At 44.9% G+C, this 44221-nt stretch carries 45 protein-coding genes (1 of these 45 running past the window's edge); all 45 read left to right on the top strand.

The window, feature by feature from the left end; all coding sequences use genetic code 11:
- Window positions 1–450 carry the 3' portion of a flagellar hook capping FlgD N-terminal domain-containing protein gene (locus tag SIN01_RS01205; RefSeq protein ID WP_010025514.1) on the top strand. Its footprint begins 21 nt before the window's first position, so 450 of the gene's 471 nt are visible here — the last part of the coding sequence; its start codon lies beyond the left edge, outside the window; it ends in the stop codon at window positions 448–450.
- Window positions 443–835 (top strand): TIGR02530 family flagellar biosynthesis protein, encoded by a 393-nt coding sequence (locus SIN01_RS01210; RefSeq protein ID WP_010025513.1) that lies wholly within the window; start codon window positions 443–445, stop codon window positions 833–835. Before SIN01_RS01205 ends, SIN01_RS01210 begins: the two co-directional genes overlap by 8 nt.
- 72 nt (window positions 836–907) lie before the next feature.
- Entirely contained in the window at window positions 908–1708 is an 801-nt protein-coding gene (locus SIN01_RS01215; protein WP_010025511.1) for a flagellar hook-basal body complex protein, read from the top strand.
- 60 nt (window positions 1709–1768) lie between these two features.
- On the top strand, window positions 1769–2005 hold the full coding sequence (locus tag SIN01_RS01220) for a flagellar FlbD family protein (protein ID WP_029548210.1): 237 nt from the start codon (window positions 1769–1771) through the stop codon (window positions 2003–2005).
- Window positions 1984–2415, top strand: a complete 432-nt coding sequence (locus SIN01_RS01225) for a flagellar basal body-associated FliL family protein (protein ID WP_047035375.1) — start codon at window positions 1984–1986, stop codon at window positions 2413–2415. Before SIN01_RS01220 ends, SIN01_RS01225 begins: the two co-directional genes overlap by 22 nt.
- 31 nt (window positions 2416–2446) lie before the next feature.
- Window positions 2447–3445 (top strand): flagellar motor switch protein FliM, encoded by a 999-nt coding sequence (gene fliM / locus SIN01_RS01230; RefSeq protein ID WP_010024210.1) that lies wholly within the window; start codon window positions 2447–2449, stop codon window positions 3443–3445.
- The gene (gene fliY, locus SIN01_RS01235) at window positions 3438–4610 is read left to right on the top strand and encodes a flagellar motor switch phosphatase FliY (RefSeq protein ID WP_141305913.1); all 1173 of its coding nucleotides are present in this window, start codon (window positions 3438–3440) and stop codon (window positions 4608–4610) included. The genes fliM and fliY overlap by 8 nt, the downstream gene beginning before the upstream one ends.
- Window positions 4611–4683: 73 nt before the next feature.
- Entirely contained in the window at window positions 4684–5046 is a 363-nt protein-coding gene (locus SIN01_RS01240; protein ID WP_010025551.1) for a response regulator, read from the top strand.
- A gap of 6 nt (window positions 5047–5052) precedes the next feature.
- A complete protein-coding gene (locus SIN01_RS01245) occupies window positions 5053–5751 on the top strand; it encodes a flagellar biosynthetic protein FliO (protein ID WP_010025552.1) in 699 nt (232 codons plus the stop codon).
- Window positions 5748–6422 carry a flagellar type III secretion system pore protein FliP gene (gene fliP / locus SIN01_RS01250; RefSeq protein ID WP_010025557.1) on the top strand — a complete coding sequence of 225 codons (675 nt, stop codon included), beginning with the start codon at window positions 5748–5750 and terminating at the stop codon, window positions 6420–6422. The genes SIN01_RS01245 and fliP overlap by 4 nt, the downstream gene beginning before the upstream one ends.
- 16 nt (window positions 6423–6438) lie before the next feature.
- Window positions 6439–6708, top strand: coding sequence for a flagellar biosynthesis protein FliQ (fliQ, locus tag SIN01_RS01255; protein ID WP_010025559.1), 270 nt, complete (start codon window positions 6439–6441; stop codon window positions 6706–6708).
- Window positions 6709–6726: 18 nt separating this feature from the next.
- Window positions 6727–7506 (top strand): flagellar biosynthetic protein FliR, encoded by a 780-nt coding sequence (fliR, locus tag SIN01_RS01260; RefSeq protein ID WP_010025560.1) that lies wholly within the window; start codon window positions 6727–6729, stop codon window positions 7504–7506.
- Between the two features lie 4 nt (window positions 7507–7510).
- Window positions 7511–8599, top strand: a complete 1089-nt coding sequence (gene flhB, locus SIN01_RS01265) for a flagellar biosynthesis protein FlhB (protein ID WP_010025561.1) — start codon at window positions 7511–7513, stop codon at window positions 8597–8599.
- A 19-nt stretch (window positions 8600–8618) separates the two neighbouring features.
- Window positions 8619–10652 (top strand): flagellar biosynthesis protein FlhA, encoded by a 2034-nt coding sequence (gene flhA, locus SIN01_RS01270; protein ID WP_141305914.1) that lies wholly within the window; start codon window positions 8619–8621, stop codon window positions 10650–10652.
- A gap of 2 nt (window positions 10653–10654) precedes the next feature.
- Window positions 10655–11755, top strand: a complete 1101-nt coding sequence (locus SIN01_RS01275) for a flagellar biosynthesis protein FlhF (protein WP_162198721.1) — start codon at window positions 10655–10657, stop codon at window positions 11753–11755.
- The gene (locus SIN01_RS01280; RefSeq protein ID WP_010025564.1) at window positions 11745–12632 is read left to right on the top strand and encodes a P-loop NTPase; all 888 of its coding nucleotides are present in this window, start codon (window positions 11745–11747) and stop codon (window positions 12630–12632) included. Before SIN01_RS01275 ends, SIN01_RS01280 begins: the two co-directional genes overlap by 11 nt.
- Entirely contained in the window at window positions 12629–13702 is a 1074-nt protein-coding gene (locus SIN01_RS01285) for a protein-glutamate methylesterase/protein-glutamine glutaminase (RefSeq protein ID WP_010025565.1), read from the top strand. The genes SIN01_RS01280 and SIN01_RS01285 overlap by 4 nt, the downstream gene beginning before the upstream one ends.
- Window positions 13703–13704: 2 nt before the next feature.
- Window positions 13705–15780, top strand: a complete 2076-nt coding sequence (locus SIN01_RS01290) for a chemotaxis protein CheA (protein ID WP_010025566.1) — start codon at window positions 13705–13707, stop codon at window positions 15778–15780.
- Window positions 15781–15792: 12 nt separating this feature from the next.
- Window positions 15793–16269, top strand: a complete 477-nt coding sequence (locus SIN01_RS01295) for a chemotaxis protein CheW (protein ID WP_141305915.1) — start codon at window positions 15793–15795, stop codon at window positions 16267–16269.
- Window positions 16266–16880, top strand: a complete 615-nt coding sequence (locus SIN01_RS01300; RefSeq protein WP_010025570.1) for a chemotaxis protein CheC — start codon at window positions 16266–16268, stop codon at window positions 16878–16880. Before SIN01_RS01295 ends, SIN01_RS01300 begins: the two co-directional genes overlap by 4 nt.
- A complete protein-coding gene (locus SIN01_RS01305; protein WP_010025572.1) occupies window positions 16877–17359 on the top strand; it encodes a chemotaxis protein CheD in 483 nt (160 codons plus the stop codon). Before SIN01_RS01300 ends, SIN01_RS01305 begins: the two co-directional genes overlap by 4 nt.
- A gap of 24 nt (window positions 17360–17383) precedes the next feature.
- Window positions 17384–18148 (top strand): FliA/WhiG family RNA polymerase sigma factor, encoded by a 765-nt coding sequence (locus SIN01_RS01310; protein WP_039745934.1) that lies wholly within the window; start codon window positions 17384–17386, stop codon window positions 18146–18148.
- A 26-nt stretch (window positions 18149–18174) separates the two neighbouring features.
- Entirely contained in the window at window positions 18175–18741 is a 567-nt protein-coding gene (locus SIN01_RS01315; RefSeq protein ID WP_010025576.1) for a hypothetical protein, read from the top strand.
- Window positions 18742–18899: 158 nt separating this feature from the next.
- Window positions 18900–19655 carry a 30S ribosomal protein S2 gene (rpsB, locus tag SIN01_RS01320; RefSeq protein WP_010025578.1) on the top strand — a complete coding sequence of 252 codons (756 nt, stop codon included), beginning with the start codon at window positions 18900–18902 and terminating at the stop codon, window positions 19653–19655.
- A gap of 95 nt (window positions 19656–19750) precedes the next feature.
- The gene (tsf, locus tag SIN01_RS01325) at window positions 19751–20632 is read left to right on the top strand and encodes a translation elongation factor Ts (protein ID WP_010025579.1); all 882 of its coding nucleotides are present in this window, start codon (window positions 19751–19753) and stop codon (window positions 20630–20632) included.
- 262 nt (window positions 20633–20894) lie between these two features.
- Window positions 20895–21620 (top strand): UMP kinase, encoded by a 726-nt coding sequence (pyrH, locus tag SIN01_RS01330; protein WP_010026100.1) that lies wholly within the window; start codon window positions 20895–20897, stop codon window positions 21618–21620.
- 3 nt (window positions 21621–21623) lie between these two features.
- Window positions 21624–22184, top strand: a complete 561-nt coding sequence (gene frr, locus SIN01_RS01335) for a ribosome recycling factor (protein WP_010026101.1) — start codon at window positions 21624–21626, stop codon at window positions 22182–22184.
- A gap of 89 nt (window positions 22185–22273) precedes the next feature.
- Complete coding sequence (gene uppS, locus SIN01_RS01340) at window positions 22274–23047, top strand: undecaprenyl pyrophosphate synthase (protein WP_010026102.1); 774 nt, start codon at window positions 22274–22276, stop codon at window positions 23045–23047.
- Window positions 23044–23835, top strand: a complete 792-nt coding sequence (locus SIN01_RS01345) for a phosphatidate cytidylyltransferase (RefSeq protein ID WP_010026103.1) — start codon at window positions 23044–23046, stop codon at window positions 23833–23835. The genes uppS and SIN01_RS01345 overlap by 4 nt, the downstream gene beginning before the upstream one ends.
- 13 nt (window positions 23836–23848) lie before the next feature.
- Window positions 23849–24997, top strand: a complete 1149-nt coding sequence (gene dxr / locus SIN01_RS01350; protein ID WP_010026104.1) for a 1-deoxy-D-xylulose-5-phosphate reductoisomerase — start codon at window positions 23849–23851, stop codon at window positions 24995–24997.
- Window positions 24998–25015: 18 nt separating this feature from the next.
- Window positions 25016–26278, top strand: coding sequence for an RIP metalloprotease RseP (gene rseP / locus SIN01_RS01355; protein WP_010026105.1), 1263 nt, complete (start codon window positions 25016–25018; stop codon window positions 26276–26278).
- A gap of 50 nt (window positions 26279–26328) precedes the next feature.
- Complete coding sequence (locus SIN01_RS01360; protein ID WP_010026107.1) at window positions 26329–27972, top strand: proline--tRNA ligase; 1644 nt, start codon at window positions 26329–26331, stop codon at window positions 27970–27972.
- Window positions 27973–28101: 129 nt separating this feature from the next.
- A complete protein-coding gene (locus SIN01_RS01365; protein WP_010026109.1) occupies window positions 28102–32412 on the top strand; it encodes a PolC-type DNA polymerase III in 4311 nt (1436 codons plus the stop codon).
- Window positions 32413–32531: 119 nt separating this feature from the next.
- Window positions 32532–33002, top strand: coding sequence for a ribosome maturation factor RimP (gene rimP / locus SIN01_RS01370; protein WP_010026110.1), 471 nt, complete (start codon window positions 32532–32534; stop codon window positions 33000–33002).
- A gap of 255 nt (window positions 33003–33257) precedes the next feature.
- Entirely contained in the window at window positions 33258–34412 is a 1155-nt protein-coding gene (gene nusA / locus SIN01_RS01375) for a transcription termination factor NusA (protein ID WP_010026111.1), read from the top strand.
- A gap of 13 nt (window positions 34413–34425) precedes the next feature.
- Entirely contained in the window at window positions 34426–34713 is a 288-nt protein-coding gene (gene rnpM / locus SIN01_RS01380; RefSeq protein WP_010026112.1) for an RNase P modulator RnpM, read from the top strand.
- On the top strand, window positions 34700–35020 hold the full coding sequence (locus tag SIN01_RS01385; protein WP_010026113.1) for a YlxQ family RNA-binding protein: 321 nt from the start codon (window positions 34700–34702) through the stop codon (window positions 35018–35020). Before rnpM ends, SIN01_RS01385 begins: the two co-directional genes overlap by 14 nt.
- A 4-nt stretch (window positions 35021–35024) precedes the next feature.
- A complete protein-coding gene (infB, locus tag SIN01_RS01390) occupies window positions 35025–37268 on the top strand; it encodes a translation initiation factor IF-2 (protein WP_047034845.1) in 2244 nt (747 codons plus the stop codon).
- On the top strand, window positions 37265–37546 hold the full coding sequence (locus SIN01_RS01395; protein WP_010023323.1) for a DUF503 domain-containing protein: 282 nt from the start codon (window positions 37265–37267) through the stop codon (window positions 37544–37546). Before infB ends, SIN01_RS01395 begins: the two co-directional genes overlap by 4 nt.
- 16 nt (window positions 37547–37562) lie before the next feature.
- Window positions 37563–37910, top strand: coding sequence for a 30S ribosome-binding factor RbfA (rbfA, locus tag SIN01_RS01400; RefSeq protein ID WP_010023322.1), 348 nt, complete (start codon window positions 37563–37565; stop codon window positions 37908–37910).
- Between the two features lie 55 nt (window positions 37911–37965).
- Complete coding sequence (truB, locus tag SIN01_RS01405; protein WP_010023321.1) at window positions 37966–38889, top strand: tRNA pseudouridine(55) synthase TruB; 924 nt, start codon at window positions 37966–37968, stop codon at window positions 38887–38889.
- A 41-nt stretch (window positions 38890–38930) separates the two neighbouring features.
- On the top strand, window positions 38931–39887 hold the full coding sequence (locus tag SIN01_RS01410) for a bifunctional riboflavin kinase/FAD synthetase (protein WP_010023319.1): 957 nt from the start codon (window positions 38931–38933) through the stop codon (window positions 39885–39887).
- A 149-nt stretch (window positions 39888–40036) separates the two neighbouring features.
- Window positions 40037–40306, top strand: a complete 270-nt coding sequence (rpsO, locus tag SIN01_RS01415) for a 30S ribosomal protein S15 (protein WP_010023317.1) — start codon at window positions 40037–40039, stop codon at window positions 40304–40306.
- Between the two features lie 217 nt (window positions 40307–40523).
- Entirely contained in the window at window positions 40524–42644 is a 2121-nt protein-coding gene (pnp, locus tag SIN01_RS01420; RefSeq protein WP_010025867.1) for a polyribonucleotide nucleotidyltransferase, read from the top strand.
- A gap of 249 nt (window positions 42645–42893) precedes the next feature.
- Window positions 42894–44129 (top strand): M16 family metallopeptidase, encoded by a 1236-nt coding sequence (locus tag SIN01_RS01425; RefSeq protein ID WP_010025868.1) that lies wholly within the window; start codon window positions 42894–42896, stop codon window positions 44127–44129.
- The last annotated feature ends 92 nt before the right edge of the window (window positions 44130–44221 follow it).

Here is a 44221-nt window from a genome sequence, read left to right on the forward strand (position 1 = left end):
ACAAAAGCGAATACGAACACTTCGTCTTCCACATCTTCGAATGTCAATCAGCCACTGGATAAAAACTCTTTTTTAAAACTGCTGATTGCACAGCTAACGAATCAAGATCCAACTTCACCAATGGATAGTGCGCAGTTTGTATCGCAAATGGCAACATTTACGACACTCGAGCAGACGCAGAATATGAGCAGTGCGATTGATAAACTGGTTGCTTCGCAATCGAATCAGTCCTTGTCGGAACAAGCAGCAATGATTGGTAAGAAGATTAATTGGGATGAAACGGTCACCGGCAGCGATGGAAATACGGGAACAAAGTCATACTCTGGCGTGATCCAAGCCGTCAGTCTAAAGGATGGTTCGCTTAGCTTTCAAACCGATGATGGTTCACAAGTTGATCCCTCATCGGTTACGGGAATCAGTCAAGGTGGAGAGGCGGAGCAGAGTGTCTGATTTTCAGCCGATCACTTATTCGCCACTCATTCCGGTAACAGAATACGGCAACCACAATGCTGCATTGAAAAAGAAAGCGAATCATTCGTCTTTTGCAAATGCACTTGAGCGTGAGTATGCCGCGACGCAAATCACTCTTTCAAAGCACGCACGTGATCGAATCAATCAGCGTCACATTAATATTAGCGACCAAGAATGGCATCTAATCGATGCAAAGGTGCAGGAAGCAAAAAAGATGGGGATTGACGATTCATTGGTTTTAACCAAAAAGGCTGCCTTATTGGTCAGTGCGAAGAACAACACAGTGATTACGGCAGTGGGACTAGATGAAGCAAAGTCGCGGATTTTCTCAAACATTGACGGTACGATTATAATCAATCAATGATAAGGCTGGACCCTTAAAGGGAAGCCGGACTGTGGATGGACAGAAGCAGTCAGATCAAAGGGAGGATTTATTATGTTATTACGTTCATTAGGGTCAGGCGTTTCCGGTTTGAAAAACTTTCAGACAAGCTTAGACGTGATTGGCAACAACATCTCGAATGTCAGCACGACAGGGTATAAGAAAGCAAGAGTCAATTTTGAAGACTTGTTTTCCAACAATGTCCAATCAGCAAAAACCGATCAGAATGCGATCCAGGTCGGCCTTGGCGCACAGGCGGGTTCGATTGACAATATCATCACAAACGGAGTTGCCAATCCAACCGGTAATCCTTATGATGTTGCCATTAATGGTGAAGGATATTTTCAAGTGACAAATGGTGGAAATACTTATTATACCAGAGCAGGAGATTTTAAATTAAGTTCAGACGGAGAAAGTCTTGTCAATGCACAAGGTTATACGCTCTCTCTAGATTTCACTGCTCGTGGCACGGTTGATGGTCATCCTGCAACGTTCAATGACGTCAGTGCCTTTACGATTAATAATCAAGGCGTCATTTTAGGGACGCCTAAATCTAATTCAGAGACTAGTGTTAATTTAGGAAGAATTCAAGCTTATACGTTTAATAATCCTGCGGGACTTGAAAAAGTAGGGAATTCACTTTATCAGACAAGTCAAGCATCTGGAGCTGCAAACGGCAATCGAGACACAAATGGTCAAGGCGACTTCGTTCAGAACGCGCTTGAAGGTTCCAATGTTGATCTGACCGATGAAATGACGGCATTGATTGAAGCGCAGCGTGCCTACCAGGCGAATGCGCGTACGATCACGACAGCCGATCAGATCTTGCAGGAACTCGTGCAATTGAAGCGATAATTAAGTAAAGGAGTTAAATGAGCTGGGGCAGCATTGCTCCCAGCCCATTTTATTGCACTTATGATTACATTAACTCATTTTAATAACCGGTCCTTTTTGCTTAATCCATTTCTTATCGAACAGGTCGAATCGCTTCCCGATACGACAATTACACTAACGAATGGGAAAAAGCTGATCGTTAAAGAATCTCCAGAAGAAGTTGGCCGGATCATGGCCGCATTTCTTAAGAAAATTTCTTTGATCTCAGGATTGGCTGCGGAAGAAGGTGTGCACCGATGTTCAAAAGCAGAGCAATGAATTTGCTTTTTACACTCATGGTGCTAGTCATCATCGGAACGATCATTGTTTTCTTTTTTATTTTTCGTCAGCAAAGTGATGGGAAAAACAAAGGAACGGATATCGATGAAATTGTGAATCATTTGACGGTTGATACCGGTGAAATCACAACCAACATCAAAGGTGATCATTTCATTAAATTGGACTTTAATATTCAGGTCTCAAGCAAGGAAGCGAAAGAGGAACTTGAGAAACGTAGCTTCCAAGTGAAGAACGCGGTGATCTATACAGTGTCCGGCATGACGCCGGAAGATCTTCAAGATCAGCAAGGCATTGCACAACTGGAAAGCTTAATTAAAAAGAGAGTTGATGGATTTCTTCAGAGCGGAACGGTGACGCATGTCTATACGACCGAGAAGATTGTGCAATAGCTCTAGTAGAAGGCAAAGGTGGTGAGAAAAAGTGGCCGAAGTTCTTTCACAATCTGAAATTGACGCACTGCTTTCCGCACTTTCAACCGGTGAGATGAATGCGGATGAGCTGAAAAGCGAGGAAAAGAAGTCAAAGGTGCGAGTCTATGATTTTAAACGTGCCCTGCGCTTTTCAAAGGACCAGATTCGCAGTCTCACAAGGATTCATGAAAACTATGCGCGACTGCTTACGTCTTACTTTTCAGCACAGCTCAGAACGTATGTGCAAATATCCGTTGCTTCTGTCGATCAGCTTCCTTATGAAGAATTCATTCGCTCAATTCCGTCGGCAACGGTGCTCAATGTTATCGAAGCCCCTCCGCTTGAGGGTCATTTGATTGTTGAAGTGAACCCGAATATTGCGTACGCGATGCTGGATCGATTGCTTGGCGGCGCAGGAGAGAGTATGAATAAAATCGAGCACTTGACAGAAATCGAGACGGACTTAATGAAGGGCCTGTTTGAAGGAGGATTGCCGCCATTAAAAGAAGCATGGTCGTCAGTCGATCAAGCGATTGATCCCCATTTAATGGAACTGGAGACCAATCCGCAATTTCTTCAACTGGTCTCGCCGAATGAAACGGTTATTGTGATTTCATTGTCGGCAGTGATTGGAAAATCGAGCGGGATGATCAATCTTTGTTTGCCGCATGTTGTCCTTGAACCAATCATTCCAAAGCTGTCCATGCATTATTGGATGAATGAGAAGAAAAGCGAGACAACCGCTGAGGAATTTCATGCATTGAAAAAGAATGTAGCGCATTCAGCGGTTCCTTTAACGGCGGTCTTAGGTCATTCAAAGATCACGGTTAGAGAATTAATGAATTTGAGTGTTGGCGATGTGATTAAGCTGGACGAGCACTTAGATGAGCCGATGATCATTCAAGTCAGTGGGTTTCCTAAATTTATCGGGCAGCCGGGGAAACGTAAGCATCAGCTTGCAGTACAGATCATTAAAAAGATAACAGAGGAGGTTGAAACCGATGAGTGACGGGAAGCTTTCACAAGAAGAAATCGATGCATTGCTCGGTAATCATGAAGACGCTGCAGCTTCTTCGGAGCAAGAGACCCAGAAAACGGATCAAGGTAATCACGGTCCTGAAGGCAATTTTTCAGATTTAGATAAAGACGTGCTTGGAGAAATCGGCAATATTTCCTTTGGCAGTGCGGCTACAGCATTATCCACAATCCTAAACAGAAAGGTTGAAATTACGACGCCGCAAGTCAGACTTGTCAATCGCGGCAATCTTTCTCAGGAATTCCCTGTTCCACATGTTTCTGTTCTCGTCAATTATACAGAGGGGTTTCAAGGATCATGCTTGTTGATTATTAAAGTCCACGATGCCAGCGTCATCGCAAATTTGATGATGGGCGGAGACGGCACCCAACCAAGTGATCAAATCAGTGATATGGAAATGAGCGCTGTTCAAGAAGCGATGAATCAAATGATGGGTTCTTCATCGACTGCGATGTCGACTGTATTTAACCGCCGGATCGACATTTCACCGCCAAAGCTCAATCTTATGGATGTCAAATCGAAGAAGGGGATTGAACATCTGCCTTTGGATGAAGAAATGTTTGAAATCGCCTTCCAGCTGAAGATTGGAGACCTTGTTGATTCACAGATCATGCAGCTGGTGCCCATTAATTTTGGCAAACAGCTGGTTCAGCTGCTGGTTCAAGAATCCAGTGGAAAAGCTGCTAACGATTCGCAAGCAGATCAAACGGAAGCAGCAGCTGCACGAGACGGTTCTAATGAGCGAGAAACCGCGGCGGCTGTTGCAGAACCTGAGTTGACTTTCTCTGAGAAGGAACAAGAACACAATGCTCAGACCGATGTTTCACCGGTGGCTTTTTCTGATTTTGACGAGGAAGAACAACCACACACCGAGCCGACGCCACGAAATATGAATCTGCTCATGGATATTCCACTTGATGTGACCGTAGAACTTGGTCACACCAAGAAGACAATTAAAGATGTCCTTGAGCTGGGACCTGGATCAATTATAGAACTCGATAAACTTGCTGGTGAGGCGATCGATATTCTTGTCAATCAAAAATATATCGCGAAAGGCGAAGTTGTTGTCGTCGATGAGAACTTCGGCATCCGAATTACAGAAATCCTTAATCAGAGCGATCGAATCAGTCAACTGTGAACCCGCGTATGATGGGATTGGGCTCTGGGTCACGTTGATCGTTAATTAAAAAGAGAACATTGGAGGTATTCATATGTCAGGACGAATTCTTGTTGTTGATGATGCTGCGTTTATGCGCATGATGTTAAAAGATATTTTGACGAAAAACGGTTATGAGGTTTGCGGTGAAGGAGCAAATGGTAAGGAAGCCGTGGCTAAGTATGAAGAATATAAGCCGGATCTCGTAACTTTGGATATTACCATGCCTGAAATGGACGGAATCAATGCATTAAAAAAGATAAAAGCTTCTGATCCGAATGCAAAGGTGATTATGTGCTCGGCAATGGGGCAACAAACGATGGTGATTGACGCCATTCAAGCCGGAGCAAAAGATTTTATTGTGAAACCATTCCAACCTGACCGAGTGATCGAGGCAATCAAGAAAGCGATTGGATGAATAGTCGTGAAAAGTTCTTTTTCAATAAAACGAGTGGTGGCCGTTTTTCTTATCGTGCTTCTTTCATTCGGCTGTTCATCCGTTGTTTACGCTGATTCAGAGAATGGTACGGTTGCGGATTGGATTAAAGAAAATCAACAGTCTCAAGAAAAGCAAAAGACACCATCAAAAAATGAAAAAAACGGCGCATCGACACAAAAGGCACAAACCGATTCCTCGGGCAGTGTAACCATGTTTGTGACATTCATTAAATTGATTGTTGCTCTGCTGGTGGTTCTTGCCTTAATCTATTTGCTTTATCATTTAGTAGTTAAGCGGTCGAAACGTTTTGCTCAAGTCAGTGCACTGAAAAATATGGGCGGTGTTTCTTTAGGGGCGAATCGTTCCGTCCAGCTCGTTCAGATTGGCAATGAGGTTCTGGTTGTCGGTGTAGGCGAATCGGTTCAGCTATTAAAAGAAATCAAAGATCCTGAGGCAATAAAATCGTTGCTGACCCGGGAAAGTGATCAAACGACTCCTGTTGAGGAACAAGTCCTAAAAGCATTGAAATGGACTTCTGATCATGCATTTCACCGTCCAAGTTCTCGTCCGGAAAAGGATAAGCAGGCTGCTGCTCCTGAGGTATTGAGGCAGCAGCTGAACGCGGCAAATCAAGAGCGATCTAGTCGATTGCGGGACATGCTTCGGAAGGTTGTGAGAAAATGAATGCTATTCCAGGAATTTCTGCCGACTTTTTCACAAGTCAGCCTCAGGATGTCGCAACGACGCTTCAGCTAGTGTTCGTTTTGACCGTACTGTCTCTCGCACCGGCGATTCTCGTGCTGATGACCAGCTTTACGCGAATCATCATTGTGCTTTCATTTGTTCGAACCTCTTTATCTACTCAGCAGATGCCGCCGAATCAAGTACTCGTTGGGCTTGCACTATTTCTGACTTTCTTTGTCATGGCACCGGTATATGGCCAAATCAATACCGATGCAATCCAGCCGTACATGAAGAACGAAATGACGCAGAAACAAGCATTGACTAAGGCGCAAATACCGATTAAAACGTTTATGGCCAATGAGACACGCGAGAAAGATTTACAACTGTTTCTCAATTATGGAAAATACAAACAGCCAGCCAAAGTCAGCGATATTCCATTAACGGCTTTAGTACCGGCGTTTACAATTAGTGAACTGAAAACGGCTTTTCAAATGGGATTCATGATCTTCATTCCATTTCTTGTCATTGACATGGTGGTTGCAAGCATTCTGATGGCGATGGGGATGATGATGCTTCCCCCGGTCATGATTTCATTACCCTTTAAGCTATTGTTGTTTATCATGGTCGACGGCTGGTATTTAATTGTGGAGTCCTTATTAAAGAGTTTTTAAACGGGGGTGAGTCCGAATGAGTTCCGAAATGATCTTATCCATAGCAGATCAAAGTGTTATGGCGATTTTAATGATCGGGGGACCGATTTTGCTTCTTTCACTGGTCGTTGGTTTAATCATCAGTATCATACAGGCAGCAACACAGATTCAGGAGCAGACGTTGGCCTTTATTCCAAAAATAGTTGCGGTCTTGTTCGGATTAATCTTGTTCGGACCATGGATGCTCGCGAAGATGCTGACTTTTACAGAGAATATCTTTGCAAACTTGCCCAATTTCATTCGATAGAAAGGGATTTGAAGAATCTTGTCGTTATTCAATGCCGTTCCATTGTTCTTGCTGATCCTTGCGCGACTGACCAGTTTTATCGTGACGATGCCGATTTTTTCGTACCGAACCATTCCGGCTCCGGTAAAAATTGGACTGGCAACAGTTCTTGCCGTGCTTGTTGAAGTGACCTTGTTTCAGAATCAAGGTCAAGCGATTCCGCTTGACGGGCGCTATATTTTACTTCTGCTCAAAGAGGTCCTGGTTGGATTAATGCTGGGATTTGTCGCCGGAATCATTACTTATGCTGTTCAGCTTGCTGGCGCGTTTATTGACATGCAGATGGGCTTTGCCATCGCGAATGTGATCAGTCCGGAAAGCGGCGTTCCAACTCCTTTGACGGGGCAGTTTCTCTATGTCTTGCAGCTGCTTTTCTTTCTTGGCGTCAATGCGCATCACATGTTGATCAACGGAGTGCTGTACAGCTTTCAAGTGATTCAAATTGATCACGTGACCGTTGCCTTTGGTTCGGGAACAACGGCTGAATTTGTCGCGCGGACAAGCGCACAAATGTTTCTCATAGCCGCGCAGTTAGCGATTCCAATCGTCGGTTGCCTTTTTCTTGTTGATGTTGCTGTCGGTCTGGTGGCACGAACGGTTCCGCAAATCAATGTCTTCGTTGTCGGATTGCCGCTGAAAATACTTGTCGGTTTTGCGGTCATGCTGGTTGTGTTTCCTTCGTTAATCGGATTGTTTCAGATCATTTTTGATGCGATGACGACTATTTTCAGTAATTTTATTCGTCTTCTTGGGAGCTGATGATATGGCCCGAGTCCATTATTCGCTAGACTTGCAGTATTTTGCCGGTGAGAAAACCGAGAAAGCGACACCGCATAAGCGAGAAGAAGGCAGAAAAAAAGGACAAGTTTTTAAAAGTACGGATCTAAGTACAGCAGTGAGTCTGCTCGCCTTTTTCCTTTATTTTCGCCTTGCCGGCGGTCAGGTCGTTCAGCGCTTGGCAGAAATGATGAGCAGCTACTATAGTACCAATCTGTCCATGCCTGTTACTGAACTGAATCTTCATGAACTGTTTGTCCGGTTGTCGTTTCAGGTGCTCAAGTTACTGCTTCCTGTTCTGATCATTGCAATCGTGGTTGCGGCAGGGGCGCAAATGATGCAAATCGGGTTTCTATTCTTGCCGAATATGCTGCTGTTTAAGGGAGAGCGCCTCGATCCACTGAAGGGATTGAAAAGAATTTATTCTCTCCGCGGCATCATGGAATTGCTGAAATCAATGCTGAAAATACTGATTATTGGAATCGTCGCTTTTTCCGTACTATGGCTGTATCGCCAGTCGATTGCCCAATCGGCGAGTCAGCCGCTTAGTGAAAGTATTCGAACGATGGCATCGATTATGCTGACGATGGGGATAACGGTCTCCATCGCATTGATTGCTTTGTCCGTGCTTGATTACCTTTATCAGAAATACGATTATGAAAAGAACATGAGGATGTCAAAACAAGACATTAAAGATGAGTTTAAAACAATCGAAGGGAATCCTCAAATTAAGTCAAAGATCAAGGAAAGACAGCGGCAGATGGCGCTCAATCGGATGATGCAGGAAGTACCGAATGCAGATGTAATCATAACGAATCCTACCCACTTTGCCGTGGCACTGAAATACGACAAAAAAGAAATGGATGCACCGAAAGTCATCGCCAAAGGTGCGGACTTGATTGCGAAACGGATCAAAGAGATTGCGCGCGAAAATCAGGTGACGATCGTTGAACGTAAACCACTTGCACGCGCCTTGTATCATGATCTTGAGATTGGCGAGAGCATTCCAGAACAATTTTTTCAAGCAGTGGCTGAGATTCTTGCCTATGTTTATCGATTAAAAAGAAAAGTCTGACGGAGAGGAGGAATCATTCATGAAAACGAGAGACTATATCGTGATGATTGGCGTTGTACTCATTGTGATGATGCTGATTATTCCCTTGCCGGCTTCATTGCTGAGTTTTCTGATCATCATGAATATCTCGATCGCCTTGGTTATTTTGCTTGTCACCCTGAATGTTACCGAATCTCTCGAATTCTCAGTTTTTCCATCATTGCTTCTGATTATGACTTTGTTTCGCATTGCACTCAATGTGTCGACAACACGGTTAATCCTGACTGAAGGCGATGCCGGCCGAGTGATTGAGGCGTTCGGTCAATTTGTTGTTGAAGGAAACATTATTGTTGGCCTCGTTGTCTTTTTAATTCTTATTGTTGTACAGTTTATTGTCATTACTAAGGGTGCGGAACGTGTTGCCGAAGTTGCGGCACGTTTTACTTTGGATGCAATGCCCGGCAAGCAGATGAGTATCGATGCCGATATGAACGCAGGATTAATTGATGATCAGGAAGCCAAGAGACGACGCGAAAAAATTACGCGTGAAGCAGATTTTTACGGGGCCATGGATGGTGCCAGCAAGTTTGTAAAGGGCGATGCGATCGCCAGTATGATCATTGTCGCGATTAACTTGATTGTCGGGATGATCATTGGTGTCGCGCAGCAGGGAATGGATTTGGCAGACGCGGCACAAAATTTTAGTTTATTGTCCGTTGGTGACGGCATTGTCAGTCAAATCCCGGCATTGCTTATTTCAACGGCGACCGGAATCATTGTTACGCGTTCCTCCTCAGAAAATAATATGGGAAAAGAAGTATCTCAACAGCTTCTCTCCTATCCGATGATGCTGATCATTGCCGGTGCGGTTATTTTCATTCTCGGATTGACTCCGATCGGGATGCTGGCAACATTTCCGATTGCACTGCTCTTGATGGTATCCGGATTCGTGCTTCGCAGTCGGCGCAAGACGAATGAACAGGACTTGGTGGAAAAAGAAGATCAGAAGGCAGAGGACTCCTTTAAAAGTCCTGAAAATGTACTCAGTCTGCTCCATATGGACCCGGTTGAATTCGAATTCGGTTATGCACTGGTTCCCCTTGCAGATAACACGCAAGGGGGTGACTTGCTCGATCGTATCGTGATGATCCGCCGCCAGCTTGCTTTGGAACTCGGCTTTGTTCTGCCTGTTGTCCGTATACGGGATAATATTCAGCTGGATCCGAACAGCTATCGCATAAAAATCAATGGAAGCGAGGTTGCCCAAGGTTCGCTGCTCCCTGATCATTATCTTGCGATGAGTCCGGGTGTTGAGGATCCCACCATTAAAGGCATTGAGACGGTTGAACCGGCATTTGGGCTAAAGGCACAGTGGATTGATGAAGCAACGAAGGATCAAGCAGAGCTTGCAGGATATACCGTGGTTGATCCGCCATCGGTTATCTCGACTCATCTGACGGAAGTACTGCGCCGTCATGCCTGCGAGTTGGTAGGCAGACAAGAGACAAAGCAATTAGTTGATCATTTGAAAGAACACTATCCGGCACTTGTCGAAGCCGTTATTCCGGATCCGCTGTCCCTAGGTGACGTGCAGAAGGTACTCGTAAATTTGTTAAAAGAAAATTTATCGATTCGCAATCTGCCTTTGATCTTTGAGACTTTAGCAGACTATGGTCAGATGACAAAAGAACCCGGCCTGTTGACTGAATACGTTCGGCAGGCATTGTCTCGTCAGATCACAGAACAATTTGCTAAGCCTGGAGAAACGCTTAAAGTTCTGACCTTGAGTCCGGACCTCGAACGAAAACTTTCCGAATCGGTTCAGAAAACCGAACATGGAAATTTTCTCGCTTTAGATGGGACGACGACCGGTCAGGTTCTCAAAAACTTGCATGCGTTAATTGATAAATGGTCGGATCTTGAGAGTGATCCGGTCATTCTATGCTCGCCTGCGGTGCGTATGTATGTCCATCAACTAACCGAACGTTATTTTCCAACCATTCGTGTGCTCTCGTACAATGAATTAGAGACAAATGTAGAAGTACAAAGCATTGGGGTGCTGAATGCGGCATGAAAATGAAAAAAATTATTGCACCAACGATGGCGCAAGCCATTGAAAAAGTAAAACAAGAACTTGGCGATGATGCGGTCATTTTCCATACAAAGAAAGTGACTGACGGCAAGTTATTCAATCTATTTAAAAAAGAACATGTTGAAGTTTTTGTAGCGAGTGATTCGGATACGGAAGCTTCATTTAATAAAAGGAGCTATAAAACCGAAGTAAAGACTAAGGAGTCTAAATCCCTCAATCAAGGCGCAGTCTTAAAGCCAATGCCTTATAAAAGACTGGATGAGAAGGTCGATCGTCTTTTTTCAGTACCGCAATGGCTTAAATCGATCCAGGATCTATTGCTCAATCAAGGTGTGCAGTGGCCGCATGCAGAGCAGCTGCTCCAGGGCTTGGTTAAAAAATGGTATCAGAGTGACGAACGGATGAGCGGTGATGAGGCTAAACAAGTGCTGTACGATGAATTGCTGCAGCGGCTCAATGCGGAACAGATACACACAGCTCACTTAAACGGCAAGTATATGATGCTGGTTGGACCGACCGGTGTTGGCAAGACAACAACCTTGGCAAAACTCGCCAGCCGCGCTGTCCTTGAAGAGGGGAAAAAAGTAGCCTTTATAACGGCGGATACGTATCGAATCGCTGCGGTTGATCAGCTGAAAATGTATGCGGATATTCTTGAAGCGCCCATGGAAACCGCTTATACGGAGCAAGATTTTAATGAATTGCTGCAGCGGTTTTCCAAGTACGATCATGTGTTCATCGATACCGCAGGCAGGAACTTTCAAAACAGTGGTTACATTGCGGAGCTGCTGCAATTTCTTAAAGCAGAACAACAGATAAACATGTATTTAGTTTTAGCTGCAACAGCCAAATTCGAAGATTTGAATCGAGTCATTAATCAGTTTGAGTCGCTTCATGTATCACAACTTATCGTTACAAAGGTCGATGAAACCGCAACTTACGGCACATTGATCAGTATTTTGCTGCAACATCCACGGTTAAACATTGCTTATATGACAAATGGTCAAGAAGTTCCGGATGATCTTCAGAAAGCGCATGTTGGGAATTTGATTAATCATTTATTGGGTGGTTCAGATGGTCAATGATCAAGCAGAAAATTTGAGAATGCGCATTTTTCATGAAAAACGTGAAACCAAAACAGCACAAGTGATTGGCATCGCCAGTGGTAAAGGCGGCGTCGGTAAATCCGTTTTTTGTGTCAATTTTTCATGGGCACTTGGCGAGCTCGGAAAAAAGGTGTTAATTATTGATCTCGATGTAGGTATGGGGAATATCGAGCAACTGATGGGACAAGCAGCGCATTTCAACATTGTCGATGCGCTGCAGCATCAATCATCGTTTCAGAAGGTTTGCGTGCAGGTGAGTTCGCAAGTATCTTTTATCGCCGGCGGTACAGGTCTTGGTTCACTTTTTCGATTAAACCCTGAGTATCTGAATCAATTTATTGTGCAGCTTCAAATTGCAAGAGCTCAATATGATTTTATTCTCTTTGATTTTGGTGCCGGTGCGTCGGAGGATCTGTTGCATTTTCTGCTTGCCGTTGATCGCATGATTCTCGTCACAACACCAGAACCACCGGCAATCGCTGATAGTTATTCATTGATGAAATTGGTTTATTCCATAAAACAAGATTTGCAGATTATGGCTGTTGTAAATCAAACCTTGGATCGGCGTGAAGGAATGAAGACGTGGCGGCGCCTGTCCTCAACGTCTGCTCGCTTTTTAGGTGCGTCGCCGTCATGGCTTGCTTCGCTGCAAAAAGATGATGAACTATCCCAGTCTGTACGCCGTCAAAAACCGTGCATGCGCAGTTTTCCTAATGCAAGCTACAGCGTACAAATGCGATTACTTGCCCGTTCCTTTCTTTTACAATCCGGTCAGAAGGTATTCACTGCGCATGAGCGTACGTTCGGAGAAAAAGTCAGAAAGTATTTAGCACTCATTGGGAGGCATCAGGGATGAAGCAAATCAAAGTGCTGGTTGTGGATGATTCTGCATTTATGCGTCAAACGATCAAAGCAATGATTGAAGAGGATCCGATGCTGCAAGTCGTTGCTACGGCTCGGAATGGTGCGGATGCGTTGGAAAAAGTAATCCGCTTCAAGCCAGATGTAATCACTCTTGATATTATCTTACCTGGAGATCGGGACGGGTTAGCTGTATTGCATGAGATTATGAGCACAAGACCAACGCCAACCATTATGTTAAGCGGAGCGTCAAATGAAACAATAAACTACGTCATTGAAGCAATCAGTAGCGGTGCTTTTGATTTTATATGCAAGCCTTCGGGAAAACCGTCCGATATTGCACGTATTGAAACAGAGTTGCGGATAAAGATCAGGCAGGCTGCGGAATCAGCGACAGTGAGGAAGGAAACAAACAATGCGGCACAAATATACCAGTGGGAAGATCTGAGCGGTTCCGGAGATATTCAAAATCACTCACAGCTTATTATCATTGGTTCTTCAACAGGGGGTCCGAAGGCCTTGCAAGCGGTTATTCCGCAATTGAGCGAGCATTTGCCGGCGCCAATTTTGATCATCCAACACATGCCGCCCAAATTCACAAAATCGCTTGCCGATCGGCTAAATCGAAATGCGAAACTACCGGTAAAGGAAGCGGTGAACGGAGAAATTCTTAAAAGTGGCCATGTATACATAGCTCCAGGCGGCCTGCACTTATGCGTCAGTTGCAATGAACAGGATCATCTTTGCGTCGACTTGTCCTCAAGTCCCCCTGTTAACGGTGTGCGTCCGTCGATTGACGTCACCTTGCGTTCACTTGCCAAACTGCAAGGGTATTCGTTTATCGTTGCGCTATTGACCGGTATGGGCAAAGATGGTGCGAAAGGTGTTCTTGAGTTATACGAAGCAGGAAAACATGTACATACGATTGCTGAGTCGGAAGAAACCTGCACCGTGTTCGGCATGCCGAAAGCAGCAATCGAAACAGGTCGCGTGAATGAGATTCAGCCTATTTACCATATTGCCGATGCGATCTGTAGACAATTCGGATTACGGGGAGACGATTAAGCATGGATATGAGTCAATACTTAGGTATATTTCTTGATGAAGCAAGGGAACATCTGCAGAATCTAAATGATCAGCTCATGACGCTTGAAGAGCGTTCGGATGATTCAGAACTTCTGAACAGCATCTTTCGATCCGCTCACACGCTAAAAGGAAGTTCCGGACAAATGGGCTTTAACAACATGATGGAACTCACCCATACTATGGAGAATGTGTTCGATGCATTGCGCAACAAAAAGATCACGGCGTCTCGGGACATGGTTGATGTTCTTTTTGAAGGATTGGACCATTTGGCAGCGATGATCGATTCAATTGAGCAAGGCGGATCGGATGCACGGGATGTATCGGAGACGAAAGAACAGCTTGAAGCGCTTACGGGCAAAAAGGATGCATCAAAATCGGAAACGGTCAAGTCTTCGAATGGTGGGACAATGAAGCAGCAAAACGATGCTCAAACCCATTTTTTGAAACTGGAAGACTACGAAAAAGCATATATGAAACAAGCACTCGATCAAAATTTAAAGGTCTATGAACTACAAGTTACCTTGAATAAGGATTGTGTGTTGAAAGCCGCGCGCGCCTATATGATTGCTAATGCTTTGGAGGAAGAAGGGTCAATCCTTGCTACGCGGCCTGCAACCGAAGCGATTGAAAAAGAAGAATTTGATCAAAAACTGGTTTACCTCGCAGCAGTTGAGTGCGAAGGGCAGAAGCTCAAGCAAAAGATCGAAGCAATCTCGGAAATCGCTGCTGTTGACGTTTCATCTATTTCGGAAATAGAAGAACAACGTGCGCCACAACAATCGCAAAAAGAACAAACCGAATCGACTGAAAAGAAACGCAATCAAACGTCGCGCGCATCCGCTACATCCGCGAAAAAGCCGGTTGCCGTCGCGAAAACGTTGCGGGTAAATCTTGATCGTATTGATCAATTAATGAATCTATTTGAGGAGCTAATGATTGATCGTGGGCGCCTTGAACGGATCGCTTCGGACAATCATCATTCTGATTTAAGCGATACAGTGGAGAAAATCAAGCGTGTGACGAATCAAATGCAAGAGACGTTGCTCAACTTAAGAATGGAGCCAATTGAACAGGTCTTCAATCGTTTTCCAAGATTAGTGCGGAGTCTTTCGAAGGAACTAAATAAGAAGGTTAATTTCGTTGTGAAGGGCGGAGATACCGAGCTGGATCGAACGGTGATCGAAGAACTTGGCGATCCACTGATGCACATGATCCGCAATTCGATGGACCATGGCATCGAATCACCCGCCCTGCGAGAGGCAAAGGGGAAGAACCCAGAAGGGACGTTAACACTTGCTGCCTATTACAATGGAAACCAAGTCATTGTTGAAATCAAGGATGACGGCGCTGGAATTAACAGAGAAAAAGTGCTTGCCAAAGCAATTGAGAAAAACGTGGTGACAGAGGAAGAAGCACGTACAATGACCGAAAATCAGATTGATCATTTGCTCTTTGCCTCAGGATTCAGTACTGCCGATAAAATCTCCGACATTTCCGGACGAGGTGTAGGACTGGATGTTGTTGAGAGCAAAATTCAATCACTCAATGGAACCGTTGAAGTGGTCTCAACTCCCGATCAAGGAACCACATTTACGGTGAAATTACCGATGACCTTATCAATTATTAATGCACTGCTTGTTCAAACCGGCGAGGAAACTTATGCCGTACCAATCACGTCCATCACAGAAACGGCATTAAAACGACAGGTTAAAACCTTCACCATCCACGATCAAACGGTTATGGACTATCGCGAAGGCGTCATTCCGCTTGTCTCACTTGCTGATTACTTTGCCGTTCCTGACCGTAAAACAGATAAACGGGAGGGTTCAGAAAACAGTGGTGCGGTTGTGATCCTCAGCCATGGTGAGAAGAAGGTCGCTTTGACGGCGGACCAACTGCTTGGCTATCAAGATGTTGTTGTAAAACCGCTCGGAAAATATCTTGAGAAGGTGCCGGGTTTCTCAGGAACAACCATTCTTGGTGATGGACGAGCTGCATTAATTATTGATTGTCAGAGGCTGATTGAAACCAATAAAACCATTAAGGAAAAAGCTTAAGGAGGAAAACCGATGATGAGTCAGGAGAAGCAACTAAAAGTAATTTTGTTTGAAATGAACGGCGAAACCTACGGCGTTCCGGTTGAACAGGTGTTGTCTATTGAAAAGGTCGACGGTATCACGCGCCTTCCAAATGCAGCTCCTTTCGTAAAAGGTGTGATGAATTTGCGCAGTATTATTACGCCAATCATTGATGTACGTGAACGTTTTCAAATGGGGCATTCTAAGATCACACCCGACAGCCGAATTATTGTTGTTGAGCAAGATGAGATGAGTGTAGGATTGTTGGTCGATTCATCAAAAGAGGTACTGGACATTGATGCGGACCAGCTGGAACAGGCACCGGAAATGATCGGCGGGTCATCGGCGAAATACCTGAGCGCTGTGGCGAAAATCGGTGAAGACCAATTATTGCTGTTATTGAATTTGAAGCAGGTGCTGAATCAAAATGATGTTGCCGCATTGCGCGCAAACGGAGTTGAAGCATGAACCATCTGAATCAGCTTGACGGTCGACACCTTGATTTGCTAAAAGAATCAGCAAACATTGGTGCATCGCATGCTGCGACTTCACTATCCATTATGTTAAAGAAGCCGATTGATCTGTGCATTCCGTCCGTACGCTTGCAGTCTATTGCTGAGCTGATCGACGGCAAAGCAGAACAACAGGTTGCTGCTTCGTTGATCCAAGTAAAAGGCGGGATCAGAGGCTGCTTTTTCGTCATGTTTGCCATTGATCAGGCAAATATGTTGATTGAGGAGCTTGTTCCTCAGGGCAATATTTGTGATGATGGGATTGGCAGTTCGGCATTTTATGAGGTCAGCAATATTCTTTGCGGGTCCTATTTGTCGGCGCTGTCCTCGTTTTTGAATGTTGCGTTTATTCAATCTCCTCCGGTTATTTCGGTGGATATGGCTGGGGCCATATTGAGTGAAGGACTTGTTGAATTATCACTTTATGATGAGTTTGCGCTTCTCATTGATGCTGTTGTTTTTGATCGGCAAAAAGGACATCAGCTGAATGGAGAATTTCTATTTCTGCCGCTGCCCGATTCTCTTGACGTTATTTTCGAGCGGGTGGAAGGGAAGTTTTCTCAGTGATTCATGTCGGTATCTCGGAAATCAAGTTTGCCATCCATCCAGAGTCTTTAAAGACACTTGGTTTAGGTTCTTGTGTCGGAGTCGTGATCTATCATCAGCAAACGCAAACTGCGGGGATGGCTCATGTTATGCTGCCTGACTCATCATTCTCACGATCAACGATCTATCCACCGGGAAAATACGCAGATACGGCGATACCGATGCTTGTGACAAAACTTACAGAGTATTATCATTGCCCGGTCTCCGAGCTGAAGGCAAAAATGGCTGGAGGAGCAGAAATGTTCCGAACGACTCGCGTTCAATCCATGGAGAGTATAGGAACGAGAAATATCGAAGCAGTCAAAGCGCAGCTAAGGGCTTTTCATATACCGATTATTAGCGAAGAAATTGGTAAAGATTACGGCAGAACGGTCGAATTTTTTTGCGATTCTTGCAGGCTGGCGATTCACGCCCTGTTTCGAGGTAGCCATTTAATCTAAGATCGTTCAAAGGAGGGGAGAGAACTGGAAAAATCAGAAGCTTTGGAATCAATTTGTTGGGAGCGCTGGATTCAGTCTCGTGACCGAAAGGCAGCAAATTGTCTTCTGGAAATCTACATGCCCCTTGTAACGTATCATGTGCAGCGGATTAGTGCCGGATTGCCGCGCAATGTGGACAGGGAAGAGTTGCAAAGTTTTGCACTGCTCGGTCTCTACGATGCCCTAGAGAAATTTGACCACAATCGGGACCTTAAATTTGATACCTATGCATCGTTTCGCATCCGCGGGGCCATCTTGGACGGGCTGCGCAAAGCGGACTGGATGCCGCGATCAATGCGTGAGAAGAGCAAAAGAATTGAGAAAGCAGTCGAGAAGATTGAGCAAAATCAGATGCGTTCTGCCACCCTTGAAGAGGTTGCAAAGCTGTGTAAAATGACGGTTAATGAAGTGTCGCAGGTTGTATCGGAGAGTTTGTTTTCAAACTTGCTGTCTCTTGATGACGGCGGTTCAGATAATGGAGAGTCTGGTGCGAATGCAATTGAAGATACACGTTCCGATTCTCCGGAAGAACATGTCCTTGAAGAAGAACGACATGCGCAGCTTGCAAAGGAAATCGACAAACTGAGTGAAAAAGAGCGTCTCGTGGTTTCTCTTTTCTATTATGAAGAACTGACTTTAACTGAGATCGGTCACGTGTTGAATCTCTCTACATCCCGAATCTCACAAATCCACAGTAAAGCACTGCTTAAATTACGCAACTATTTAACTGGAAAAGAGCATTATGCTTAATCATCAAATAAAGCGAGGTGAATTCATTGTCAGCATTTTGGATTACTTTGAATTTCGTGCTGCTTCTTTTAGCTTTTTATCTTATCCTTTATCTGTACCAAAGAATTAAAGTACTGCAAAAGACGCGCTCAGAACAAAATGTGCAGGAGTCCGAACAACTGCTTGCCGAGCATATTCAAGCGGTGCGCCATGAGAATGAGCAATTTCTTGAAGCGGTTCGGGAGCTTTTCACGAATGTGAGCACGGAAACGCGTGAAGCAGGTCAGGACCAGAGTGACAAACCGATTGTGACTGCCCCCAAAACAAGCAACGGTGCAAAGAAAAGTGGGACAACAAAAGAAAAAACGTTTGAAGCAGTCCTGAATAATGTCGGTAAGGATCAGGGTTTGGGCTCCAAAAAACAAACCGGAAGTGAGCCAGAGCATGAATGGATGCCGCCGATTGATTCGATCCAGGACCACATCGAAGAGTCCCCCTATGTTCAGGCAATGAAACTTAAAGAAGAAGGGAAATCAATTACGGAAATCGCAAAAAAAATGAAACGCGGAAAAGGCGAAATTGAACTTCTGCTCCGAATGCATGGAAAAAATTAATCGAATCTTGCCATGCACTGCAGAGTATGGTATAGTTACGTTTGGTGTCAATCACACACGTCTGTTGATTTATGCGCGGGTGCTGAGCGCCATGCTCAGTCGCACACGAAAATGACACGGGCGGAGGAATAAAACCACAATTAGGAGGCAACACATTCATGGCAGTTATTTCAATGAAACAATTACTGGAATCCGGTGTTCATTTCGGTCACCAAACGCGTCGCTGGAATCCAAAAATGAAGCCGTATATTTTTACGGAAAGAAACGGTATCTACATTATCGATCTTCAGAAAACCGTACGAAAAGTCGAAGCAGCCTACAACTTCGTCAGAGATATTGCGGCTGACGGCGGAAAAATTCTTTTCGTTGGTACAAAGAAACAAGCACAAGATTCTGTGAAAGCGGAAGCGGAACGTTCTGGTCAGTACTATGTAAATCAACGCTGGCTCGGCGGTACACTGACCAACTTCGAGACGATAAAAAAACGGATCAAACGTTTGAAAGATATCGAAAAAATGCAAGAAGACGGCACATTTGATGTGCTCCCAAAAAAAGAAGTTGTCGGGCTTAAAAAAGAATTAGCACGTCTTGAAAAGTTCTTAGGCGGAATCAAAGATATGGAAAGTCTTCCACAAGCACTTTTTGTTATTGATCCGCGCAAAGAACGGATTGCGATTGCCGAAGCACACAAGTTGAATATTCCGATCATCGCAATTGTTGATACAAACTGCGATCCGGATGAAATCGACGTAATCATTCCAGGCAACGATGATGCAATTCGTGCTGTGAAATTACTCACCGGAAAAATGGCGGATGCTGTTTTAGAAGCTAATCAAGGCGAAGAAACAGAAGAAGCCTCAGCTCAACCGGAACAAACAGGAAAAGTTGAAGAAGAACCGGTTAAAGCGGAATAATGAGCAAGTAATGACTTAATGGGGTGATAAGGGGCTAGCCCTTTATCACTCTTTTCACGAAAACAAACCGCTTCACCATCAAAGGAGGATTCCCATTGGCTGCAATTAGTGCAAAGCAAGTAAAAGAATTACGTGAACTGACGGGTGCAGGAATTATGGATTGCAAACGCGCACTCGCAGAAGCAGAAGGTGATATCAAGAAAGCGATCGATGTACTTCGTGAAAAAGGAATGGCAAAGGCTGCTAAGAAATCCGGGCGTGTCGCTTCCGAAGGTTTGGCTGAAATCAAAATCGACGGGAACAAGGCCGTTGTTCTTGAGGTCAACTCGGAAACCGATTTTGTTGCGAAAAATGCTGAATTCAAAGCCTTGATTGATACATTAGCACAGCACATTCTTGATAAAGAGCCTGCCTCTGTTGAAGAAGCACTGACTCAGAAGACAGCTTCAGGGGCTACTGTTAACGATTTGATTACGTCCGCTATTTCTAAAATTGGCGAAAAGATCAGCTTACGCCGTTTTGCGGTTGAGACGAAGACTGATGATCAAGTTTTCGGTTCCTACCTGCACATGGGCGGCCGTATCGCCGCTCTGACGAAATTGACAGGCTCTGATGAGACGGCAGCGAAGGATATTGCCATGCATGTCGCTGCAATTCGTCCACAATATCTGACGGAAGATCAAATCCCTGCTGACGTTGTTGCTCATGAAAAAGAAGTGCTGACACAAGAAGCACTTGGCGAAGGCAAGCCGGCCAATATCGTTGAAAAAATGGTTGGTGGACGATTGAAAAAATTCTTCAAAGAAATCTGTCTTGTGGATCAGTCGTTTGTTAAAGACGGTGATGTGACCGTTAAAGAATATTTGAAAAGCAAGAATGCGGATGTTCTTTCATTCGTGCGTTTTGAAGTCGGCGAAGGAATTGAAAAGAAAGAAGATAACTTTGTTGATGAAGTAAAAGCACAAATGAAACACTAATTGCGCCTGTAAGGTGACTGTTGAACGGCGATCGATTTAACAACCGTCATAAAAACCGCTGATACGGTTTTCAACACCCGATGAAACAGAGCAGGTAATCACAATGGGGCACGGGTAACGTGTCCCATTTTTTACACTGGTAAGAAAGTAAGAAAATAAAAGATTTAAGGAAACGAGTGTAAGTGCAACTAAGCCTTTGCCTTCGCCAGAGGCTTGGCAAAGCCAAGTTTTCTAAAAATCATCCAACGAGAGGTGCAGGAACATGCCGAAAAAGGCGATTTATAAGCGGGTCATTTTAAAATTAAGTGGAGAAGCCCTTGCAGGTACAGGCGGTTTCGGCATTGAACCAAGCGTGATCCGATCGATTACGAAGCAAGTAAAGGAAGTTGTCGATCTCGGTGTAGAAGTTGCCATTGTTTGCGGTGCTGGAAACATCTGGAGAGGAAAAGCAGGCAGCGAAATGGGAATGGATCGTGCCCAGGCCGATTATATGGGCATGCTTGCGACGGTGCTTAACGCACTTGCTTTGCAGGATTGCCTTGAAGGAATTGGTGTTGAAACACGTGTACAAACCTCTATTGAGATGAGGCAGGTTGCTGAACCTTATATTCGCAGACGTGCCATCCGACATCTGCAAAAGGGCCGTGTCGTTATTTTTGCCGCGGGAACAGGAAATCCTTATTTTTCAACGGATACAACAGCGGCGTTGAGAGCGGCTGAAATTGAAGCAGACGTGATCTTGATGGCAAAAAATAATGTTGACGGTGTTTATTCAGCGGATCCAAAAGTCGACAAAAGTGCGAAGAAATATAAGGAAATTTCTTACTTGCGTGTTTTGAATGAGGGACTTCAAGTTATGGATTCAACGGCTTCATCTCTAAGCATGGATAATGATATTCCGCTTGTTGTTTTTTCATTATCAGAAGAAGGAAATATTAAACGTGCTGTGCTTGGCGAAGATATCGGCACAGTTGTAAAGGGGCGATAAATCATGGCTCAAACAGAGCTTTTTAAAGATGCACAAGAACGAATGGGTAAGGCGGTTAAAGCGTTTCAACGCGAACTGGTAACGGTGCGCGCAGGAAGAGCAAACCCTTCGTTACTAAATAAAGTGACGGTTGAGTATTACGGAGCAGAAACACCGCTGAATCAGGTTGCTTCAATCACGGTTCCTGAAGCTCGGCTTCTGCTCATCCAACCTTATGATCGGACTGCACTGCCTAACATTGAAAAGGGTATTCTGAAGTCTGATCTCGGCGTCACACCGACGAACGACGGTCAGGTTATCCGCATTGCAATTCCACCTTTAACCGAAGAAAGACGTGCCGATTTGGTGAAGATGGTTCGTAAAATGGCTGAAGAGGCAAAAATTGCCGTCCGCAATGTACGCCGCGATGCAAATGATCAAGTGAAGAAAATGGCCAAGAACAACGAATTGACAAAAGATGATGTTCATGAAGCTGAGGACGATATTCAAAAGTTGACCAATGAAACAATAAAAGCAGTTGATCAACTGGCAGCGGACAAAGAAAAGGAAATGATGGACATCTAAAGGGGCACAACCAAACAGGCAGCGCACCGGACAGCACGATCTGTTGATTGTATCCAAAGGTACGCAGCATCAGTACTGGGGGAAAATCAATGTTTGAAAAGTTTTCCTTAAATAAAGGAAGAACGGCTATGCCGAAGCATGAAGACACAAAATCGATAAGCATACCGAACCATGTGGCCATCATCATGGACGGCAACGGTCGATGGGCAAAAAAACGTGGGCTTCCGCGCATTGCCGGCCATCGTGAAGCAATGAAAACCATAAAACGGGTGACGAAGGAAGCGGATCGCTTAGGTGTTAAAGTGCTCACCTTATATGCTTTTTCTACTGAGAACTGGAAGCGTCCAAAAGCAGAAGTCGACTTTTTAATGAAGCTGCCGCAGCAATTCTTGAATTCCTATTTAAAGGAACTGATTGAACAAAATGTCCAAGTGAAAGCAATGGGCGATTTATCCCGCCTCCCTGCTTATACATTGAGAGCGGTAAATGACGCAATAGAAAAGACGAAGTCGAATACCGGTTTAGTCTTAAATTTTGCCTTGAATTACGGCAGCCATGATGAAATCGTTCAAGCTGTAAAGAAAATTATTCGCGAAGCACACAGCCCAGAGGACATTAATGAAAAAATGATTGCCGATCATATGATCAGTCCCGCTCTTCCTGATCCTGACCTCTTGATTCGAACCGGTGGAGAGATTCGCTTAAGTAATTTTATGTTGTGGCAACTCGCTTATACGGAACTTTATTTTTCTGAAGAGTATTGGCCGGACTTTAGTGAGCAGAGTCTTCAAGATGCTGTTCGAGCATATTCAAGCAGGCAGCGCAGATTCGGTGGGCTCGTGGAAGGAAGCGAAAATTCTTGAAACAGCGTATTACAACCGGTTTACTGGCAGGCGCTTTTTATCTTGTTCTTCTTTGGATCGGTTCCTTGCCCTTCGCGTTGCTATCTGCAGCCATTGCTGTAATGAGTTATTTTGAATTAGTTAAATTGAGCAAAATGAACGTTGCTTTCCCAGAAGTTATCCTTGGCGGACTGGCGGTGGCCGCTCTTGTTCTAAATTCCGTTCGTTCTTCACTTATAGCAGATGGATTATGGATGAGAATGACTGCGCTCTTCGTTTTACTGATACTGACACTGATGATCTTGCGACGTTCCGCTTTTACATTTGCAGACGCTGCGTACCTCTTCTTGTCGGTGTTTTACATAGGGATTCCATTCTATTTACTTGTTCGGCTCCGTTTAGATAGCTTGCTTCTTATATTGCTCGTACAAGTTCTGATTTGGGCAACCGACAGCGGTGCTTATTTCGTTGGTCGAAAATTCGGCAAGCATAAACTCGCGCCTGTAATCAGTCCGAAGAAAACACGAGAAGGTGCAGTAGGTGCTGTGCTTATCGCCATTTTGATTGCGTTGCTGTTTAAGTGGATCGCGGGTCCGGAATTGGAACTTACCTGGCCTGTCCTAATTGGAATCAGCCTCATTATTTCCGTATTTGGGCAAATCGGTGATTTAGTGGAATCTGCAATAAAACGCCACTATAAGATTAAGGATTCAGGAACGATTTTACCGGGGCATGGCGGCATGCTCGACCGCTTTGACAGTTTAATTTTTGTACTCCCTTTGCTTTACGTTTTAGGATTCATCGTTTGAGGAGGAATGGTTGATGAAAAAAATCAGCTTGCTTGGTGCCACAGGGTCGGTGGGAACCCAAACGCTTGCAATTCTTCGCGAGCATCCGGATCAATTTGCACTTGCCGCAATGGCATTTGGCGAGAATATTCAAACCGCACTCCCATTCATCCATGAGTTTAAGCCTGATTTGGTAGCTGTTAAAAATAAACAGGTGGCGGATCGACTGAAGATCCAATTGGATTCTTCCACTCGTCTGGTTTACGGGATTGAAGGGATGATCGAAGCAGCCGTTCATCCTGACAGCGATCTATTGATTAATGCAGTACTGGGTAGTATTGGTCTCGAACCAACACTTGCAGCAATAGAAGCCGGTAAAACGATTGGTCTTGCAAACAAGGAAACGCTGGTTACGGCGGGACATATTGTGATGAAACGGTCGAAAAAATTGGGTGTTCCGATCCTACCTGTAGATAGTGAGCACTCGGCGATTTTCCAATCGATGCAAGGCCAGGACCGATCAGCTATTTCACGGATTATCATTACTGCATCTGGCGGCAGTTTCAGAGACAAAACGCGCGATGAACTTGCCGGAGTTACGGTTAAAGATGCCCTTAATCACCCAAACTGGTCGATGGGCGCAAAGATCACCATTGATTCGGCGACTATGATGAACAAAGGTTTAGAAATCATTGAAGCGCATTGGCTGTTTGATTTGCCCTATGAAAAAATTGATACGCTTATTCACAGGGAGAGTATTGTTCATTCATTAGTTGAATATGCTGATCATAGTGTCATTGCACAGCTAGGATGTCCGAGTATGCTCGTTCCGATTCAGTATGCACTTACCTATCCTTCCCGGTTAACACTCAAGCAAACAAAAACGCTGAATTTATCTGAAATCGGCAGTTTGCATTTTCAAAAAATGGACACGCACCGCTTTCCATGTGTATCATTAGCTTATCATGCAGGGAAAACGGGAGGTTCGATGCCAACCGTATTGAATGCAGCGAATGAAGCAGCTGTTCAGGCATTTTTAGCTGGAAAAATTGCCTTTCTGGATATTGAGCGCTATGTGGAGAGGGCTTTGACCAACCATCATGTCATTAAAGATCCTGATTTAAAAACGATTGAAGCTGTTGACAAAGAAACACGCGCTTTTGTCAAGGAGCAAATAAACTAAAGACAGAGGTGTCTTCTCGTGGAAACGTTGATTATCGTTGTGATCATTTTCGGACTGCTTGTCTCAATCCATGAACTCGGTCATCTCATTGTCGCAAAACGCTCCGGTATTTTGTGCCGGGAGTACGCGATCGGTTTCGGACCGAAACTTTTTGCGATTAAAAAAAGAGAAACCGTATATACGTTGCGTTTGCTTCCAATCGGGGGGTATGTGCGCATGGCGGGTGAAGACCCGGAAACTTTTGAGGTCAAGCCGGGACAAAGTATCGGGATTTTCCTGAACGATCGAAATCAGGTGACACGGATTGTCAGCGACCACCTAGAAAAATATCCAAATGCTCGCTTTCTAACGGTTGAACATTGCGACCTTGATAAGGAACTCTATTTAACAGGTTACGAAGAGGAAAACGGACCACTGATCCGTTATGCGATTGACCGCCAGGCAACCTATGTATCGGATCATCAGGATTTTCAGATTGCACCGCACGACCGGCAGTTTGCCTCAAAACCACTGCTCGCACGCTTTCTGACTATTTTTGCTGGTCCGTTTATGAATCTTGTACTAGCGGTCGTGATTTTCATCATTTATTTCAGCATTCAAGGCGTACCGTCGAATCAGCCTCAGCTTGGAACAGTTATCGATGGCTATTCTGCGCAGAAATACGGATTAGCGTCCGGAGACCGTATCCTGCAAATTGATGGTCAAGGCATAAATAGTTGGCAAGATATTGCCGGATATGTGAGTAAACATCCAAAGCAAAAGATCGAAATGACCGTTGAACGAAACGGGCACCAGCAGCAAATCGAACTGATGACCGGAGAACGGAAGGGTACCAATGGAAAAGCTGAAGGCGTTATCGGCGTTTATCAGCCTACGATTCATTCGTTTGCTGCGTCAATCGGTGCAGGATTCAGTCAAACCTATTATTGGATAAAAATGGAGTTTGTTGGTTTGAAAATGTTGGTTTCCGGGGGGTTTGATTTAAACAATTTAGCAGGTCCTGTGGGCATATACAATGCGACTGGAGAAGTGGTTTCACAAGGTTTATTTCTTGTTTTGAATTGGACAGCATTTTTAAGTGTCAACTTAGCGGTGATTAACTTGCTGCCGCTTCCTGCACTAGATGGCGGGCGACTCATGTTCATCATTTTTGAAGCTCTACGCGGCAAACCAATTGAACCGCAAAAAGAGGCACTCGTTCATTTTATTGGTTTTGCATTTCTGATGATCTTGATGCTGCTTGTGACTTGGAACGATTTGCAAAACCTCTTTACACGATAGATGAAAACAATTTTCGTAAAAGAGACTGAAACGATTTGAGGTGGTCACTAGTGAAACAAAGCCAAATGTTTATTCCAACGATGAAAGAAACGCCGGCAGACGCCGAGTCTGCCAGTCACCGTCTGCTGCTGCGCGGCGGTTACATACGGCAAAATGCTTCCGGGGTGTATTCCTATCTACCGCTTGGTTACAAGGTCATAAAAAAAATTGAGGCAATTATTCGCGAAGAAATGGATCGTACGGGTTCCCAGGAACTGCTTATGCCTGCGATGCAGCCAGCAGAATTATGGCATGAAACTGGACGCTGGGACGTGTACGGTCCTGAATTGATGCGCCTAAAAGACAGGCATGACCGTTTTTTTGCACTTGGTGCAACTGGTGAAGAATTAATCACAAGTCTTGTGCGCGATTATTTAAATACGTATAAAAAGCTGCCAATGAGCCTGTACCAGATTCAAACGAAGTTTCGTGACGAAAAACGGCCGCGTTTTGGTCTGCTTCGCGGTCGCGAATTTATCATGAAAGATGCCTATACCTTTCACGACTCTGCCGAGAGTCTGGATGAAGCCTATTGGGCAATGTACCATGCGTATTGCAGAATATTTGAACGCTGCGGGCTAACGTTTCGCGCAGTCCTTGCAGATTCCGGAGCAATCGGCGGCAAGGACACGCATGAATTCCAGGCACTTGCTGAAATTGGTGAAGACACCATTGCCTATTCGGATACCTCTGATTATGCAGCGAACTTGGAAATGGCATCGGTACTTGATCAAGAAGAAGGGAAAGATGGCGAGACGCTCCCTCTTGAAAAAGTCGAAGGTAAGCAAGAGGTCGATGGGAATCAAGCAATCACTGCCTACTGGTTCCAAACACGAACCGAACGAGCGGTTGTGTTTTTGAAAGCTTCCGATGAAATCAACGACGTTAAGGTAAAGAATCTTCTTGGGACCGATTTGATTGAGTCGATAGCCGGGTCGGATGAGGATGTGATGCACCCGGAAGAGGGGGTACGCGTTTTTGCAGACAATGGATTAAAACATGTGGCGCGCGCCGCTTATTATAATCAAGCGGAAAACTGCACTTATTTTCATCTTGATCCATCACGTGATCTCCCAATTGAATCCTTTGATGATCTTCGCTTCATTAAAGAAGGCGATCCATCTCCGGATGGAAAAGGTGCCATTAAATTCGCTCGCGGCATTGAAATCGGACAAGTTTTTAAACTCGGAACCAAATATTCCGAAGCGATGAACGCTACTTATCTGGATATGGATGGGAAGGCGAAACCGCTGATCATGGGCTGTTATGGAATTGGAATTTCAAGAACGTTGTCTGCTGTCTGCGAGCAGTATCATGATGACGAGGGCATGGTTTGGCCCAAAGCGCTGGCACCTTTCACCATTCACTTAATAACGGTTAATCCAAAAAAAGATGATCAGCTGGCGTTATCGGAGCAACTCTACAATCAATTTGTTCAAGAAGGCTATGATGTACTTTGGGATGATCGAAAAGAACGGCCAGGCGTTAAATTCGCCGAAAGTGAATTAATCGGCTGTCCGGTACAAGTCATTGTCGGCAAAAGGGCTTCAGAGCAGATTGTTGAGCTTGCCGCAAGAAAGGACGCAGAGCGCGTGGAAACGAGTACTGCACAGCTTTCTGATGCGGTAAAACAATTATTAACCACACTTGCTTAATCTCGTCTTTATTCTGTTCTAGAGGAGCTGACCAGCTCCTTTTTTATTTGTGTTTCGATGAATACGAGAATCAATGGCATTTCAGCAATAGTTTTAGTAGAATTGTAGAAAGAAAGGAGACGAGCAGTGATGACGAGTACAACAAACGGAATGGATCGATTTGAACTATTGCTCAAGCATCTTGAGGTGCCGACGGAGTGGATGGAGCGTTATTTTACGCATGGTGAAATCGATAAGCTGTCTGTTTTCCGTTCGGAACGTCGTTGGCATTTTGACTTTCTCCTTGACGGAATTCTCCCCTACCAAGTCTATGAATGGTTGGAAGAAAGACTGAAAGCGCACTTTCAGGCAGTCGTATCACAAATTACTTTTACTGTGCACGTACGCGATGCCTCAGGTGCCGAACACTTTTTTTCCGACTATTGGCAGCCGGTTTGCGAACGTATATGCAATGAATTCCCGGCATTAAAAGTATGTTTGCAGCGGCAAAATCCGCAACTAAATGAACGGCAGCTGATGATTTCAACGACGAGCGATACAGAAGCAGGGCTTATTAAAAGAAAATTGCCCAAGGTACTTAACGAGAAGTTACGTACTTTTGGTTTTCCGCCGATCTCGCTTGAAATTAAAGTCAGTTCAGAAGAACGAACGAAGGCTTATGACTCATTTGTAAAACAAAGAGAAGCAGAAGATAAGCAGAAAGTCGCGCAAGCAATGATTGAGATGCAGAAAATGAAGGAAACGGAGCATGCGGGCGGCGATGTACCGCAAGGACCATTCAAAATTGGTTACGACATTCATGATGAACCGGTATCCATCGAGACGATTCAGGATGAAGAACGGCGCATAACCATCCAAGGGTATATTTTCGACTCCGAGATGCGAGAACTTCGCAGCGGACGCACGCTGTTGCTGTTTAAAATAACCGACTATTCCGATTCGCTCATGGTCAAAGTCTTCTCCAGAGACAAAGAGGATGCTGCAAAGTTTGCTCAAATGCATAAAGGAATGTGGGCAAAAGTGCGCGGCGGAGTGCAGAATGACAGCTTCGCCAGAGATTTGGTGATGATCGCAAATGATATCGAGGAGATCACCCCTGATGTGAAAAAAGATACTGCTCCAGAAGGGCATAAGCGCATCGAACTTCATGCGCACACGGTAATGAGCCAGATGGATTCAGTGGTTACGGCGTCAGCTTTGATCAAGAGAGCGAAACAATGGGGGCACTCAGCGATTGCGATTACCGACCATGGGGTTGCCCAGTCCTATCCGGAAGCCTATACCGCCGGACAGAAAAACGGCGTTAAAGTAATCTATGGCGTTGAAGCCAATCTTATTGATGATGGGGTACCGATCGCCTATAATCTAGCGCACCGTCAGCTCGCAGATGAAACTTATGTCGTCTTTGACGTCGAAACGACCGGATTATCAGCGGTTTATGACACGATCATCGAGCTTGCCGCAGTTAAGATTAAAAACGGCGAGGTGCTTGAAAAATTCGATCAATTTGCAAATCCGCATCACCCGCTTCCTCAGAAAATTATTGAGTTAACTAGTATAACGGATGAAATGCTTACCGATGCACCGGATGCAGATCAGGTTGTTCAGGAATTTAAGCATTTTGCCGGGGATGCAGTGCTTGTGGCTCATAATGCGACCTTCGATATGGGGTTTTTAAATACTGCCTACCAAAAGCTTGGGTATGAAAAAGCGGACAATCCAGTTATTGATACACTCGAACTGGGCCGCTTTCTCTATCCTGAATTTAAAAACCATAAGCTCGATACGTTGTGTAAGGCCTTTAACATCGAACTTACCCATCACCATCGGGCTATCTATGACACGGAGGCAACAGGTTATCTCGCTTGGAAAATGCTGAAGGATGCGGCTGAAAAGGGCATGCAGTATCACGATCAATTAAATGATAACCTAGGTAAAGGAAATCTTGATCGGATTCGCCCGTCGCATATTATTTTGCTCGTGAAGAACCAAATCGGACTTAAAAATCTCTATAAATTGATCTCGCTTTCACATGTTAAATACTTTTATCGTGTACCTAGAATTCCGCGCTCATTGCTGACGAAATATCGAGAGGGCATTCTGGTCGGTTCCGGTTGCGATAAAGGCGAACTTTTTGAAACGATGATGCAGAAGTCGGCGGAACTGGCAGAAAAAGTCGCTGAGTTCTACGATTACATTGAAATACAGCCGCCGTCCAACTATCAACATCTTGTCGAGAAAGGGATCGTTCGCGATGAACTGGCGCTTAAAGATGTTATGGTCAAGCTTGTGAAGCTCGGTGAGAAAATGAACAAACCGGTTGTTGCCACCGGAGATGTTCACTATTTGGACGAACATGATAAAATCTACCGCAAGATTCTGATCGGCTCTCAAGCAGGGAATCCGCTCAATCGTCAAACGCAGCCGGATGTTCACTTTCGAACAACGGATGAAATGCTGGACTGCATGAGTTTTCTTGGCGAGGAGAAGGCGGAAAAGGTTGTTGTCAGTGATCCCAATGCAATTGCTGACCAAATTGAAGAAGTATTGCCGGTCAAGGACAAGTTATACACGCCAACAATTGACGGTGCCGAAGACGAGGTTAAAGAAAAGACCTACGGCAGAGCACATAAGCTTTACGGTGAGACGCTTCCGGATATGGTCGAAAAACGGCTTGAGAAAGAATTAAAAAGTATCATCGGACACGGGTTTTCCGTCATTTATTTGATTGCTCACAAATTGGTGAAGAAGTCACTCTCTGATGGTTATCTTGTAGGATCGCGTGGATCGGTTGGTTCGTCGCTCGTAGCGACAATGCTTGAGATTACCGAGGTTAATCCGCTTCCGCCGCATTATCTGTGTTTGAATTGCCATCATGTTGAGTTCTTTACCGACGGTTCGGTTGCCTGCGGCTTTGACCTTCCGGATAAAAATTGTCCCGAATGCGGAACAGAGATGACAAAGGAAGGGCATGATATACCTTTTGAAACGTTCCTCGGTTTTAAGGGGGATAAAGTTCCTGACATTGATTTGAACTTTTCCGGAAACTATCAGCCGGTCGCCCATAATTATACGAAAGTTCTTTTTGGTGAAGATAAAGTCTTTCGCGCAGGAACGATTGGTACCATTGCTGATAAGACTGCCTATGGTTATGTAAAAGGGTACGAAGAGGATACAGGCAAGAGTCTTCGAGGTGCAGAACGTGACCGTTTGGCAGCCGGATGCACCGGTGCAAAGCGTACCACCGGTCAGCATCCCGGTGGTATCGTCGTCGTACCAAGGAATATGGAGATCTTTGATTTTACCCCGGTTCAATATCCGGCCGACGATAAAACAGCCGAATGGAAAACGACACACTTCGATTTCCATTCAATCCATGACAACATTTTGAAATTGGATATACTCGGACACGATGATCCGACCGTTATTCGTATGCTGCAGGATCTGAGCGGAATCGATCCGAAAACAATTCCTAAAGATGACAAAGAAGTCATGAAGATCTTCAGTTCGACTGAATCTCTGGGCGTTTCTCCAGAACAAATACGCTGCAAAACCGGCAGTTTAGGTATTCCTGAATTTGGCACGCGCTTTGTGCGGCAAATGCTCGAAGACACGAAACCAACGACCTTTGCCGAATTGGTTCAAATCTCAGGTTTGTCTCACGGTACGGATGTTTGGCTGGGCAATGCCCAAGTGTTAATTGAAAATGGGACGTGCGTGCTTCGCGATGTCATTTCCTGCCGCGACGATATTATGATCGACTTGATGCACCAAGGCCTTGAGCCGTCCCACGCATTTAAAATCATGGAGTCTGTGCGAAAGGGAAAAGGATTAAATGACGATTGGATTGCCGAGATGAAGGAAAACGATGTACCTGGTTGGTATTTGGATTCATGCCTTAAAATCAAGTACATGTTCCCGAAAGCACACGCAACGGCTTATGTTCTAATGGCATTCCGTATTGCCTATTTCAAAGTACATTATCCGATTCTGTTCTATGCAACTTATTTCAGTGTTCGCGCGGATGACTTTGATGTCGATGTGATGAAAAGAGGATCCGATGCGATACGGGCAAAAATGGATGAAATTGAGAAAAAAGGTAATGATGCGATGCCAAAAGAAAAGAGCTTGCTGACTGTGCTTGAAGTAGCACTTGAGATGTGCGAACGCGGACTCAGTTTCCAATCCGTCGATTTATATCGTTCGGATGCAACGCGTTTTCTCGTAGAAGGGGACACCCTGATCCCGCCATTTAATGCGATTCCGGGTGTTGGGACTAATGCTGCCAAGGCAATTGCCAAATCCCGGGAAGACGGTGAATTTCTTTCGAAAGAAGATCTGCAGCGTCGTGCCAAAATCTCAAAAACAATTCTTGAATATCTTGACGGTCAAGGTTGCCTGAAGGGAATGCCCGATGCAAACCAATTATCGCTATTCTGAACCTGGCTTTTCTTGCCTAGATTAGACGGGTATGATATAGTGTTTATGGAAATACTGGAAATAGTTCGTCTCAAAGAGTGGGATTTTCCCACTCTTTCATTTTCAAAAGGAGGCTGAAAATGGCTAGCGTTATCGCGAAGATGGCCGATGAGTTGATTTCCCCGATTCTACAAGAAATGAATCTGGAACTCTTTGATATAGAATATGTCAAAGAGGGGAAAAACCGCTTTTTGCGTGTTTTTATCGACTCTCCTTCCGGCGTCGATCTAGATACCTGCGCTGAGGTCAGCGAAAAACTGAGCGAGGCACTTGATGTAGAGGATCCCATAAAAGAAGCCTATTTTCTGGAAGTCTCTTCACCGGGTGCCGAGCGTCCGTTGAAGCGGTACGAGGACTTCGAAAAGGCTCTGGGAAAAAATGTTCATTTGACCACTTATGAACCGATCGAGGGCAATAAAGTATTTGAAGGTAAATTAACTGAAGTGAACAAGGATTACGTTGTACTTGCAATCAAGAACAAAACAAGAGTAGCTCATGTGACTCTTCCTTTTGACAAGATTGCGAGCAGTCGCCTTGCGATCATCTTTTAAAGAAAACTTGGCTTCGTCAAGCCTTTGACGAAAGGCGAAGACTTAGTTGCGCTTATACTATTTTCCATAAAATGTCTATACCTTCCTATAGTATAAAATAGGCTTTTTACAGGTTGTGTTGCTTGCTTTGAATGGGAATCTGTTCGCAATTGACTTTTTCGGGAAGCAAGCCGATTGCATAGCAAATAAGAACAACGGAAGCTGATACAGCCGATAAGTTTGGAAAGAACTGCCGTAAAAGAAGGGGAGAACAAAATGAGCAGTGATTTAATCGAAGCGCTCACCGCACTGGAAAAAGATAAAGGAATCAGTAAAGAAGTTCTGCTTGATGCCTTGGAAGCAGCATTAATCTCAGCGTATAAACGCAATTTTGACCAAGCACAAAATGTGCGGGTAGCTATTAATGAAGGTTTGGGACAAATCAAGGTTTATGCGAGAAAAGAAGTTGCGGAAGCAGTAGAGGACAAAAACCTTCAAATTTCGCTGGAACAAGCGAAAAGTCTTAATGCGCACTATCAAATCGGGGACACTGTTGAAATTGAGGTAACGCCAAGAAATTTTGGACGCATTGCCGCCCAAACAGCAAAGCAAGTCGTGACGCAGCGCGTTCGTGAAGCAGAACGCGGCGTGATCTATTCAGAATTCATTGATCGTGCAGACGATATTATGACCGGGATTGTCCAACGAATTGATCATCGGTTCATTTATGTTGACCTCGGACGTGTTGAAGCGCTGCTGCCGCAATCGGAACAGATGCCAAATGAAACCTATCATCCGCATGATCGCATTAAAGTGTACTTAACCAAAGTAGAAGATGCCAAAAAGGGTCCGATGATTACTGTTTCGCGTACCCATCCAGGGTTGTTGAAACGTCTCTTCGAATTGGAAGTTCCGGAAATCTACGACGGCACTGTGGAAGTTAAATCGATTTCGCGTGAAGCCGGTGACCGTTCAAAGATTGCCGTTCATGCAGAAGATCCGGCAGTGGATGCTGTCGGTGCTTGCGTTGGGCAAAAAGGCGCTCGCGTACAAACGATCGTCGATGAATTGAAGGGCGAAAAAATCGATATTGTTCGCTGGTCTGAAGATCCGGTAATCTATGTCGCTAATGCGCTCAGTCCATCGAAAGTCATTAAAGTGTTGGTTCATGAAGAAGAAAAGGCGACTACGGTTATCGTTCCGGATTATCAACTTTCACTTGCAATTGGCAAGCGTGGACAAAATGCACGGCTTGCCGCAAAACTGACGGGATGGAAAATTGACATTAAGAGCGAATCCGAGGCAGAAGAACTTGGTTTATTCGATGAAGAATCCGCTTCTGAGTCTCCAGAAACTGGAATAGAAGATCAAGCTGCCGAAGAGTCAGCGGAAATTGAGACGGACAAATCTCCGGATAACGAGCAAGATTAAGGAGGCGATTTTCATGCCGAAGCAGCGGAAAATTCCAATGCGCAAATGCATTGTTTGCCAGGAATCCACTGAAAAAAAGGCTCTTTTTCGTATTGTTCGTTCGCCAGAAGGCGATGTATTGCTTGACCTAACGGGAAAGAAAAATGGACGAGGCGCTTATCTTTCTAAAAAAGCGTCTTGTATTCAAAAGGCAAAAGACAAGAACCTGCTCACAAGACACTTGGGCGTCGCCGTACCAGATCGTGTTTTCGATGAAATGAATGCTTATCTGGAGGCTCACCCGGAAGATGCCCAATCGTAATCAATGGGCGTCATTTCTTGGCCTTGCACAACGAGCAGGTAAGGTGAGTTCTGGCGAAGAAACGGTGTTGCGGTTAATTCGTCAGAATAAGGCTAAGGCAGTTTTACTGGCAGCGGATGCTTCCGACCGAACAAAGAAAACAATCACGAATAAATGCGATTATTATCACGTTCCGCTTTTGACCGTACCGGATAGAGAGGTGCTTGGCCAGGCGATCGGTCAACCTTCGCGGGTGATCATCGCGGTCACAGATAGTGGATTCGCAGGCCAGCTGATCGAAAGGATCGGACCATCATCACGGGGGTGAATATATGAGTAAAATGCGTGTATATGAATATGCTAAAGAACATCATGTATCCAGTAAGGTTATTATAGCAAAATTGGGGGAAATTGGCATACAAGTAAAAAGCCATATGTCAATCATCGCCGATAACGCGATGAGTCAATTGGATCGAAAAATGAATGGCCATGCAGGAGCATCTGCACAAAATATAACGAATAAAAGTAAAGCAGAGGGTAAAGTGAATCAAACAAACACTAAAGAAAAAAAACCAAATCAAACCACTTCACATGTAAAAAATAACCCAGTAAATTCAAGGTCGAACGGCAATCGTTCCGGAGAAGGCAGCAACAGAAGATCATCCGGGCGTAATCAAAACGCGAATAATAATAATAATAATGAGCGCAATCGTTTTGGCGGCAACGGCCGAACCGGCGGCCGCCGAAACTTCGGAAGGAATCGTAATAATCGCAGAAGAGGCGCGCAGCAAACCAACCGCCAAAATCTTGAGATCAAGCTTCCGGAAAAAATCACATTATCCGGCTCTCTGACGGTTGGACAGTTTGCTGAAAAGCTGGGACGTCCATCCACCGATATCATCAAAAAGTTAATGGCTTTAGGCGTTATGGCTACCAAGAATCAAGATCTTGAGCGCGACACAATTGAACTACTGGCAGCAGGCTATGGCGTTGCCGTCGAGGATGAAGTGGTTGTCGACGAAGCAAGCTTTGAAGATGAAGGATTGGAAATCGATGAAGAAACTGCCGTTGTCCGTCCGCCAGTTGTTACGATTATGGGCCACGTTGATCATGGAAAAACAACCTTGCTGGACTCAATTCGCCATACGAAAGTAACGGCAGGAGAAGCCGGGGGAATTACGCAGCATATTGGTGCTTATCAAGTGACGCATGATGGGAAGAAGATCACATTTTTAGATACCCCAGGGCACGCTGCGTTTACGACAATGCGCGCGCGCGGTGCTGAGATTACCGATATCACTGTCCTGGTTGTAGCTGCTGATGATGGAGTCATGCCGCAAACCATTGAGGCGATTCATCATGCTCGCGCAGCTAAGGTACCAATTATTGTCGCTGTTAATAAAATCGATAAAGAAAATGCTAATCCTGACCATGTCATGCAGGAACTTTCTGAGCAAGGACTTATTCCTGAAGATTGGGGCGGCGACACGATTTTCGTCAAACTTTCCGCCAAGAAAGGTACAGGCATTGATGACCTGCTTGAAATGATTCTACTTGTTGCTGAAATGGAAGAATGTAAAGCAAACCCGGAAAAGAAAGCAAGAGGGGCTGTTATCGAAGCACAGCTGGATAAAGGAAAAGGGCCGATTGCAACCTTGCTGGTTCAGAACGGTTCGCTGCATATTGGTGATCCAATCGTTGTCGGCAACACCTATGGCCGTGTACGCGCCATGGTCAATGATGTTGGTCGCCGTGTAAAGAAGGCAACCCCTTCAACACCAGTAGAAATCACGGGATTAAATAATGTGCCTCATGCCGGTGATCAATTTGCTGCGTTTGATGACGAGAAAAAAGCACGGCAAATTGGCGAAGTCAGAGCAGAACGTGCGCTGATTACCGAACGCAAGCAAACGACGAATAAAGTCAGCCTTGATGATCTGTTTGAAAAGATCAAAGAAGGCGATATGAAAGAAATAAATCTGGTCATCAAAGCGGATGTTCAAGGATCAGTTGAAGCATTGGCCGGTTCATTGAAGAAGATCGACGTTGACGGTGTGAAAGTGAACATCATTCATGCCGGAGCAGGCGGAATCAGTGAATCGGATATTATCCTCGCTTCAGCTTCTAACGCAATTATTGTCGGATTTAACGTACGTCCGGATAATCATGCACAAAAAGTTGCTGAAGAAGAAAACGTTGATATCCGTCTGTATCGCGTCATCTATGATGCAATTGATGAAATCGAAGCAGCAATGAAGGGTATGCTAGATCCTGAATACAAAGAAAAAGTGATCGGCCAGCTGGATGTTCGAACAACATTCAAAGTGTCGAAAATCGGCACGATTGCCGGATGCTATGTGACAAGCGGCCTCATCTCAAGAGATGCCGGGATACGGCTGGTTCGTGACGGGGTTGTCATTTACGAAGGTCATGTGGACACACTGAAGCGATTCAAAGATGATGCTAAAGAAGTCAAAGCAGGCTTTGAATGTGGCGTGACATTGGAAAACTTTAACGACATCAAGGAAGGCGACACAATGGAAGCCTATGTGATGGAAGAAGTTAAACCGAAATGATCGTTGGCGTTGTCCGCTGTGAGTGCATCCTTTTCAGTGCACATTCTTTGAAAGAGAAGCGGTCTGTTGTTCAAAGTATCCTTCGAAAAGCGGTGCACGGGCACAACCTGTCTGCAAGTGAAGTCGCTTATCAAGATTCGTGGCAGCACACCGAACTTGCCTTTGCCTGTGTGGGCAGCGCACGTTCTGCGGTCGAACACGAGCTTTCACGTGCACTTTCTTTGATTGATTTTAGAACAGAAATCGAACGTGTTCATACAATTTATGAATGGTTTTAAGAAGGAGGGTGACCCCATGGCTAACTTAAGGACCCATCGCGTCGCCGAACAGATGAAAAAAGAAATGAGCGACATTATCGGAAACAGGATCAAAGATCCACGCGTCGGGTTCGTCACGGTAACCGGCGTTGATGTGACCGGAGATCTTCAGGAAGCCACTGTCTATATCAGTGTCCTTGGCGATGACGATAAGAAACAGTCGTCGCTGGAAGGATTGAATAAAGCCAAGGGATTCGTACGCAGTGAAATTGGAAAACGAATTCGCCTGCGGAAAACGCCTGAAATTTCTTTTAAAGTTGATGAATCTGTGGAATACGGAAGTCATATTGATCAGCTGATTAATAAACTACATCGGAAAGATTAACGATGTGGGTAACGATTGGCAAAAGGATCAGGAATGAAAATCGGGAGGATGAGCGATGCCGGAGTATAATGGTTTGTTGCCGCTTTACAAGCCAAGGGGCATGACCTCACATGATTGCGTTTTTCGGCTTAGAAAACTGCTGAAATTCCGCAAGATCGGTCATACTGGAACACTTGATCCGGCCGTCGACGGTGTTTTAGTCTTGTGTCTTGGAAAAGCAACAAAAATCGCCCAATATTTATTAGACTATAGTAAAATATATCAGGGTGTGATCCGTCTCGGTTCATCAACGACAACTGAAGATGCAACAGGCGATGTAATTGAAACAATACCTGTTGAAAAGCATCTTGATCGCGCGTATGTTGAAAAGATTTTGTCCCGTTTTGTTGGGGATATCGAGCAGACGGCCCCGATGTACAGTGCGGTAAAGGTCAACGGCCGCAAGCTTTATGAATATGCGCGTAAGGGAATTGCAGTGACACCGCCTGTGCGCCATGTTACGATTTATCATTTCGATTTGGACAGCGATGCTGCATCTTTTTCTGTGGATATTCCGTTTAAAGTGGCATGTAGCAAAGGGACCTATATTCGCACGCTTGCCGTTGATGTTGGACGAGGAATGGGCTATCCGGCGCATTTGCACCACATGACTCGGATCCAAGCTGGTCCTTTCTCAAGTGGAGATTGTGTGTCTTTTGAGGAAATTGAGCGATTCATTCAAGAGAATACTTTTGAATCAGTACTTAAACCACTTGAATTTGCTTTGCGCTCCATGGATCACTGGGTTGTTGATCAACAGACGGCGGAAAGAGTTGTTCATGGGGCATTACTTACAGCCCCAGAGGGATTTGGAGACGGACCTTATGCTGTTTTTTCAAAGCACAGTGAATGTCTGGCAATCTATCGGCGTCATCCGCAGAAACCGGAAAAGTTAAAACCGGAGAAGGTTCTTGCAAACAGTTCGACTGTCCTATCGTAAGAATCGGGAATTTGAGTTTACAAGAAGTGAAGGTGCCTGTTATGGAGTGTGTTTATTTAGATGGCCGACCGTTTATCGAACAAATGGGCAGCAAGGAAAAAGTAATCGCATTGGGTTACTTTGATGGTGTACATTTGGGCCATCAAAAAGTCATTAAGACTGCTGTTCAAATTGCTGAGGAAAAAGGCATGGAAGCTGCAGTCATGACCTTTTACCCCCATCCCTCCGTTGTTTTGCGTCCTGATTCAAAACGGGAAGCAGAACTGACACCCAATGCGGCCAAAGCTGAATTGTTCGAGCAGCTTGGTGTGAACACGATCTATTTTGTGAAATTTGACCGGACACTCAGCCAACTGTCACCACAAAATTTTGTGGATGAGTACTTGATTCGCCTTCATGCAAAGCATGTTGTTGCTGGATACGATTTTACATTCGGTCGCAAAGCCATGGGGAATATGGACAATATTGGCGAGTATTCACGAAGCATGTTCAGCTATACAATGGTCCCAAAAGTTGAACTGTTCGGCGAGAAGATCAGTTCGACACGTATTCGATCCCTAATTATGGAAAAAGGTGCGGTGGAGGAGGCTGCTGAGCTTCTGCGCCGACCCTATCAAACTACGGGAATCGTGGTTCACGGTGATCAACGCGGGCGCACGCTCGGATTTCCGACAGCGAATGTAGAAAAAGATGCGGCTTATTTGATCCCAGCTAACGGTGTCTATGTTGTTCAATTGATCGTGAACGGGAAGCCTTTCAATGGGGTTTGCAGCGTTGGATTACGGCCAACGTTCTATAGCCATGAAGCGGCCATTCAAACGGTTGAGGTTCATGTTCTTGATTTTAGCGGCGATCTGTACGATCAAAAAGTTGGCATTAAATGGTACAAACGTTTGCGCCCAGAACTGAAATTCAACAATGCCGATGATTTAATCAAGCAAATGGAGAAAGATAAGGCAGACACACGTACTTATTTTCACAAAAAGAAAGGATCATAAAAGATTGTCCGTTGATCCTTGAAATTAATGGCGTAAACGTGTATTATAAATCAGTACGATTTAAATCGTCATAAGAACCCATGCTTGGCTGTACGTGTCACCGGCGGCAGCGAAGCTTGAGGGGATTTTAGATTGGGAGGTGAATGCAAGTGGCTTTGACAAAAGAAGAAAAAACGAACCTGATTCATGAGTTTGCTACTCACGAAAACGACACGGGTTCACCGGAAGTACAGATCGCTGTACTAACAAAGCAGATTAACAGTTTGAACGACCACTTGAAGCAGCACAAGAAGGACCACCATTCTCGTCGTGGACTGCTGAAAATGGTTGGGAAACGTCGCAATCTTCTCACGTATCTTCGTGAAAACGACGTTAAAAGATATCGCGAGCTCATCAACAAATTGGGCCTGCGCCGATAAGAAAGCAAAGAAGCGGGAGCATTCCCGCTTTTTATTCATATTAGGGAAATCTTCTAGGAGAGATTGTCTCAAAAGTCTGTTGACCTGGAACTCTCTTTTTATAAAAAGAGGTTATGCGCGAGACTTCTGCAAGAGGTATGCTGTTTGTTCGAACAATTGGTGCGCAGCAAACTTTTGAGACAGCCTCGTTTGATCATCGGGAAGAGGTGTTATAAACATGCTGTCAGATAAAAAAGTCTATTCATTCAATTGGGCGGGAAAACCGCTGCGTATCGAAATCGGAGAGCTCGCGAAACAAGCAAATGGTGCGGCTCTTGTTTCTTATGGGGAAACGGTGGTGCTGTCCACGGTCACTGCTTCCAAAGAACCAAAAGAAGGCTCATTCTTTCCTTTAACCGTCAATTACGATGAGCGCGCTTATGCTGTGGGGAAAATTCCCGGCGGATTTATTAAACGAGAAGGGCGGCCGAGCGATCAAGCAACGCTGTCCGCACGTTTGATTGATCGCCCAATACGTCCGCTTTTCCCAGAAGGGTTTCGAAATGAGGTCGTGATCGGCAATATGGTTCTGAGTCTTGATTTGGACAGCAGCGCACAGATGGCGGCCATGCTTGGTTCATCGCTTGCACTGTCACTCTCAGATATTCCGTTCTTCGGACCAATCGCCGGTGTGATGATTGGACGAGTTGACGGGCAATTTGTCGTGAATCCGACGGTTGATCAGCAAAAGAAAAGCGATCTTCATTTAACGGTTGCCGGTACGAAAGAGGCAATTAATATGGTAGAAGCAGGCGCAGATCAAATTCCTGAGGAAACGATGCTTGACGCCATTCTGTTTGCTCACGAACAAATTAAGGAAGTCATTGCTTTTGAAGAGCAAATAATCTCGGAAAATAAGAAGAAAAAAATGGAAGTTACGCTGTTCCGAGCGAGTAAAGCTTTTGAAGACCAAATTCGTGCTATGGCTGCCGATCCATTAAATCAAGCGATGCGTGTAGAAGAAAAACAAGCACGTGATGCAGCAATTAAGCAGGTTAACGAACGCGTATTGAGCAAACTTGAACAAGAGAACAATGGGGATCAGCCAATGGATCGTATGCTCATTGACGATTGTCTACATACTGTTTTAAAAGAAGAAGTTCGACGGATGATCGTTGAAGAACATCTGCGTCCGGATGGCCGGGCAGTCGATGAAATTCGTCCGTTGTCGGCACGTGTCGGAATTCTTCCACGTGCTCACGGGTCAGGACTTTTTACGCGTGGGCAGACTCAAGCATTGAGTGTTTGCACGCTTGCACCGCTCAGTGAGGCGCAAACGCTCGATGATTTTGACGCTGAGGAAAGCAAACGATTTTTGCACCACTATAATTTTCCAGGATTCAGTACCGGCGAAGCGAAAGCAACTCGATCGCCAGGACGGAGAGAAATTGGTCATGGCGCACTTGGTGAACGCGCATTGGCGCCGGTTATTCCTGGTGAACAGGAATTCCCTTATATGATTCGCTGCGTGTCCGAAGTGCTCGAGTCCAACGGTTCCTCATCTCAAGCAAGTATTTGCGGGAGTACGTTAGCCTTGATGGATGCCGGTGTACCGATTAAAGCGCCCGTTGCAGGAATCGCAATGGGGTTGGTGAAACATGGCGATAAGGTGGTTGTGCTCACGGACATTCAGGGTATGGAGGATTCGCTTGGTGATATGGACTTTAAATGCGCGGGAACGGAAAAAGGAGTTACCGCGTTACAAATGGATATCAAGATTTCCGGTGTTACTCGGGAGATCTTAAGTCAAGCACTGAGACAGGCGAGAGCAGGGCGTATGAGAATCATGGAAACCCTTTTGGCAACACTCGAGGCGCCGCGTGATCATCTTGCCCGCTATGCACCGAAAATTATTCAGATGCAGATTAATCCTAATAAAATCAGAGATGTCATCGGATCCAGTGGAAAAGTGATCAACAAGATCATTGAACAAACTGGCGTGAAGATCGATATTGAACAAGATGGATCGATTAAGATCTTTTCAATTGATGAAGCAAATGCACGTAAAGCAAAACAGATCATTGAGGATCTGGTTCGCGTCGCCCATGTTGGAGAAATATTTGTCGGCAAGGTCAAACGAATTGAAAAATTTGGCGCATTTGTTTCCTTATTTGGTCATACAGACGGATTAATTCATGTCTCTGAATTGGATACAAAACGTGTCACCCATGTAGAAGATGTGGTCTCGATTGGAGATGAAGTTCGCGTTAAAGTTATTGAAGTGGATCAGCACGGCCGCATCAAACTTTCGCGCAAGGCGCTGTTGACGCCGTCAGTGGTAACTGCGAATAAAGAATAATCACAATTGAATTGTGAAAGCAGGGTAACGTTCAGCAGGAAACCCCTGCTTTTTTTTATTGAGAAATTTCAGCAAAGCGGTTCATTTAGTGTATGATACCAATAAATTCACATATAATTTCAAGACATGAAAAGCAAACGAAAGATAGGCTAACCTGGAAAAGATACGGATGAATGGTTTGTCGCCATTTTTTGATCGTGATATAGTATTTACCGTGTGATCGATCTACGAGTTCAGGGGGAACAATTTTTGATACGTAAAAAAACATTAAAAAATGGTGTGCGCATACTGCTGGAAGATATTCCAAGTGTTCGTTCAGTCAGCATTGGAATATGGGTAGGAACCGGCACGCGATTTGAAAACAATACAAATAATGGAATTTCCCATTTTATTGAGCACATGCTTTTTAAAGGTACCGAAACGCGTACTGCACGTGATATAGCGGAAGCTTTTGATAAAATTGGCGGACAGGTCAATGCTTTCACTTCAAAGGAGACCACGTGTTACTATGCAAAGGTTATGGATCGGGATGCACACTTTGCAGTAAACGTGCTTGCCGATATGTTCTTCAATTCCAAATTTGAAAAGCAGGACATGGAAAAAGAAAAGCAAGTGATTGGCGAGGAAATCAAGATGTATGAAGACACACCGGATGACCTTGTTCATGATTTATTGAACGCGGTAAGCTTCAACCACCATCCACTCGGTTTTCCGATTTTGGGTACACGCGAGACTTTGGCCGGCTTTAATCCCGATGAACTGCGCCGCTACATGCGCAGCCACTATACGCCGGATCATGTCGTGATTTCAGTTGCAGGTCATGCGGACGAAGGGATCGTCCAAGAAATTGAAACTCTTTTTTCTGATTTTGCCAGTGTGCAATCGGCGGAACGATCGGCTGTACCTTCTTTTAATCCAGGGAAGATTGCCCGTAAGAAGGAAACGGAACAGGCGCATATCTGTCTGGGATTTTCCGGTTACAGTAACCATGATCGAGAATTAGCACCGCTTATGGTAATGAATAATGTGCTTGGCGGCGGGATGAGCAGTCGATTGTTTCAAGAGATACGCGAAGAGCGCGGGCTCGCCTATTCGGTGTTTTCTTTTCACTCGTCGTTTAGAGACAGCGGGTTGCTTACTATATATGGCGGCACAGGTGCCGATCAAATCGATGATCTTGGAAAAGCATTGCTGGATACTATCCATCGGTTTGTCGATCAGGGAATTTCAGTAGCAGAACTTGAAAGCAGCAAAGCACAGATTAATGGCAGTCTCATTTTCGGGCTTGAAAGTACGAATGGACGAATGGGACGTAATGCAAAAAATGAATTGGTTCTGGGAAAAGAACGCAGCATTGATGAAACGGTTGCGTTAATCGATGCGGTAACCATCGATGACGTTCAGAAGACGGCCCAACATGTGTTTGAACAACCCTACTCTTGCTCAATTGTCAGTCCAAGCGGCAAAATGCCAGTCACTCTCTGAATCGACGGCTTAATGAAATAGAACGCATCAAAAAAGACTCGGCGTCATTTAACGTCGAGTCTTTTGTTTGATTATAGAGAGTTTAGCTTTTA

This window comes from Sporolactobacillus inulinus, from assembly GCF_006539285.1.
Taxonomy (GTDB): domain Bacteria; phylum Bacillota; class Bacilli; order Bacillales; family Sporolactobacillaceae; genus Sporolactobacillus; species Sporolactobacillus inulinus.

What these genes read in the sequence shown, in the direction of transcription:
- SIN01_RS01300 (WP_010025570.1), top strand. Translation starts at nt 16,266, where the DNA reads ATGAACCATCTGAATCAGCTTGACGGTCGACACCTTGATTTGCTAAAA.
- frr (WP_010026101.1), top strand. Translation starts at nt 21,624, where the DNA reads ATGGCTCAAACAGAGCTTTTTAAAGATGCACAAGAACGAATGGGTAAG.
- SIN01_RS01410 (WP_010023319.1), top strand. Translation starts at nt 38,931, where the DNA reads ATGGAGTGTGTTTATTTAGATGGCCGACCGTTTATCGAACAAATGGGC.
- SIN01_RS01225 (WP_047035375.1), top strand. Translation starts at nt 1,984, where the DNA reads ATGTTCAAAAGCAGAGCAATGAATTTGCTTTTTACACTCATGGTGCTA.
- pyrH (WP_010026100.1), top strand. Translation starts at nt 20,895, where the DNA reads ATGCCGAAAAAGGCGATTTATAAGCGGGTCATTTTAAAATTAAGTGGA.
- dxr (WP_010026104.1), top strand. Translation starts at nt 23,849, where the DNA reads ATGAAAAAAATCAGCTTGCTTGGTGCCACAGGGTCGGTGGGAACCCAA.
- pnp (WP_010025867.1), top strand. Translation starts at nt 40,524, where the DNA reads ATGCTGTCAGATAAAAAAGTCTATTCATTCAATTGGGCGGGAAAACCG.
- SIN01_RS01285 (WP_010025565.1), top strand. Translation starts at nt 12,629, where the DNA reads ATGAAGCAAATCAAAGTGCTGGTTGTGGATGATTCTGCATTTATGCGT.
- SIN01_RS01220 (WP_029548210.1), top strand. Translation starts at nt 1,769, where the DNA reads ATGATTACATTAACTCATTTTAATAACCGGTCCTTTTTGCTTAATCCA.
- SIN01_RS01385 (WP_010026113.1), top strand. Translation starts at nt 34,700, where the DNA reads ATGCCCAATCGTAATCAATGGGCGTCATTTCTTGGCCTTGCACAACGA.
- SIN01_RS01290 (WP_010025566.1), top strand. Translation starts at nt 13,705, where the DNA reads ATGGATATGAGTCAATACTTAGGTATATTTCTTGATGAAGCAAGGGAA.
- SIN01_RS01395 (WP_010023323.1), top strand. Translation starts at nt 37,265, where the DNA reads ATGATCGTTGGCGTTGTCCGCTGTGAGTGCATCCTTTTCAGTGCACAT.
- flhA (WP_141305914.1), top strand. Translation starts at nt 8,619, where the DNA reads ATGAAAACGAGAGACTATATCGTGATGATTGGCGTTGTACTCATTGTG.
- SIN01_RS01240 (WP_010025551.1), top strand. Translation starts at nt 4,684, where the DNA reads ATGTCAGGACGAATTCTTGTTGTTGATGATGCTGCGTTTATGCGCATG.
- infB (WP_047034845.1), top strand. Translation starts at nt 35,025, where the DNA reads ATGAGTAAAATGCGTGTATATGAATATGCTAAAGAACATCATGTATCC.
- uppS (WP_010026102.1), top strand. Translation starts at nt 22,274, where the DNA reads ATGTTTGAAAAGTTTTCCTTAAATAAAGGAAGAACGGCTATGCCGAAG.
- SIN01_RS01280 (WP_010025564.1), top strand. Translation starts at nt 11,745, where the DNA reads ATGGTCAATGATCAAGCAGAAAATTTGAGAATGCGCATTTTTCATGAA.
- truB (WP_010023321.1), top strand. Translation starts at nt 37,966, where the DNA reads ATGCCGGAGTATAATGGTTTGTTGCCGCTTTACAAGCCAAGGGGCATG.
- SIN01_RS01295 (WP_141305915.1), top strand. Translation starts at nt 15,793, where the DNA reads ATGATGAGTCAGGAGAAGCAACTAAAAGTAATTTTGTTTGAAATGAAC.
- fliQ (WP_010025559.1), top strand. Translation starts at nt 6,439, where the DNA reads ATGAGTTCCGAAATGATCTTATCCATAGCAGATCAAAGTGTTATGGCG.
- fliY (WP_141305913.1), top strand. Translation starts at nt 3,438, where the DNA reads ATGAGTGACGGGAAGCTTTCACAAGAAGAAATCGATGCATTGCTCGGT.
- rpsB (WP_010025578.1), top strand. Translation starts at nt 18,900, where the DNA reads ATGGCAGTTATTTCAATGAAACAATTACTGGAATCCGGTGTTCATTTC.
- fliP (WP_010025557.1), top strand. Translation starts at nt 5,748, where the DNA reads ATGAATGCTATTCCAGGAATTTCTGCCGACTTTTTCACAAGTCAGCCT.
- SIN01_RS01365 (WP_010026109.1), top strand. Translation starts at nt 28,102, where the DNA reads ATGACGAGTACAACAAACGGAATGGATCGATTTGAACTATTGCTCAAG.
- SIN01_RS01275 (WP_162198721.1), top strand. Translation starts at nt 10,655, where the DNA reads ATGAAAAAAATTATTGCACCAACGATGGCGCAAGCCATTGAAAAAGTA.
- SIN01_RS01215 (WP_010025511.1), top strand. Translation starts at nt 908, where the DNA reads ATGTTATTACGTTCATTAGGGTCAGGCGTTTCCGGTTTGAAAAACTTT.
- rnpM (WP_010026112.1), top strand. Translation starts at nt 34,426, where the DNA reads ATGCCGAAGCAGCGGAAAATTCCAATGCGCAAATGCATTGTTTGCCAG.
- rimP (WP_010026110.1), top strand. Translation starts at nt 32,532, where the DNA reads ATGGCTAGCGTTATCGCGAAGATGGCCGATGAGTTGATTTCCCCGATT.
- rbfA (WP_010023322.1), top strand. Translation starts at nt 37,563, where the DNA reads ATGGCTAACTTAAGGACCCATCGCGTCGCCGAACAGATGAAAAAAGAA.
- nusA (WP_010026111.1), top strand. Translation starts at nt 33,258, where the DNA reads ATGAGCAGTGATTTAATCGAAGCGCTCACCGCACTGGAAAAAGATAAA.
- flhB (WP_010025561.1), top strand. Translation starts at nt 7,511, where the DNA reads ATGGCCCGAGTCCATTATTCGCTAGACTTGCAGTATTTTGCCGGTGAG.